This is a genomic window from Massilia putida (assembly GCF_001941825.1).
Lineage (GTDB): Bacteria > Pseudomonadota > Gammaproteobacteria > Burkholderiales > Burkholderiaceae_D > Telluria > Telluria putida.
Genome location: NZ_CP019038.1, coordinates 2,347,942 through 2,405,612 on the forward strand (window position 1 = coordinate 2,347,942; position 57,671 = coordinate 2,405,612).

General features: G+C 65.2%; 45 protein-coding genes (2 of these 45 only partly in view). 19 read left to right on the forward strand and 26 right to left on the reverse strand.

What is annotated here, in order from left to right:
* Positions 1 to 903: the 5' portion of a chemotaxis protein CheA gene (locus BVG12_RS12710; RefSeq protein WP_075792701.1), read on the reverse strand. The gene continues 993 nt to the left of window position 1, outside the view; only the first 903 of its 1,896 coding nucleotides appear in the window; the start codon lies at positions 901 to 903; the stop codon falls past the left edge of the window.
* Complete coding sequence (locus tag BVG12_RS12715) at positions 903 to 1,763, reverse strand: protein phosphatase CheZ (protein WP_075792702.1); 861 nt, start codon at positions 1,761 to 1,763, stop codon at positions 903 to 905. Before BVG12_RS12715 ends, BVG12_RS12710 begins: the two co-directional genes overlap by 1 nt.
* A 369-nt stretch (positions 1,764 to 2,132) precedes the next feature.
* Here BVG12_RS12715 and BVG12_RS12720 point away from each other — a divergent pair, with 369 nt between their 5' ends.
* The 3 genes from BVG12_RS12720 (at position 2,133) to BVG12_RS12730 (ending at position 4,596) form a co-directional block, all read left to right on the forward strand.
* Entirely contained in the window at positions 2,133 to 2,597 is a 465-nt protein-coding gene (locus tag BVG12_RS12720; RefSeq protein ID WP_075792703.1) for a universal stress protein, read from the forward strand.
* 129 nt (positions 2,598 to 2,726) lie between these two features.
* Positions 2,727 to 3,371, forward strand: coding sequence for a response regulator (locus BVG12_RS12725; protein ID WP_036232923.1), 645 nt, complete (start codon positions 2,727 to 2,729; stop codon positions 3,369 to 3,371).
* 430 nt (positions 3,372 to 3,801) lie between these two features.
* Positions 3,802 to 4,596 carry a Crp/Fnr family transcriptional regulator gene (locus BVG12_RS12730; protein ID WP_075792704.1) on the forward strand — a complete coding sequence of 265 codons (795 nt, stop codon included), beginning with the start codon at positions 3,802 to 3,804 and terminating at the stop codon, positions 4,594 to 4,596.
* Between the two features lie 83 nt (positions 4,597 to 4,679).
* Here the strand turns inward: BVG12_RS12730 and BVG12_RS12735 are convergent, their stop codons facing one another.
* The 6 genes from BVG12_RS12735 to BVG12_RS12760 form a co-directional block, all read right to left on the reverse strand.
* On the reverse strand, positions 4,680 to 5,786 hold the full coding sequence (locus BVG12_RS12735; protein WP_083684977.1) for a glycine zipper 2TM domain-containing protein: 1,107 nt from the start codon (positions 5,784 to 5,786) through the stop codon (positions 4,680 to 4,682).
* A 201-nt stretch (positions 5,787 to 5,987) separates the two neighbouring features.
* Positions 5,988 to 6,662 carry a ligase-associated DNA damage response endonuclease PdeM gene (gene pdeM / locus BVG12_RS12740; RefSeq protein WP_075792706.1) on the reverse strand — a complete coding sequence of 225 codons (675 nt, stop codon included), beginning with the start codon at positions 6,660 to 6,662 and terminating at the stop codon, positions 5,988 to 5,990.
* Positions 6,659 to 9,145: a ligase-associated DNA damage response DEXH box helicase gene (locus BVG12_RS12745; RefSeq protein ID WP_075792707.1), complete on the reverse strand. Its 2,487-nt coding sequence runs from the start codon at positions 9,143 to 9,145 to the stop codon at positions 6,659 to 6,661. The genes pdeM and BVG12_RS12745 overlap by 4 nt, the downstream gene beginning before the upstream one ends.
* Entirely contained in the window at positions 9,142 to 10,773 is a 1,632-nt protein-coding gene (locus BVG12_RS12750; protein WP_075792708.1) for an ATP-dependent DNA ligase, read from the reverse strand. Before BVG12_RS12750 ends, BVG12_RS12745 begins: the two co-directional genes overlap by 4 nt.
* Complete coding sequence (locus BVG12_RS12755) at positions 10,766 to 11,815, reverse strand: ligase-associated DNA damage response exonuclease (RefSeq protein ID WP_075792709.1); 1,050 nt, start codon at positions 11,813 to 11,815, stop codon at positions 10,766 to 10,768. The genes BVG12_RS12750 and BVG12_RS12755 overlap by 8 nt, the downstream gene beginning before the upstream one ends.
* Before the next feature lie 23 nt (positions 11,816 to 11,838).
* Positions 11,839 to 13,551: a RecQ family ATP-dependent DNA helicase gene (locus tag BVG12_RS12760; RefSeq protein ID WP_075792710.1), complete on the reverse strand. Its 1,713-nt coding sequence runs from the start codon at positions 13,549 to 13,551 to the stop codon at positions 11,839 to 11,841.
* Between the two features lie 522 nt (positions 13,552 to 14,073).
* Between BVG12_RS12760 and BVG12_RS12765 the strand changes: the two genes are divergently transcribed.
* A complete protein-coding gene (locus BVG12_RS12765) occupies positions 14,074 to 14,517 on the forward strand; it encodes a response regulator (protein ID WP_075792711.1) in 444 nt (147 codons plus the stop codon).
* 107 nt (positions 14,518 to 14,624) lie between these two features.
* On the opposite strand, the gene ahpF is transcribed toward BVG12_RS12765, so the two are convergent.
* The 11 genes from ahpF to BVG12_RS12820 all read right to left on the reverse strand — a co-directional run bounded on the left by ahpF (position 14,625) and on the right by BVG12_RS12820 (position 30,936).
* The gene (gene ahpF / locus BVG12_RS12770) at positions 14,625 to 16,202 is read right to left on the reverse strand and encodes an alkyl hydroperoxide reductase subunit F (RefSeq protein WP_075792712.1); all 1,578 of its coding nucleotides are present in this window, start codon (positions 16,200 to 16,202) and stop codon (positions 14,625 to 14,627) included.
* Positions 16,203 to 16,421: 219 nt separating this feature from the next.
* A complete protein-coding gene (ahpC, locus tag BVG12_RS12775) occupies positions 16,422 to 16,985 on the reverse strand; it encodes an alkyl hydroperoxide reductase subunit C (RefSeq protein ID WP_056136676.1) in 564 nt (187 codons plus the stop codon).
* Positions 16,986 to 17,202: 217 nt separating this feature from the next.
* Positions 17,203 to 18,420: a hybrid sensor histidine kinase/response regulator gene (locus tag BVG12_RS12780; protein ID WP_075792713.1), complete on the reverse strand. Its 1,218-nt coding sequence runs from the start codon at positions 18,418 to 18,420 to the stop codon at positions 17,203 to 17,205.
* Positions 18,417 to 19,031 (reverse strand): chemotaxis protein CheB, encoded by a 615-nt coding sequence (locus BVG12_RS12785; RefSeq protein WP_156895621.1) that lies wholly within the window; start codon positions 19,029 to 19,031, stop codon positions 18,417 to 18,419. The genes BVG12_RS12780 and BVG12_RS12785 overlap by 4 nt, the downstream gene beginning before the upstream one ends.
* Entirely contained in the window at positions 19,028 to 19,819 is a 792-nt protein-coding gene (locus BVG12_RS12790; protein WP_075796338.1) for a CheR family methyltransferase, read from the reverse strand. Before BVG12_RS12790 ends, BVG12_RS12785 begins: the two co-directional genes overlap by 4 nt.
* Positions 19,820 to 19,866: 47 nt before the next feature.
* Positions 19,867 to 23,355: a response regulator gene (locus tag BVG12_RS12795; protein WP_075792715.1), complete on the reverse strand. Its 3,489-nt coding sequence runs from the start codon at positions 23,353 to 23,355 to the stop codon at positions 19,867 to 19,869.
* Between the two features lie 116 nt (positions 23,356 to 23,471).
* Complete coding sequence (locus BVG12_RS12800; protein ID WP_075792716.1) at positions 23,472 to 26,006, reverse strand: excinuclease ABC subunit UvrA; 2,535 nt, start codon at positions 26,004 to 26,006, stop codon at positions 23,472 to 23,474.
* Positions 26,007 to 26,205: 199 nt separating this feature from the next.
* Entirely contained in the window at positions 26,206 to 27,285 is a 1,080-nt protein-coding gene (locus BVG12_RS12805) for an SDR family oxidoreductase (RefSeq protein ID WP_075792717.1), read from the reverse strand.
* Positions 27,286 to 27,351: 66 nt separating this feature from the next.
* Positions 27,352 to 28,275, reverse strand: coding sequence for an ABC transporter permease (locus tag BVG12_RS12810; RefSeq protein ID WP_075792718.1), 924 nt, complete (start codon positions 28,273 to 28,275; stop codon positions 27,352 to 27,354).
* The gene (locus tag BVG12_RS12815; protein ID WP_075792719.1) at positions 28,272 to 29,360 is read right to left on the reverse strand and encodes an ABC transporter permease; all 1,089 of its coding nucleotides are present in this window, start codon (positions 29,358 to 29,360) and stop codon (positions 28,272 to 28,274) included. Before BVG12_RS12815 ends, BVG12_RS12810 begins: the two co-directional genes overlap by 4 nt.
* Positions 29,347 to 30,936 carry an ABC transporter ATP-binding protein gene (locus BVG12_RS12820; protein WP_075792720.1) on the reverse strand — a complete coding sequence of 530 codons (1,590 nt, stop codon included), beginning with the start codon at positions 30,934 to 30,936 and terminating at the stop codon, positions 29,347 to 29,349. Before BVG12_RS12820 ends, BVG12_RS12815 begins: the two co-directional genes overlap by 14 nt.
* A 229-nt stretch (positions 30,937 to 31,165) precedes the next feature.
* On the opposite strand from BVG12_RS12820, the gene BVG12_RS12825 reads away from it, so the two are divergent.
* From BVG12_RS12825 to BVG12_RS12840, 4 genes are all read left to right on the forward strand, one after another.
* Positions 31,166 to 31,876: a GntR family transcriptional regulator gene (locus BVG12_RS12825; RefSeq protein ID WP_075792721.1), complete on the forward strand. Its 711-nt coding sequence runs from the start codon at positions 31,166 to 31,168 to the stop codon at positions 31,874 to 31,876.
* 108 nt (positions 31,877 to 31,984) lie between these two features.
* Positions 31,985 to 32,839 (forward strand): outer envelope protein, encoded by an 855-nt coding sequence (locus BVG12_RS12830; protein WP_075792722.1) that lies wholly within the window; start codon positions 31,985 to 31,987, stop codon positions 32,837 to 32,839.
* A gap of 32 nt (positions 32,840 to 32,871) precedes the next feature.
* A complete protein-coding gene (locus tag BVG12_RS12835) occupies positions 32,872 to 33,942 on the forward strand; it encodes a BMP family ABC transporter substrate-binding protein (RefSeq protein ID WP_075792723.1) in 1,071 nt (356 codons plus the stop codon).
* Positions 33,939 to 34,421: a nucleoside deaminase gene (locus BVG12_RS12840; RefSeq protein WP_075792724.1), complete on the forward strand. Its 483-nt coding sequence runs from the start codon at positions 33,939 to 33,941 to the stop codon at positions 34,419 to 34,421. Before BVG12_RS12835 ends, BVG12_RS12840 begins: the two co-directional genes overlap by 4 nt.
* A gap of 10 nt (positions 34,422 to 34,431) precedes the next feature.
* Here the strand turns inward: BVG12_RS12840 and BVG12_RS12845 are convergent, their stop codons facing one another.
* From BVG12_RS12845 to BVG12_RS12855, 3 genes are read right to left on the reverse strand one after another with little or no spacing between them, the layout of a single operon-like run.
* Positions 34,432 to 35,775 carry a nucleotide disphospho-sugar-binding domain-containing protein gene (locus BVG12_RS12845; RefSeq protein WP_083684980.1) on the reverse strand — a complete coding sequence of 448 codons (1,344 nt, stop codon included), beginning with the start codon at positions 35,773 to 35,775 and terminating at the stop codon, positions 34,432 to 34,434.
* The gene (locus tag BVG12_RS12850) at positions 35,699 to 36,163 is read right to left on the reverse strand and encodes a cyanophycin metabolism-associated DUF1854 family protein (RefSeq protein WP_075792725.1); all 465 of its coding nucleotides are present in this window, start codon (positions 36,161 to 36,163) and stop codon (positions 35,699 to 35,701) included. Before BVG12_RS12850 ends, BVG12_RS12845 begins: the two co-directional genes overlap by 77 nt.
* A gap of 3 nt (positions 36,164 to 36,166) precedes the next feature.
* The gene (locus BVG12_RS12855) at positions 36,167 to 38,452 is read right to left on the reverse strand and encodes a cyanophycin metabolism-associated ABC transporter (RefSeq protein ID WP_083684983.1); all 2,286 of its coding nucleotides are present in this window, start codon (positions 38,450 to 38,452) and stop codon (positions 36,167 to 36,169) included.
* A 338-nt stretch (positions 38,453 to 38,790) separates the two neighbouring features.
* Between BVG12_RS12855 and BVG12_RS12860 the strand changes: the two genes are divergently transcribed.
* The 5 genes from BVG12_RS12860 (at position 38,791) to BVG12_RS12880 (ending at position 45,194) form a co-directional block, all read left to right on the forward strand.
* Positions 38,791 to 40,965, forward strand: a complete 2,175-nt coding sequence (locus tag BVG12_RS12860) for a cyanophycin synthetase (protein WP_075792726.1) — start codon at positions 38,791 to 38,793, stop codon at positions 40,963 to 40,965.
* 85 nt (positions 40,966 to 41,050) lie between these two features.
* Positions 41,051 to 43,621 carry a cyanophycin synthetase gene (gene cphA / locus BVG12_RS12865; RefSeq protein WP_075792727.1) on the forward strand — a complete coding sequence of 857 codons (2,571 nt, stop codon included), beginning with the start codon at positions 41,051 to 41,053 and terminating at the stop codon, positions 43,619 to 43,621.
* A 203-nt stretch (positions 43,622 to 43,824) separates the two neighbouring features.
* Positions 43,825 to 44,199, forward strand: a complete 375-nt coding sequence (locus tag BVG12_RS12870; protein WP_075792728.1) for a hypothetical protein — start codon at positions 43,825 to 43,827, stop codon at positions 44,197 to 44,199.
* A gap of 83 nt (positions 44,200 to 44,282) precedes the next feature.
* Positions 44,283 to 44,498: a hypothetical protein gene (locus BVG12_RS12875; protein ID WP_156895623.1), complete on the forward strand. Its 216-nt coding sequence runs from the start codon at positions 44,283 to 44,285 to the stop codon at positions 44,496 to 44,498.
* Between the two features lie 210 nt (positions 44,499 to 44,708).
* Positions 44,709 to 45,194 carry a hypothetical protein gene (locus BVG12_RS12880; RefSeq protein WP_075796341.1) on the forward strand — a complete coding sequence of 162 codons (486 nt, stop codon included), beginning with the start codon at positions 44,709 to 44,711 and terminating at the stop codon, positions 45,192 to 45,194.
* 16 nt (positions 45,195 to 45,210) lie between these two features.
* Here BVG12_RS12880 and BVG12_RS12885 read toward each other — a convergent pair whose 3' ends face one another.
* A complete protein-coding gene (locus BVG12_RS12885) occupies positions 45,211 to 46,050 on the reverse strand; it encodes a MipA/OmpV family protein (RefSeq protein WP_075792730.1) in 840 nt (279 codons plus the stop codon).
* Between the two features lie 350 nt (positions 46,051 to 46,400).
* Here BVG12_RS12885 and BVG12_RS12890 point away from each other — a divergent pair, with 350 nt between their 5' ends.
* Entirely contained in the window at positions 46,401 to 47,657 is a 1,257-nt protein-coding gene (locus BVG12_RS12890; RefSeq protein ID WP_075792731.1) for a tetratricopeptide repeat protein, read from the forward strand.
* A 387-nt stretch (positions 47,658 to 48,044) separates the two neighbouring features.
* Here BVG12_RS12890 and BVG12_RS35525 read toward each other — a convergent pair whose 3' ends face one another.
* Complete coding sequence (locus tag BVG12_RS35525; RefSeq protein WP_267877482.1) at positions 48,045 to 48,176, reverse strand: hypothetical protein; 132 nt, start codon at positions 48,174 to 48,176, stop codon at positions 48,045 to 48,047.
* A gap of 180 nt (positions 48,177 to 48,356) precedes the next feature.
* On the opposite strand from BVG12_RS35525, the gene BVG12_RS12895 reads away from it, so the two are divergent.
* Positions 48,357 to 50,819 carry a phospholipase D-like domain-containing protein gene (locus BVG12_RS12895; protein WP_083684989.1) on the forward strand — a complete coding sequence of 821 codons (2,463 nt, stop codon included), beginning with the start codon at positions 48,357 to 48,359 and terminating at the stop codon, positions 50,817 to 50,819.
* Positions 50,820 to 50,979: 160 nt separating this feature from the next.
* On the opposite strand, the gene BVG12_RS12900 is transcribed toward BVG12_RS12895, so the two are convergent.
* Positions 50,980 to 51,786 (reverse strand): Arm DNA-binding domain-containing protein, encoded by an 807-nt coding sequence (locus BVG12_RS12900; protein ID WP_075792733.1) that lies wholly within the window; start codon positions 51,784 to 51,786, stop codon positions 50,980 to 50,982.
* 851 nt (positions 51,787 to 52,637) lie between these two features.
* Here BVG12_RS12900 and BVG12_RS12905 point away from each other — a divergent pair.
* Complete coding sequence (locus BVG12_RS12905; RefSeq protein ID WP_075792734.1) at positions 52,638 to 53,801, forward strand: Fic family protein; 1,164 nt, start codon at positions 52,638 to 52,640, stop codon at positions 53,799 to 53,801.
* A 555-nt stretch (positions 53,802 to 54,356) separates the two neighbouring features.
* Here the strand turns inward: BVG12_RS12905 and BVG12_RS12910 are convergent.
* The gene (locus tag BVG12_RS12910; RefSeq protein WP_075792735.1) at positions 54,357 to 55,007 is read right to left on the reverse strand and encodes a VTT domain-containing protein; all 651 of its coding nucleotides are present in this window, start codon (positions 55,005 to 55,007) and stop codon (positions 54,357 to 54,359) included.
* A 252-nt stretch (positions 55,008 to 55,259) separates the two neighbouring features.
* Between BVG12_RS12910 and BVG12_RS12915 the strand changes: the two genes are divergently transcribed.
* The 3 genes from BVG12_RS12915 to BVG12_RS12925 all read left to right on the forward strand — a co-directional run.
* Positions 55,260 to 55,472, forward strand: coding sequence for a hypothetical protein (locus BVG12_RS12915; protein ID WP_075792736.1), 213 nt, complete (start codon positions 55,260 to 55,262; stop codon positions 55,470 to 55,472).
* 83 nt (positions 55,473 to 55,555) lie between these two features.
* Positions 55,556 to 56,896, forward strand: coding sequence for a TolC family protein (locus tag BVG12_RS12920; RefSeq protein WP_169926812.1), 1,341 nt, complete (start codon positions 55,556 to 55,558; stop codon positions 56,894 to 56,896).
* Positions 56,893 to 57,671: the 5' portion of an efflux RND transporter periplasmic adaptor subunit gene (locus BVG12_RS12925; protein WP_083684992.1), read on the forward strand. Its footprint extends 292 nt past the window's final position; 779 of the gene's 1,071 nt are visible here — the first part of the coding sequence; its start codon is at positions 56,893 to 56,895; its stop codon lies off the right edge, out of view. Before BVG12_RS12920 ends, BVG12_RS12925 begins: the two co-directional genes overlap by 4 nt.

A 57,671-nucleotide genomic window follows, 5' to 3' on the forward strand; every position in this document is an offset into this window, starting at 1 on the left:
CGAGTAGCGCGAGGCGCGTTCCAGCGTCTCGGTCAGGGTCGCCATCAGCGTGGCGGCCTGGCCCTCGAACTTGAACTGCGACAGGCGCTCCAGCAGCACGGCGGCCTGGTTCGCGGCCTGCACGGATTCACCGGCCACTTCCAGCAGCGCGTCCAGCTTGACCGCGTCGATACGGATGCTCTCGTCCTTCGCGGGACCGGTGCTGGCCGGCTTGGGCTCGTTGCGGCGCTCGATGCCGTCCCAGCCCGGCTTGCCCGATGCCGCAGCTTCGGCGGGCGCCGCCTGTACGGGCGCGACCGCCGGGGCGGCTGCCTCGACGGCTGCGACCGGCGCAGTGTCCGGCGTGTAGGTGCCCGGCGGGACGACCGCCATGAACATCGCTTCCCAGTCGAGACCGTCGGCGCCCGGCGCAGCCGGTGCCGCGACCGGCGCGGCGACAGCCACCGGTGCCGGCGCAGCCGCGACCGGCGCGGGCGCCGGTGCGGCCTTGGGCGCAGGCGCGGCCTTCGGTGCGGCATCGTTGCCGGCGATGGCATCCTTGAGCATGCGCTCGAGGTCCGCCGGCATCTGCGGCAGCTGGTCCGGCGTGGCACCGTTGTTCAGGTCGCTCAGCTGGTCCGCCACGAAGCCGGACGCCTGCAGCGACGCTTCGATCGCGGCGGGCGTGACGGGCGCCGCGCCGGTGCGCAGCGCGTCGAACAGGTTTTCCGTCAGGTGGCAGGCCGCGACGAGCGCCGGCAACCCCATGAAGCCCGCGCCACCCTTGATGGTGTGGAACGAACGGAAGACCGCGTTCAGCGTTTCCTTGTTGTCCGGATCGCGTTCGAGGTGCAGCAGATGCTCTTCGACATTCGCTGCAAGATCCATCGCCTCGACGACGAAATCCTTGAGCATTTCATCCATTAGAATCCCAGATCGGCAAGAAGATCATCGACACTGTCCTGGTCGAGCGCCGCGGACGGCACCGACGGACCCTGCATGAGCGGCTGTGGCTGTTCCTGCGCGGCGGCCTGCTGCTTCTGCGCCAGCTTTTCCTTGACGTCCGGCGGCGCGCTGTCCTTGAGCAGCTGGGTCAGCTCGTTCTCGACCGTCTTGGTAATGATGACCACTTTCTTGATCAGCTGACCGGTGATGTCCTGGAAATCCTGGGCCATCATGATCTCGAGCAGGCGCGCCTTCTCGGCTTCCGTCGCTTCCGACACCAGCTGGGCGAACTGCTTCGAATCGCCGGCCAGGGCCTTGAATTGTTCGATCGAGAGCTTGCCCGCGAACAGGTCGTCCCAGCGGTTTTCCATGTCCTTGGCCTGCTTGGACAGCAAATCCTGGGCCGGCATGCCGTCGTCCAGGGTGTTCAGCACCTTGTTGGCGGCCTGTTCGGTCAGGCTGGCGACGTATTCCAGGCGGTCCTGCGCGTCCACGATCTGGGACGATGCCTCGGTCAGCGCCTTGTCGTAGCCCAGTTCGCGCAGCGAGTCATGCAACAGGCGCACGATGCCGCCCAGGCGCTCGTACATGCCTTTTTCCTCGCCGGCCTCTGCCGGGGCGGCGGCCGGTGCAGCCGGGGCGGACACGACGGCCGGAGCCGGGGCGCTGGTGGCCGCGACCTGGTCGAACAAGGCTTCCAGGTCGTCGGAATCGCCGCTGTCGCCGCCGGCTGCGGGTTCGGGCGCTGCTGCGGGCGTCGGAGCGGCTGCGGGTGCGCTGGCACGCTGCGCTGCCACTTCCTCGAATAATGCGTCGAAATCGTCAGCGGCGTCGGTCATAGTCCCTGCTTCTCCATAATTTAAATGTCGCGATGATCTTTGCTGTGTGCGGTACGGCTGCCGTCGGTATGTTGACGGTACAAATTTCCGACGAGTGTATCAGTGTGGTTGCCGTAGGTAAATCTTCTGAAATGCCCGCGTTGCCGATTGGTGAGTAATCTTGGCCTGTTGACAATCTTTTACAGCCATTTCTGAATATTTTCGCAAAGCATCTGTTGTATTTTTTTATCGCGGAGGCATTTGTGACAACCGGTATTTGTCCGCGGGCTGCCGAGCACATCGCTGAGCAAGATCAATCATTTACGTTCTGCCAAGAGGTGAAACGCGAACTACAATGAGGGAGTAGCGTGACGTGAGGGAGGGCTCACCATGTACCAGAAGATTCTGATCACCACCGACGGCTCCACCGTATCGCAGCACACGGCCTGCGCCGGCGTCAAATTCGCACAACAGATGGGGGCCGAAGTGCTCGCCCTGTTCGTCGCGCCCGAGTACCAGTACCCAGTCTACGTCGAGATCGTGCCGCCCGCCTACCCGAGCGAGGAGGAATACGTCGAACAGATGCAGCGGCTGGGCCTGGAATACATGGGCTCGATCATGCGCTCGGCGGAAGGTTGCAGCCTCAAGCATGCATGCATGACGGCGTTTTCCGACTCGCCGGCACTCAAGATCGTCGACGTGGCGGAACAGCAACACTGCGACTTGATTTTCATGGGTTCGCACGGCCGCAGCGGCTGGGGGCAATTGTTGCTAGGTAGCGTGACCAATAAGGTGCTGTCGCATACCAGCAAGCCCGTGCTGGTGCACCGGCTGATCCGGGAGCCCGGCACCTGAACGGTTTACCGGAAGTCGCGTCACCGCGATATCGGACAGTAGGCATTGTCCCAAAAAAAGCAACGGCAGTGTTGCTGCTGTGATATCTTTTTACCTTCCATTTTACAATTGATCCCTTGGGGACATCATATGATTCGCATTGTCATCGCCGACGACCACACGATCATGCGCGAAGGTCTCAAGCGTATTCTCGACGGGGCGCTCGACATCGAGATCGTGGGCGAGGCCATCAACGGTTTCGAAGTGCTGTCGCTGGTGCGCCAGGGCGGCTTCGACCTGCTGCTGCTGGACCTGTCCATGCCGGGGCGCAGCGGCGTCGACCTGATCCGCCAGGTGCGCAGCGAGGCGCCCAAGCTCGCCATCCTGATCCTGACGATGCACGAGGAAGAGCAGTACGCCGTGCGCGCCATCCGGGCGGGCGCCCAGGGCTACCTCACCAAGGAAAGCGCGGGCACGCAGCTCGTCGGCGCGATCCGCAAGGTGGCGTCGGGCCGGCCCTACATCAGCACGGAAGTGGCCGAACAGCTGGCGCTGAACATCATGGCGCCGAACGAACAGCTACTGCACAAGCAACTCTCGGATCGTGAATTCGAAGTATTCTCCCTGCTCGTGGGCGGCAAATCGATCACCGAGATCGCCAACAACCTGCACCTGTCCGTCAAGACGGTCAGCACCCACAAAACCCGCATCATGCAGAAAATGGGCATGACCTCGCTGTCGGAAATGGTCCAGTACGCGGTTGCGCACCGTCTGCTCGCACCGATGAAAGCCTGACAGCGCGCCACGCGAGATAAAAACCATTTCATAAAAGCCATTTCAACGACACTATTTGTGCCCTGCCAAAGGAATAATTTTTAATGCGCAGGGCAGCGCTCTTCCTCGGATCCTACCCCGCGTTTCATTCGTAATTCCCCCTGGTGGTTCGGTCAACGGTAAGAAAATTCCTACAGCCTGACGCCCCCTCCTACTGCACATTCAGCCGTTGCTGATATTAATGCCGGACTCGTGTTGGCATACTGACTTCAGCGTTTCGACTTGCCTGCGGTCTATATCCGTGTCCAGTCAGCTTCGTGCCCCGACACCGCACCGGCATCACCGGATCGCAACTTGCTTCTTTGAAATCCTAAACCTGGAGATGAGTATGCAGTCCCAGCTAACTTCAGAACAACGTAACGCCTCCCCGTCGACCCTGCACTCGTCACAGATGGAAGCCGGACGCCAGCGCCAGGGCCGTCTCTGGTCGAACTTGAAAGAGGTCTGCGACCTGCTCCACATCCCGGCCGCCGTATCGATGAACACGGAAGAACTGTTGTTCCAGCACGTGCAATTCAAGACCGGCCAACGGGTACACACGATCGGGCAGGCGTTCGACACGCTGTACATTGTCAATTCCGGCTTCCTCAAAACCGTGCTGATCGACGAATTCGGCAACGAGCAGGTGCTCAGCTTCCCGATGAAGGGGGACATGCTCGGCGTCGACGGCATCCACACCCGCCATTACGCATCGGAAGCGGTCGCCCTGTCCGACTGCGACCTGATCCTGGTCCCGTTCAAGAAACTCACGGCCCTCGGCCGCGTGCATGCCGAACTCGAGAACCTGATGTACGGCGTGATGAGCCGCGAACTGGTGCGCGAACAGGCCATGATCGGCATGCTGGGCGCCCTGTCCGCCGAAGCCCGCGTGGCCCGCTTCCTGATCTCGCTGGCGGACCGCTTCGCCGCGATGGGCTATTCGAGCAAGCTGTTCAACCTGCGCATGACGCGCCATGAAATCGGCAGCTATCTCGGCCTGACGCTCGAGACGGTGAGCCGTACCTTGTCCGCTTTCAATGAAATCGGCCTGATCACGGTCGACCAGCGCACCATCGGCATCAAAGATCCGGAAGCCCTCAAAACCCTGCGCCGCCTGCCGCCGTCGCGCTCGCGCGCCAAGCAAAACGCCAAGCACAAGGCCGAAACAGATGCCTCCGGCGATGGCCAGGTGCTGGCCACCGTGTGAGCTTTCGCCTGTCGATTCCTGTCGTCGAATGAAAAAAGCCGGTTCCGGGGTGGAAGCCGGCTTTCTGTTTTCGAGCGCGGGAGTCAGTCGCGGATCAGCACGCCATCGCTGACCTTCACCCGGTCACCGACGCGGAAGCCCGGATTATTTTCATACGGAATCGTCTGCGTGGCGCCGTTCGGGTAGCGCACGACGATTTCATAGCGCTGGCTGGCGCGTGCGTTGCGCTCGATCTCGCGGCCCGCGATCGCACCGCCCACGGCGCCGGCCACGGTGGCCGCCGTGCGCCCGCTGCCGCTGCCGACCTGGTTGCCCAGCAAGCCGCCCACGACGGCGCCCGCGCCGGTCCCCAGATAGCTGCCGTCGCCGCTCACCTGCACCACGTTGACGGCTTCCACCGTCGCGCAATTCGTGCAGTAGCGTGCCACGCGCGGCTGGCTGCCCGGCGGGTTGATGCCCTGGCCATTGCCGCCCGCCACCAGCGGCTGACCCAGCGTGGCGACCGAGTAACGGCCGTTGGCGCGGATCGTGGCCGTCACGGCGGCGTCCGGCGCGATGCGGTCGTCGCGGCGGATCGTGTACAGGCCGCTGTACTCACCCGGCCGTACCTCCGGCAGGAAGAAGATGCCGCGCGAACCGGCGATCTGCACCTCGACCTTGGCGCCCGGCGTGCCGTGCACCGTGAACTTCAGCTCGTTGCCCGGACCGAGGTCGTCGCTGCCGCGCACGTCGAAACGGTCGACGTGCGGCATGGCGGACGCCGTGCGGTCGTTACGGTCGTCATCGCGGCCGGGACCGCGCACGATCGATTCGGCCAGCAGCCGCGTCGTCACCATATCGTTCACGCGCAGGTTGGCGGTGACGGCGCTGGACGGCCCGATACGGTCGTGCGTACCGATCGTGTACGTGCCCTGGTAGGTGCCGGGCGACGTTTCCGTCAGCGTCAGGTTGCGCGTGGCGCCGTCGATGCGCAGCGTGGCATAGCCGCCCGGCGTGCCGTACAGGTCGAAGTTCAATTCGGTGCCGGGTTCCAGGCGCCGCACTTCGTCCACGTTGAAACCGTCGATGCGGGGCGCCAGACGTGCCGCGCGCGGGTGGTCCTCCGCGAGCACGGGCGTCGTCACGGTCATCGAGAGCAGAGGCAGCGCGGCCACCACGGCCGCGGCCAATGTCTGTCGGGTTGTTGCCATGGGGTCCTCCGACTTCGTCTTGTTGTCGATATGACCAGCTTACGCCTGGCCCCAGCCGGGCTCGGTGCGTTAGCGAACCTATCTCGGTAGGCAGACGGAACCTGATGGCGATGCGTGGCGAGCGCGGGCAAGGCGCGAGGAGGCCGCATGGTCCATCCATGCAACGACGAGCAACGCAGCACGAGCTCGTCAGGCCATCGACTACCGAGATAGGTTCGCCTTCACGCTGTGCACGGCTTCCCCGGAGGTAACGAAAATGCGGTCACCCGCTTCCGGACGGATGGCGTGCCCACCGGTAAAAGATCCGAATGATGGCAGGATCATCCGACGTGGCCCTAAGACAAAACACGGGAGGCGCAAAGCGTCAAAACGTGTCGCCAAGACATAAACTGGGTGCACATGACCCGCCAATACATAGCCAGGCGCATCCAGGTCCGGGTGATGGCAGAAGGAAAACGGGCCGACCGTGTACGGCTCGTCGACGAGGTCGATGCCGAGCACCTCGGCCGGGTCGCCCGCGTGCTTGTCGTGGTTGCCCCGCACGAGCGTCAGGATGAGGTCGCAGCGGCGGCGGCGCCACGCCAGCATCGCGGCCTGCGTGCCGGCCGCGTGCGCCGCGCGCGCGTGCAGGAAGTCGCCCAGGAACAGCACGTGGTCGGCGCCCGTCGCATCGATCAGGGCGTCGAGCGCATCGAGATTCTCGCTCGTCGTCCCGCGCGGCACGGGGATGCCGAACGAGCGGAACGCGGCCGCCTTGCCGAAGTGGATGTCGGCGATGGCCAGCAGCTTTTCGCGCGGCCACACGACGGCCTTTTGCGGCAGCAGCACCAGCTGCTCGCCGCCCACGTCGATCGAAACGCTGCCCGCGATCGTCATGCCTCGGCCGCCTTTTCCAGTTCACGCACCATGCGCGCGACGCGGTCCGCCAGCTTTTCCGTGCTGACCTTTTCGCGGAAACGCTCGACCATCAGAGGAAAGCCGAACGGCGTGGCGCGCTTGACCTCGCGGAAGGCGACGCGGCGCGCGTGCAGCTCGACGAGCGTGTCGCGCAGGCGCGTGAGTTCCAGTTCCTGCTCCAGCACTTCGCGTTCGGCCTGCGTGAGCAGCAGGTTGCCGCTGTCGTGCTTGCGGAAGACTTCGAAGAACAGCGACGACGACGCCTGCACCTGGCGCAGCGATTTCGGCTGCCCCGGATACCCCTGGAACACGAGCCCCGCGATGCGCGCCACTTCGCGGAAGCGCTGCTGCGAGAGCTGCGTCGCGTTCAGGCTGTCCAGCACGTCCTCCAGCAGATGCGACGTGTCGAACAGGCCGACGTCGGCGCCCGTCTCCGCCTTGAACACGGTGGCCCAGTCGACGTGTTCCGGCGCCAGCAATTCGAAGCCGTAGTCGTTGATGGCGACGGAAAACGTGCTGGGCATGACGCGCCCCACGCGGTACGCGAACAGCGACGCGAGGCCCGTGTGGACGGCGCGGCCCGCGAACGGATAGACGAACAGGTGGTAGCCCTCGCGGCTCTTCATGCTTTCCACGACCAGCACATCGCTGCCGGGCAGCGCCGACCAGCGGGCCTGGATCTCCAGCAGCGGCTGCAGCGCGCGCATCTCCGGCCCGTCGAACACGCCCTCGCTGGCCAGCTTGAGTTCTTCCAGCGCCGCGTGCGCGAGCTCGGACGACAGCGGCATCTTGGTGCCCTGCCAGCGGCTGACCGCGCCGCGCGTCGAGTCCGAGCGCTTCACGAACGCCGTCATCTCGTGGACGCGCACGAGTTCCAGGATGCGGCCGGAGAACAGGAAGCGGTCGCCCGGTTTCATGCGCCCGATGAACGATTCCTCCACGCTGCCGATGCGGCCGCCGCTCACATATTTCACCTGCATCTGCGCGTCCGACACGATGGTGCCGATCCCCATGCGGTGGCGCCGGCCGATCTTCGCGTCGGGCACGCGATAGACGCCCTCCTCGTCCGGCAGCACGCGCTGGTATTCCGGATAAATCGTCAGGCTCCGGCCGCCGCGCGCGACGAAGTCCAGCGCCCACTGCCACTCCTCGGGCGTCAAGTGCCGGTACGACCACGCACTCCTCACCTCGTCGTACAGTTCCTCGGAACGGAAGCCGCCGCCCAGCGCGACGGTGACGAGATGCTGCACGAGCACGTCGAACGGCTTGTTGGGCACCTGCCGCGCCTCGATGCGGCGCGTCGCGACCGCGCGCTTGGCGCCCGCCGCCTCCAGCAATTCCAGGCTGTTCGTGGGCACGAGCGTCACGCGCGAGATGCGTCCCGGCGCGTGGCCGCTGCGCCCTGCCCGCTGCAGCAGCCGCGCGATACCCTTGGCGCTGCCGACCTGCAGCACGCGCTCGACGGGCAGAAAATCCACGCCGAGGTCGAGGCTCGCCGTGCACACGACGGCTTTCAGGTCGCCGCGCTTGAGCCCCGTCTCGACCCATTCGCGCACCTCGCGGTCGAGCGAGCCGTGGTGCAGCGCGACGAGGCCGGCCCAGTCGGGACGCGCTTCGATCAGGTTCTGGTACCACAGCTCCGATTGCGAGCGCGTGTTCGTGAAGATCAGCGTCGCCTCGTGGTGCTCGATCTCGTCGATCACCGGCTGCAGCATCTGCAGGCCCAGGTGGCCGGCCCACGGAAAGCGTGCGACGTTGGGCGGCACGAGGCAGTCGACGACGATCTGTTTTTTCAGGTCGCCCTCGACGAGCACGCCGCCGTCCGGATCGCCCAGCAGAACGCTGCGCGCGTCAAGCAGATTGCCCATCGTGGCCGACAGGCCCCACACGACGAGACCGGGATTCCAGCGCCGCAGCCGCGCCAGCGCCAGCTGCACCTGCACGCCGCGCTTGCTGCCCATCAGCTCGTGCCACTCGTCGATGACGATCATGTCCAGGTGCTTGAACTGGTCGCGCGCGGCCGCATGCGACAGCAGCAGCGACAGGCTTTCCGGCGTCGTGATCAGCACGCCCGGCAGCGATTTCGACTGGCGCGCGCGCTCGGCCGCGCCCGTGTCGCCCGTGCGCGAGCCGACGCTCCACATGCCGATGGCGTCCGGGCTCGCGGCCGAAAGCTCGGCCGCCGACGTTTCCAGCGAGCGCTGCGTGTCCGCGGCCAGCGCGCGCATCGGCGTGATCCACAGTACGCGCAGGCCCGTGTTTGCGCGCCTGCTGCGATTGGCTCCCCGCAGCAGCGCCGCGAACCAGACAGCGTAGGTCTTGCCCGCGCCCGTGTTCGCGTGCAGCAGGCCCGATTCGCCGGCCAGCGCGGCCTTCCACACGGCGCGCTGGAACGGGAACACCTTCCAGCCGCGCGCCGCGAACCACGCGTCGACCGCCTGCTCTGCCTGCGCCTTCGTCATGGCGTCACTGCTCCCAGCAGTCCCTTCAACGTATCGAGCGTATCGGCCTGCTCGACCGTCTTGTCGTCGCGCCGCCGCAGGATGCGCGGAAAACGCACGGCGATGCCGGCCTTGTGGCGGGTCGACAGGGCGATGCCCTCGAAGCCGATCTCGAACACCATCGTCGGCCGCACGGACCGCACGGGCCCGAATTTTTCCACCGTCGTCTTGCGGATGATGTTGTCGACCTGGGCGATCTCCGCATCCGTCAGGCCGGAATACGCCTTCGCGAACGGGACGAGCTTGCGCGCATCGCCCTCGCCGTCCCACACGGCGAACGTGTAGTCCGTGTAGAGCGACGCGCGCCGGCCGCTGCCCGCCTGGGCATAGATCAGCACCGCGTCGACGGCATACGGATCGATCTTCCACTTCCACCATGTGCCCACGTCCTTCGTGCGGCCCACGCCGTATTGCGCATCCTTCGCCTTGAGCATCATGCCTTCGACGCCGCGCGCGCGCGATTCGGCGCGCAACTTGCCGAGATCCTCCCAGCTGTCGGCCGTGACGAGGGGAGAAATCCGCAACCGCGGTTGCGCGGCACCCGTGACGAGCGTCTCCAGCAGCGCGCGCCGTTCGTGCTGGGGCAGCGCGCGCGTGTCGACGCCGTCCAGTTCCAGCAAGTCGTACGCGAGCAGCACGGCGGGCAGCTCGGCCAGCAGCTTGCTCGATAGCGTCTTGCGGCCGATGCGCTTCTGCAGGTCGGCGAACGGCGCGGGCGCGTCGCCCTCGGTCCAGACCAGCACCTCGCCGTCGACCACCGTCCCTTCCGGCAGATGGATCCCCGCCAGTTCGGGAAAGCGCTCCGTGATGAGGTCTTCGCCGCGCGACCACAGGTAATTCTGGCCGCCGCGCCGCACGAGCTGGGCGCGGATGCCGTCGTACTTCCACTCGACCTGCCAGTCGCCCATGTCGCCGAGCGCAGCAGGGTCGCCCTGCAGCTGGTGCGCGAGAAAGAACGGGTAAGGCTGGCCGCCGCGCAGCTTGTGCTCGTCGTGGTTCTCCGCCGCGATCAGTTGCAGGAAGCCGGCCGCCGTCGGTTTGACGCGGCCATCCGTCCACCCCATCAGGCGCTGGGCGATCAGCTTCGAATCGACGGCCGCGATGGAGGCCAGCGCGCGCGTGACGAGCAGCTTCGACACGCCGACGCGAAAGCCCCCGCCGATCAGCTTCACGAACAGGAAGCGCTCCCTCCACGTGAGCTCGTCCCAGTAGGAAAAGAGCGCCGCCCGGATCGTGCCCGGATCGGCGCCGCGCAGGGGCCCGATGCGCTCTTCCATCCAGACGGCCAGGCCGACGTCGCTCGCGCGCTTGGGCGGCGGCAGGATGTGGGCGATGGTCTCGGCCGTGTCGCCGACCGCCGCATACGATTCGTCGAACAGCCAGTCGTCCAGGCCCGCGTACTCGATCGCGTACTGGCGCAGCAGCTTGCTCGGCACGGCCTGGCGCGGCTTGCCGCCGGCGAGGAAGTACACGGCCCACGCGGCGTTTTCCGGGGCGGCGCTGGCAAAGTAGTTCTGCAGCGCCTCGAGCTTGCGGTTGGTGGCGGTGGTTTCGTCGAGTTCGGCGTACAGGCGGGCGAATTCACGCATCCTTCGCCTCCTCCGCAGGCGCTTGCGGCTCGCCGGGCGTCGCGCCGACGGCTTCGTCGTCCTCCTCGCCATACTCCGTGTCGAACGCTTTCGCATCGAGCCCGATCTGGCACAGCCAGCGCACCATCACGGGAATCGAGCCGTGCGTGACGATGACCTGCTGCGCGCCCGTCGCGTGGATCGCGTCCAGCAAGCCGGGCCAGTCGGCGTGGTCGGACAGCACGAAGCCGCGGTCGACGCCGCGCCGCCGGCGCGCGCCGCGCAGCAGCATCCAGCCGCTGGCGAAGGCGTCGGAATAATCGCCGAAGCGGCGCGTCCAGGGCGAGCCCGATGCGGACGGCGGTGCCAGCACGAGCGCCTTTTTCAGGTCCGCCTTGTCCGTTTCGCTGACGAGCTGCGTGTGCGGCAAGGCCACGCCGCCCTCGCGGTAGATGCGGTTCAGCGGCTCGACGGCGCCGTGGCAGACGATGGGGCCGATGGATGGATCGAGGCCGCTGAGCAGCCGCTGCGCCTTGCCGAACGCATAGGCATACAGGACGCTCGTGCGGCCTTCATCGGCATTGCGGCGCCACCAGCGGTTGATCTCGTCGAACACGTCCTGCTGAGGATCCCAGCGGTAGATCGGCAGGCCGAACGTGGATTCCGTGATGAAGGTGTGGCAGCGCACGGCCTCGAACGGCGCGCAGGTGGCGTCGGGCTCGACCTTGTAATCGCCCGATGCGACCCAGATCTCGCCCTCGTACTCCATCCGGATCTGGCTCGATCCCAGCACGTGGCCGGCCGGGTGCAGCGAGATCGTCACACCGTTGTGGACGATTTTTTCGCCATAGTCGACGCCCTCGATATTGATGTCCTGGCCGAGCCGCGACTTCAGGATGCCGACGCTTTGCTGCGAGGCCAGGTAGTGCTTGTGGCCCCAGCGCGCATGGTCGCCGTGCGCATGGGTGATGACGGCCCGGTCCACCGGCCGCCAGGGGTCGATGTAGAACTGGCCCGGCACACAGTACAGGCCTTCCTTGCGTACGACGACCATGTCTCCCATGCGGTTGGCGTCCTCCTTGTATTTTATGCCGGCGCGACGAAATCGGCGACGAAGGCGCGCTGCTCGCCGTCCGGGAATTCGATGTTGACCTGGTCCCCGGCGACGGACAGCACGACGCCCTCGCCATACTTGGGCACCGTCACGCGCGCCCCCGACTCGAACGCCGGGCCGGCCGGCGCATCGCCTTCCGGTTCGCGGTCGAATTCGTCGTCGCGGATCTCGATATCGTCAAGGAGCACGGCGGCCGGCGGATTCAGGCAGTTGTCGCAGCGGCAGCACTTCTCGAACCCTTCGACCTCGTCGCCGAAGTAATCGAGCAGCAGCTTCCAGCGGCAGAAACCACTGACGGCATACGATACCATCTGTTCCAGCGCTTCCTTGTCGCGCTCCTGCTTCTGGCGATACACCTCGGCCATCGCCGCGAACAGTTTATCGGCAGGCTCCGCGCTGCCCAGCGCGTATGCCAGCTTGCGGTTCTGGCGCAGCAGCTTCGCATCCTTCAGCAGCTTCAGGCAGACTTTCAGGTGCGGCCCGGCGAGGTCGCCCGCCACGTCCTCGACGCGGTCGGGCGTCGCCGTTTCGTTGTCCAGGAGTTCGCGCACGGCCTCGTACACGGCGCGGATCTCCTCGGCCGTCGGGTAGTGCTTCACGAGGAAGAACTGCTGCACGCGCTTGTCGTCCTGCAGGAACAGCAGCGTGCAGCGGGCGTCCTGGCCGTCGCGGCCCGCGCGGCCGGATTCCTGGTAATACGCTTCCAGGTTGGCGGGGATCTGCAGGTGGATGACGAAGCGCGTGTCCGGCTTGTCGATGCCCATGCCGAACGCGTTCGTCGCCACCATCACGCGCCGCTCGTCGTTCATGAACAGGTCCTGGTTCGCGCGGCGCTCGGCGGCATGCAGCTTGCCGTGGTAGAGCGTGACGGACTCGCCGGCATCCAGCAACAGCTGGTGCATCTCTTCCGCCGCCTTGACGGTGGCCGCGTAGACGATGCCCGTCCCCGCCGTCTCGCGCACGAGGCGCAGCGCCTCCTGGAATTTTTCGTCGGGGTTCGTCACCTGCACGACGCCGTACTGCAGGTTCGGGCGGTAGATGCCCGTGTTGATGACATTCATCCGCGGGCGGTTCAGCTGGCGGCCGATGTCGTCGATGACGTCTTCCGTCGCCGTGGCCGTGAGCGCCAGCACGGGCGGGCGGCCCAGCGCGTCGATCGCGCCGGCCATCTCGAGGTAGGCCGGGCGGAAGTCGTGACCCCATTGCGAGATGCAATGCGCTTCGTCGACGACCACGAGGGCGATGGGAACACGCCGGAGCACGTCGACGAATTCGGGCATGGTGAGGCGCTCGGGCGTGCAGAACACGATCTCGCAACGGCCGTCGAGCATCGCGGCCAGCGCCGTCCTCTCCTCCTCGGCCGACAGGCTGCTGTTGACCTGCTCGGCGCGGATGCCGAGTTCCCCGAGCTTTTCCAACTGGTCTTTCATGAGCGAGATCAGCGGAGAAACGACGACCGTCATGCCGTCCTTGATGCGGGCGGGGATCTGGTAGCACAGCGATTTACCGCTGCCGGTGGGCATGATCGCCAGCGTGTCCTTGCCGTCGAGGACGCTGTCGATGACGCGTTGCTGGCCGTCGCGCAGGTGTTCGATGCCGAACACGGTACGCAGCAGGCGGCGGATGGTGTTGCGGCGCACCGCGAGCACACCTTTGTGGAGGAGTTTGGGGTCGTGTGTGGTCATGATGAATCCACTCTAAGCCTGAGCACGTGGACACGCCATAGGACGCAACCTACAGGCACCGTAGGATCGCTACGACGAGGTACCACGACGGCCCATACATCGTCACGAGGCTTATTCCTACAGCGTGACGGATTGCCAGCCGATAGTTTCTCTAAGGCACACGACCTAAGATGGCATCAACAAAGACAGGATCCCGCATCCCGGAGGTTCATCATGATCCGCTACTACCCGACAGCCTTGACCGCAGCCTACCTCGCCCTGACGACCACGGCAACGTGGCTGCTCTGTGCAACCGACGCGCTCGGCGGGGTGCCGCCGTTGTTCTTCCATTGACGATGCAGCACCGCTCCGCTTCGCCGGCCGTGCGCCGGGAAATACGCGTTTCTCTGCCCGCCTGAACCGCGTGCGGCCGTCGCGGCTGCGCGCGTCCCAGTACACCGCCGCAGCGGTTGCAAGTCTGTTACAAATTAGCAGTTGAACAATACGAAGGAGCCGCCATACCTGAGGCAGGAGGATTCATCCATGAAGTACGCTCTGTTATACGACGATGACGCGGCCGCGCGCCGCCACAGTGCCACTCTGCTCAAGTCGCTCGGCTACCTGGTCGCCGAGACAACGACGGTCGGGGCCGTGCTGAACGCCACCGGGGCCCTGCACTTCGACGTAATCCTCACCGCCAGCGCACACGCCGCCGGCGACCGGCGTTCCCTGCCCGGCGAACTGTCGCGCCTGGCGCCCGACACGCCCACGATCCTGCTGCTGGATGAGGGCGAGCCGTTCCCGCCGCTGTACCACGCGTTCAGCGCCACCATCACGAAACCGGTCACCGTGCGCGCGCTGCGCCACGCGCTCGAATTCGGGCTGGACGGCACGGGTCCGCGGCCGGTGCCGCACGCCGTCCGCTACGAGCGGCGCGACGGCCAGCGGCGCCGGCAGATGCGCGAGGCCGCGACGACCGTGCGCTGAGCGCCCGCCCAGCGCGCGGCGGCCGACGCACAAAAAAGGCAGCGCCCCCTTCTGGAGGAACGCTGCCTTGCCTGCCGGACGATACGCCGCCCGGACCAGGAAAACACTTACGCGGCTTCCACCGCCACCGGCATCCGGATCAGGTAATCGAACGCGGACAACGCCGCCTTCGCCCCCTCCCCCGCCGCGATCACGATCTGCTTGAACGGCGTCGTCGTCGCATCGCCCGCGGCGAACACGCCCGGGATATTGGTGCGGCCGTGCGCATCCACGACGATCTCGCCGAAGCGCGACAGTTCCACCGTGCCCTTCAGGAACTCCGTGTTCGGCACGAGGCCGATCTGGACGAACACGCCGGCGAGCGGAACGTGGTGCTCTTCACCGCTCAAGCGATCCTTGAACTTGATGCCATCCACCTTGCTGCCGTCGCCGGTGATCTCGGTCGTCTGCGCGTTCACGTGGATCGTCACGTTCTTCAGGCTCTCGACCTTGTTGACGAGCACCGCGTCCGCCTTCAGCTGCGGCGCGAATTCCAGCAGGGTCACGTGCTCGACGATGCCCGCGAGGTCGATCGCCGCTTCCACGCCCGAGTTGCCGCCGCCGATGACCGCGACGCGCTTGCCCTTGTACAGCGGGCCGTCGCAGTGCGGGCAATAGTTCACGCCGGCGTTCTTGTACTCTTGCTCGCCCGGCACGTTCACGTTCCTCCAGCGCGCGCCTGTCGACAGGATCACGGTGCTCGACTTCAGCGAGCCGCCGTTCGAGAACTGCACTTCGACCAGTTCGCCCGAGCTTGAGGGCGGGATGATCTTCGCCGCGGTCTGCTGCGTCATGATGTCCACGCCGTAGTGGCGCACCTGGGCTTCCAGCGCGGCGGCGAATTTCGGGCCGTCCGTTTCCAGCACGGAGATATAGTTCTCGATCGACATCGTGTCGTTCACCTGGCCGCCCATGCGTTCCGTCGCGATGCCGGTTCGGATGCCTTTGCGGGCTGCGTACACGGCCGCTGCCGCACCCGACGGGCCGCCGCCGACGATCAGCACGTCGTACGGGTCCTTCGCGTTCAGCTTCGCGGCGTCACGGGCGCCGGCGCCCTTGTCCAGCTTGGCGACGATCTCTTCGATCATCATGCGGCCCGAGCCGAACATCTCGCCGTTCAGGAACACCATCGGCACGGCCATCACCTTGCGCGACTCGACTTCGGCCTGGAACGCGCCGCCTTCGATCACGGTCGTTTTCACCCGCGGATTCAGGATGGCCATCAGCGACAGCGCCTGCACCACGTCCGGGCAGTTATGGCAGCTCAGCGACATATACATCTCGAAGTTGTACTCGCCGTCGAGCGCTTTGATGGCGTCGATCGTTTCGGCCTCGACTTTCGGCGGATGGCCGCCCGTCCACAGCAGCGCCAGCACGAGCGACGTGAATTCGTGGCCCAGCGGCAGGCCGGCGAAGCGCAAGCTCGTGCCGGTGCCGACGCGCTGCAGGGTGAACGACGGTTTGCGGGCGTCGTTGCCGTCCGTGCGCAGGGAGATCTTGTCGGCGCGCAGGCCCTGGATCGTCTGGAGCAGGTCGAGCGTCTGCCTGGAGGTGTCGCTGTCGTCGAGCGAGGCGACGATTTCGAACGGTTGCTGGACGCGTTGCAGGTAGCCGGCGAGTTGGTTCTTCAGTTCTTGTTCGAGCATGATCGTATCCTTTCGTTCAGTCGTGTTCAGGCCGATGCATCGCACATGCGGACGCATCTATGAAATCTAAATAGTGAATCTGGACCGGCAGATCGGCTGGTTAGATCGCCTGTCTTGCCATGGCGGGCCCGTGCCAAGTGGGCTCGTGGGGAGGGGGTGGGCACCGGCCGCCCCTCGCGGCCGGTGCCTGTACTACGGTGTTACTTTTTCAGATCTGAATCAGATCTTGCCGACCAGGTCCAGCGACGGCTTCAGCGTTTCAGCGCCTTCGGTCCACTTGGCCGGGCAGACTTCGCCCGGGTGCGATGCGACGTACTGGGCTGCCTTGACCTTGCGCATCAGCTCCGACGCATCACGGCCGATGCCGTTGTCGTGCACTTCCATGACCTTGATCTGGCCTTCCGGATTGATCACGAAGGTGCCGCGCAGGGCCAGGCCTTCTTCTTCGATCATGACTTCGAAGTTACGCGACAGCAGGCCGGTCGGGTCGCCGATCAGCGGGTAGTTGACCTTCTTGATCGCGTCCGAGGTGTCGTGCCATGCCTTGTGGGCGAAGTGGGTGTCGGTCGACACGCCATAAACCTTCACGCCCATCTTCTCGAACTCCGGCTGGAAAGCAGCCAGGTCTTCCAGTTCGGTCGGGCAGACGAAGGTAAAGTCGGCCGGGTAGAACATCAGGACCGACCAGGTGCCCTTGAAGTCGGCTTCGGTCAGGTCGATGAACTTGCCTGCGTGGTAGGCGGTTGCTTTGAACGGCTTGATTTCGGTGTTGATGATGGACATGCAGTACTCCTCTTTCGGGGTTAAAAAAAGCTCAGGTGCGTACTATAACCCGCACACACGATCATGTGAAATTGATTGAACAGATTTTATCAATTGATTTTAACTATCATCAGGGTGGAGACCCCGTGCCTACGTGACACTCGCGATGTGTTGGCGTTACGCGTGGGCACGTTCCATTTGAGGCCCCCGGCCTCAAATGTCCACCTTACGAAACGTGTCAGGCCGGCGCAGCCGCCGTCTGCATGGCCGTCTCCGTGCACGGCAGGATGAGACTGAAGCAGGCGCCCTGCCCCGGCGTGCTCTCGACCGTCAGCTGGCCGCCATGCGACGCCGCCAGTTGGCGCGAGATGTACAGGCCCAGGCCGAGACCTTTCGGCTCGCCGCTCCTGGCGCCCCGCTCGTAGGGTTCGAAGATGCGCTCGATGAAATCGGGCGCGATGCCCTTGCCGTGGTCGCGCACGGCGATCCGCACGTTGCAGCCCTCATCGTGCACGCTGACCTCGACCGTGCCCCCGCCGCCGTAGCGCAGCGCATTCGTCAACAGATTCACGACGACCTGCTCGATGCGGAACTCGTCCCAATAGCCTTCGACGGCGTGATGCGGCGCCAGCACGACGGTGGCGCCGGCCGCCGCGGCCTGCAGCGACAAATCGTTGACGACGCGCTCGAGCAAGGCCATCAGCTCGACCTTGGCCGGACGGATGGACAACGTCCCGCTCTTCATGCGCGACACGTCCAGCATGTCGTCGATGAGGCGGATCATCGCCTTGATCTGGCGCTCGTCGCGCTTGATCATATTGCCCATCTGCTCGGGATTGAACGCCGGCAGATTGCCCCGTTTCAGTTGCAGGCTGCGCATCTGGGTTTCCAGGAACAGCGTGTTGAGCGGTGTGCGCAACTCGTGCGCGACGAGGGACATGAATTCGTCGCGCATGCGCAGCGAGCGCTGGAGCTCGGCCTGCGTCGCGTTCAGTTCGCCCAGCAGCACTTCCTGCTCGCGCCGCGCCGCTTCCAGCGCCTCCATCTGGCGCCGCATCTCGCGCCGCTGCTGGTCGAGGGTGACAAACACCTGGACCTTGCTGCGCACGGCGTCCGGGTCCAGCGGCTTGTACAGGAAGTCGACGGCGCCCGTCTCATACCCTTTGAACGCATAGTTCAGCTCGCGGCCGGCGGCGGACACGAACACGATCGGGATGTTGCGCGTGCGCGAGGTCGAACGCATCAATTCCGCCAGTTCGAAGCCGTCCATCCCCGGCATCTGCACGTCCAGGATGGCCAGCGCGAACTCGTGTTCAAGCATCAGGGACAGGGCTTCTTCGCCGGACTGGGCCTGGAACACCTGGCGCTGCTCGTCGCGGATCAGGGCGTCGAGGGCGCGCAGGTTTTCCGGCAGGTCGTCGACGATCAGCAGTTTGCTAGGGTCGTGTCCGCTCATGGTTCATTCATCTCCAACATGGGCAACAAAGCGTGGATGCGCGCCAGAGGCAATATCAGGTTCGGCTTGCAACGGTTGATGGCGCTCACCGGCATCGTGGGAACTTGCGCGTCTCCCGGGTCCTGCACGACGGTGAAACCGCCGCGGGCGCGGATATAGGCCATGCCGTCGGCGCCGTCGTGGTTCGCGCCCGTGAGCAGGATCGCGGCCAGGCCGGGGCCGTAGGCGTCCGCGCTGGATTCCATCAGCACGTCGATGGCCGGCCGCGCGAAGTGGACGGGCGGCTCGCAGCTGAGGGAAAAGGTGCGGTCGCGCTCGACGGACAGGTGGTAGCCGGAGCCGGCGAAATACACGGTGCCGGGCGCGATCTCCTCCTTGTCCACCGCCTCGCGCACGGGCACGGGCAGGCGTTCGTCGAACAGCTCGGCCAGACGGCTCTCGCGGCCGCCCGGCACGTGCAGGATGCAGAGCACGGGCAGCCTGAAGCCGGCCGGGATCGCAGGCAGCAGGGCGACGAGCGCGTCGACGCCGCCGGCCGAGCCGCCGATCACGACGGCCTCGAAATGGCGGCCGCGCAGGGTCGCGCGCATGGCATCGTCCCCAGGCGTCATGACGCCACCTTGCGGAAGATGCGCTCGCGCTTGGCGAGCGGCTCGAAACGCTGGGCGTACGTGGAAAAGTCGATGCTTTCCTTGCTGCCGAGGCCGAGGAAGCCGCGGTGGCACAGCGAGTCGTGGAACAGGCCCAGCACGCGGTTCTGCAAGCGCCGGTTAAAGTAGATCATCACGTTGCGGCAGCTGATGAAGTGCGTCTCGGCAAACACGCTGTCGGTGGCCAGGCTGTGGTCGGCGAACGTGACGTTTTCGATCAGCGCGCGGTCGAACAGCGCGCCGCCATAGGCCGCCGTGTAATAGTCGGAAAACGCGCGCGTGCCGCCCGCCTTCTGGTAATTCTCCGTGTACACGCGCATCTTCTCCAGCGGCATCACGCCGCGCCGCGCCGCTTCCAGCGAATCGGCATTGATGTCGGTCGCGTACATCTGCGTGCGCTCCAGCAAACCCTCCTCGTGCAGCACGATCGCGAGCGAAAACACTTCCTCGCCCGTGCTGCAGCCGGCCACCCACACATTCAGCGACGGATACGTCTTGAGGAACGGCACGACGAGCCGGCGTATGGCCAAATAATAATCCGGGTCGCGGAACATTTCGGTCACAGGGATGGTCAAAAACTGCAGCAGCTGGGAGAACGCTGCCGGGTCGTGCATGACGCGCGCCTGCAGGGCCGAGATCGTCTCGCATTCCATCGCGCGCAAGGCAGCGAGGACGCGTCGCTTTTGCGAAGCGCCCGTGTAGTCGCGGAAATCGTAGTTGTACTTGAGGTAGACAGCTTCGATCAGCATCCGCAACTCGATGTCGACGTCACTCGACGGATTATGCGTGGCTTTCTTCAAATGCGCTCCAGCGTCGGCATCCACACGCGCAACAGCGAGTACAGCCGGGTCAGGTCGATCGGCTTGGCCAGGTAATCGTTGGCGCCGGCTGCCAGGCATTGTTCCTGGTCGTCCTTCATCGCCTTCGCCGTGATGGCGATGATGGGCAGGCGCGCGAAACGCTTGTCCTGGCGGATGCGGCGCGTCGCTTCCAGCCCGTCCATGCCCGGCATCATCACGTCCATCAGGACCAGGTCGATCGCTTCGTTGTCATCGAGTCTGGCAATGGCTTCGTAACCATTGCGGCCCACCTCCACCTTGGCGCCGCGTTGTTCCAGTGCGCTGGTCAGCGCGAACACATTGCGCACGTCGTCGTCCACGAGCAGGATCGTGCGGCCTTCGAACACACGGTCGCGTCCGCGCACCGTCTTGAGCATCGACTGGCGTTCCGACGACAGTTCCGATTCCACCTTATGCAGGAACAGCGTCACCTCGTCCAGCAGGCGCTCTGGCGAGCGCGCGCCCTTGATGATAATCGAGCGCGAATACTTCAGCAGTTCCGCTTCCTCGTCGCGCGTCAGGTTGCGTCCCGTGTAGACGATCACGGGCGGGAACGAGCACAGTTCTTCCAGAGACATACGCTTGAGCAACTCGTTACCCTGCATATCGGGCAGCTTCAAGTCGATGATCATGCAATCGAAAATCTGCGTGCGCAACAGATTCAAGGCGTCTTCGCCCGAACCGACCGCGGCGATCTCGACGTCGGTATCGGCGATCAATTGCACGACGCTGTCGCGCTGGCGTTCATCGTCCTCGACGAGCAGCACGCGCTTGATCGTCTGCGACGACTTGTCCTTCAATTTGCGGAACACGTCTTCCAGCTGTTCGCGCGACGTCGGTTTCAACGCATAGCCGATCGCGCCCAGGTGCAAGGCCTCGCCGCCATTTTCCTGGCTCGAGACGACGTGGACCGGGATGTGGCGCGTGGCCGGGTTGTCCTTGAGCTGTTGCAGCACGGACAGGCCGGAGCGGTCCGGCAGGCGGATGTCGAGCAGGATCGCGTCCGGGCTGTCGTTCGCGGCCAGCTCCAGGCCTTCCTGCGCCGTCAGGGCGACGAGGCAGCGGAATTCCATGTCGTGCGCGAGGCCGTACAGGATGCGCGCGAACTCCGGCTCGTCCTCGATCACGAGCACCGTGCGCACGCCGGCGGCGGGCTCGGTGCGGTCGTCGGCGAACGGCTGCGGCATCGCTTGCGGCTCGGCGGCGGCCGGCTCGGATGCGGATGCAAATGCGGGTTCGGGCTCGGGAGTACGGACGGGCGGCTGGGCCGGCGGCAGTACGGGAGGCGTGGCGGCAACGGTGCCGTTGCGCGGCAGGCTGAGGATGAACGTGCTGCCCTCGCCCGGCGCGCTCGTCAGGCTCAAGGTACCACCGAGCAATCCGGTCAGGTCGCGCGAAATGGACAGGCCCAGGCCCGTGCCGCCGTATTTGCGGGCAGTCGAACCGTCGGCCTGGTGGAAGGCGTCGAAGATTTTTTCCTGTTGCTCGGGCGCGATGCCGATGCCGGAATCCTGCACGGCGAACTGGATCCAGCCGTCCGTATTCGCGCTGACGGTCAGGCTGACCTTGCCGGTGTCCGTGAACTTGACGGCGTTCGACAGCAGATTTTTGAGAATCTGCTCCAGGCGCTGGCGGTCGGTGTGGATGCTGACGGGCACGTCCGGCTCGATCGTCAGATCGAACGCCAGCTGCTTCTGGCGCGCCAGCGGTTCGAACATGCGGGCCAGGCCCTCGATGACGCGGCGCAACGGCAAATCTTCCGGCACGAGTTCCAGCTTGCCGGCCTCGACCTTGGAAATATCCAGGATATCGTTGATCAGGTTGAGCAGGTCGTTGCCGGCCGAATAAATCGTCTGGGCAAAGCGTACCTGTTCCTCGTTCAAGTTGCCGCTGCTATTGTCCGCCAGCAGCTTGGCGAGGATGAGCGAACTGTTCAGCGGCGTTCTCAGCTCGTGCGACATGTTCGCCAGGAACTCGGATTTGTAGCGGCTGGCCCGTTCCAGTTCCAGCGCCCGCTCGCGCAATTGCTCCTGCGCTTCCACCAGCGCCGTGTTCTTGTTGTCGAGGTGGGTTGCCTGCTCGGCCAGCTGTTCGTTCGTCTGCTCCAGCTCGGCCTGCTGGTTTTCCAGCGCCGACTGCGATTCCTCCAGCGCGCGCGACTGTTCCTCCAATTCCTCGTTCGCCGTGCGCAATTCTTCCTGCTGCACTTGCAGCTCTTCGTTCAGCGCCTGCTGTTCTTCCAGCGCGGCTTGCAGGCGCTGGCGGTGCAGGACGTTGGCGACCGCCGCGCCGACCGAGGCGGCGATGGTCTCCATGAACTGGACGTCGCGCTCGTGCACGCCATGCAGGAACCCGATCTCGATGACCCCCTTGATCTTGCCGAAGTTCGACACGGGCGCGATCAAGAGTTCGCGCGGCGCCGCCTCGCCCAGCGCCGAGCCGACCCTGATATAGTCCGGCGGCAGCTCGCGCAGGATGATGACGCGGTTCTCGTTGGCGGCCTGCGCGGCCAGCGACTCGTCCGGCTGCACGATGCGGCCCCGTTCCGTATCCGCATGCGCGAAGCCGTAGGCGCCGATGCGGACGAGCGTACCATCCTCGTTACGCATGTACATCGCGCCCACGACGCCGTTCAGGTAGCGCGCCACATAGCTGAGCACGGCCTCGGCCAGCGGTTCCAGGCTGATGATACCCGTCGTCTTCGCGGACAACTCCGTCAGGCCGATGCGCAGCCAGGCCTGCTGGCGCAGCTGTTCGTTGTGCTCTTCTTCGTATTGCAGGATGGCGCCGTACGACTTCGACAACGCCATCAGCTCGCGCCGGCCGAACAGCGCCAGCAGCCCCGCCACGACGAGGCTGAACGCGAGGAATGCGGCGACGGACCACGCGATCACGGAGCGGGACGTGGCGTTGCGCTCCTGCAGGATGCGTTGTTCTTCCAGGATAAAGTCGAGGAACTCGCGCCGGACCTGGTCCGTCAGCAGCTTGCCGCGGCCGGTCTTGATGGTCTGGACCATCTCGACGAAATCGCTGGTCTTGCCGCGCCGCGCGATCATCTCCTCGGCAAACTTCTGCCACTCGTTCTGCGCCGCGCGTACGCGCTCGATGCGCTCCAGCTGCCCCGGATTGGTGTCCACCAGGCGCGCCAGGTTCCTGAGCTCGGCCTCCATGCGCGGCTTGGCCGACAGGTAAGGCGCCAGGAAATCGTCGTCGCCGGACAGCAGGTAGCCGCGCATGCCCGCTTCCATGTCGGCCGACAGGCGGTTGACCTCGTTGGCGCGGCCGATCACGTGCTCGGAGTGCTCCACCCAGCTCAGGACGTTGATGAGGTACGCGATGATCCCCACGAATACCAGCGCGCTGAGCACGCCCATGCCCAGGGGCATGGCGACGTTGCGCGACAGGATGCGGCGGAATTGGTCGCTATCGATACTTGAACCGGGCATGCTGTGTCATGACTCTTATGAAAAAAATATCCTAAGTGTAACGCAAGCAAAGAAACCGACGCGTTCGTTTGAACATGTTTTTGCGAAGTCGCCGGTGTTACACGACATTGATATATTTATGACAGGAATGGCGCAAGATACCGTGCCGTTCGGCTCGCGCGGACCTTGACCACGTCGGCGGGCGGCCCTTCCGCCACGACCTTGCCCCCGGCCTCGCCCGCCCCGGGACCGATATCGATCACCCAGTCGCATGCGGCCACGACGCGCATCGTGTGTTCGACCATGATGACGGTGTTGCCGGCGTCGACGAGACGGTCGAGCTGGGCCAGCAGGCGGTCGGCGTCGAGCGGATGCAGGCCCGTCGTCGGCTCGTCCAGTACATACAGCGTGCCGCCGCGGCCCGCGCGCTGCAGCTCCGTCGCCAGCTTGATGCGCTGGGCTTCGCCGCCGGACAGCTCCGTCGCGCTCTGTCCCAGCCGCAGATAGCCGAGCCCCACCTCGCGCAATACCTGCAGCGGCCGCGCGACGGCGTCCTCGTCGGCGAAGAACGCGTGCGCCTCGTCGACCGTCATGCCCAGCACGTCGGCGATGTTGCGGTCGTTGTAGCGGATCGAGAGGGTGTCGGCGTTGTAGCGCGCGCCGCCGCACGTGGGGCAAGGCGCGTACACGCTCGGCAGGAACAACAGCTCGACCATGACGAAGCCCTCGCCCGCGCAATGCTCGCAGCGTCCTTTCGCCACATTGAACGAGAAGCGCCCGGCGTCGTAGCGGCGTTTCCTCGCGGCCGGCGACGCGGCGAACAGCTTGCGCACCTGGTCGAACAGGCCCGTGTACGTGGCGAGGTTCGAGCGCGGCGTGCGGCCGATGGGCTTCTGGTCCACGCGCACGAGGCGGCGGATGCCGTGCATCGGCCCCGCGATGTGGCCGACGGTCGGGATGTCGGCCTCGCGCTCGAGCTCCAGGCCCTCTTCCTGCTCCTCGTCCGCCCCGCCCTGGCCGAGCGCGGCGCCGACGAGGTCGACGAGCACCTGGCTCACGAGCGTCGACTTGCCGGACCCGGACACGCCCGTCACGCCCGTCATCACGCCCAGCGGGAAGCAGACGGCCAGGTCGTGCAGGTTGTTGCGCGTGACGCCTTCCAGCCGCAGCCAGCCGGCCGGCGCGCGCGGCGTGCGTCGCGCAGGCTTGAACGCATCGTCCATGTCAGGAAACAGGTAGCGCCGCGTGTGCGAACCGGCGACGCCGCGCAAGCCGTCGGGCGCGCCGCTATACAGGATCCGTCCGCCCTGCTCGCCCGCCTGCGGGCCGACATCGACGATCCAGTCGGCGTGGCGGATCACGTCCAGCGCGTGCTCGACGACGAACAGCGAATTGCCGGCCGCCTTCAGGCGCGCGAGCGCATCGAGCAGCGCTTCCGTATCGGCCGGGTGCAGGCCGGCGGACGGTTCGTCCAGCACGTACACGACGCCGAACAGGTTGGAACGCACCTGCGTGGCCAGGCGCAGGCGCTGCAGCTCGCCCGGCGACAGCGTCGGCGTGCTGCGCTCCAGCGCCAGGTAGCCGAGGCCCAGCGCCAGCATCGTGTCGAGCCGCGCGCACAGGTCGGCCGCGATGCGCTGCGTGACGATCAGCTGCTCGGGGTGTTTCGCGGTCCTCGTCCTGCCCTTCGGCTCGGTGCCGTCCGCATAAGGCCGCAGCAACTGCGCGAGGCGTTCGAGCGGCACCCGTGACAGGGTCATGATGTCCATGCCCGCAAACGTCACCGACAACGCTTCCTGGCGCAGGCGGCGGCCCTGGCACAGCGGGCATTCCGTGCTCACCATATAACGCGCCACGCGCTTCTTCATCGATGCGCTTTCCGTGTTGGCGAAGGTTTGCAGCACATAGCGGCGCGCGCCGCTGAAGGTGCCCTGGTAGCTGGGGGTCTCCTTGCGCTTCAGGGCGCGGCGGGTTTCTTCCGGCGTAAGGCCCGCGTACACGGGCACGGTCGGCGTTTCGTCCGTGAACAGGATCCAGTCGCGGTCCTTCTTCGGCAAATCTCTCCACGGCGTGTCGACGTCGTAGCCCATCGTGACGAGGATGTCGCGCAGGTTCTGGCCGTGCCACGCGGGCGGCCACGCGGCGACGGCGCGCTCGCGAATGCTCAAGCTGTCGTCCGGCACCATCGATTGTTCGGTCGCGTCGTACACGCGGCCCAGGCCCGAGCACTGCGGGCAGGCGCCTTCCGCCGTGTTGGGCGAGAACGATTCGGCGTACAGCAGGTCCTGCCCGGGCGGATAATCGCCGGCGCGCGAGTACAGCATGCGCAATGAGTTCGACAACGTCGACACGCTGCCAACGGACGAACGCGTCGTCGGCGTGCCCCGCTGCTGTTGCAATGCGACGGCGGGCGGCAGGCCGTCGATGTCGTCCACTTCCGGCACGGGCATCTGGTGAAACAGCCGGCGCGCGTACGGCGACACCGATTCCAGGTAGCGCCGCTGCGCCTCCGCGTACAGCGTCCCGAACGCGAGCGACGACTTGCCCGAGCCGGACACGCCGGTGAACACGACGAGCGCGTCGCGCGGGATGTCGAGGTCGACGTTTTTCAGATTGTGCTCGCGCGCGCCGCGCACGCGCACGTGGCCTGTCAGCGGCTTTTGGCTATGCATGCCTGCGGCTCCGGATGCTTCATGAAGCCCTATTCCAGCACGCGCGAGCCCGGCCGTCGGTGCGCTCGGCCACAGTCCCCGGTCGTTCCCGCGGAAGCGGGAATCCATACTGAGTTACAGTATTCGGTATGTCAAAGAGATGCTGTAAGTCTTTTAACAGACCGGCTTCGGCGCTTCGGCATGGGGGAATGACGCCGGTTCAGGGAATCAGTCCCCGCGCCCGCAATTCGGAGAATAAATCGTAGAACGAATCCTCGGTCGATTGCCACGCGGCGAAGCCGAGGCGGCGGCTGTTCGCCATGTCCGTCATCACTTCGATGGGACGGCCGAGATCGAGGTCCGTGTGCCAGGGCGACACGAGGCGGTTCAAGTCCGCCTCGACGAGCCTGCGGCGCGTGGCGATGTCGCGCCACACGGCGTGGTCGTTCGCCATCTCCGCTTCCAGCGGTTTGATCGCGCCGTCGAAGCCGGCCGCCTGGACGCCGAACCACGCCGCGAGCCGGCGCCACAGCCAGCTCCAGCGGAAATAATCGCCGTTCGCGATATTGAAGGCTTCGTTGCGCGCGGCGTCCGTGTCCGCGGCCCAGCGCAGCTGCCTGGCGAGCATGCGCGCGTCCGTCACGTCGGACAGTCCTTCCCACTGCGCTTGCGAGCCGGGGAACCGGAACGGGCGGCCGGTCTCCTTGCAGATCGACGCATACACGGCCAGCGTCGTGCCCAGGTTCATCGCATTGCCGATGGCCATGCCGATGATCGTGTGCGGGCGGTGCACGGTCCACGTCAGCCGGTCGCGCGCGGCCGCCGCATAGACCTCGTCTTCCTGCGCGTAATAAAAATTGGCGAGCGGGAGGCGCGGCTGGGATTCGCGCAGCGGCGTGTCGGGCAAGGTGCCGGCACTGGCGTACGCCTCGAACGGGCCGAGGTAGTGCTTGAGGCCCGTCACCAGCGCCACGTGGCGCACGGTCTTGCGGTTGCCGAGCGCATCCAGCAGGTTGCGCACGAGGGCGGCGTTGACGCGGATGTTCTCGGCTTCGCTGTCCTGGCGCATCCACGCCGTGATGAACACGTGCGTCGGCCCCGCGGTGCCGAACGCAGTGGCCAGGGCCTCGCCCAGCCGCTCGGGATCCATCAGGTCGGCCGGCACGGGGATCAGGCCCGGCAGGTCGGCGGGCGGCCGGCGCGCGAGGCCGTACACGGTCCAGCCGTGGGCCAGCAGTTCCCGTGCCGTGGCATGGCCGCCGATGCCGCTGGCGCCCACGACGAGTGCGCTTCTTTGCATGTGCCCCTCCGTGACGATGGCAATCCGTATTCTTGCCTTCTTGCGGAAAAGGCGTCGCGCCGTTGGCTAGTCGGCCTTGAAGTTCTGGCCCAGCGATACCGGCTTGTTCAGCAGGATCGTCTGCGGATTGCGGCAGATGACGACCAGCACGACGATCGTCGCCACGTAGGGCAGCATCGACAGGAACTCCGACGGGATCGGCACGCCGAGCCCCTGCCCGTGGAACTGCAGCACCGTCACGCCGCCGAACAGGTAGGCGCCCAGCAGCAGGCCGCGCGGCTTCCACGTCGCGAACACGACCTGCGCCAGCGCGATCCAGCCGCGCCCCGCCGTCATGCCCTCGACCCACATCGGCGTCAGCGCCAGCGACAGATACGCGCCGCCGAGTCCCGCCAGCGCGCCGCCCGCGAGCACGGTGGCATAGCGCAACCGGACGACCGGCATGCCGATCGCATGGGCGCTGTGCGGCGCCTCGCCGACGGCGCGGATCGACAGGCCCAGGCGGGTGCGCGCGAGTATCCAGCCCGTCAGCAGCACGAGCACGAGCGACGCGTATACCATCGCATCGAAGGAAAATAGCAGCGGCCCGACGAACGGCAGGTCCGACAGCACGGGCAGGTGCAGCCGGGGCAGCGGCACCACCGTCTGGCCGACGAGGTCGCGCCCGAGGAAGGCCGAGAGGCCGAGGCCGAACAGGGTCAGCGCGAGGCCCGTCGCGACCTGGTTCGTCTGCAGGGTGAGCACGAGCACGCCGAACAGCAGCGCCATCGCCATGCCGGCGCCGAGCGCGGCGCCGAGACCCAGGCCCGCGGAACCGGTGTGCAGGGTGACGGAAAAACCGGCCACGGCGCCGACGAGCATGATGCCCTCGAGGCCGAGGTTGATGACGCCGGCGCGTTCGGCCACCAGCTCCCCGGTCGACGCGAGGACGAGCGGCGTGGCGGCGCCCGCCGTGCTGGCGAGGAAGGCGATCAGGTAATCGGGGCTCATGCGGCCTCCTTCGCGACGATCGGCAGGGCCGCGTGGCGCGGCTTGACACGGTAGTGGATGAACAGGTCGGCCGCCAGCAGGTAGAACAGCAGCAGGCCCTGGAACAGGCCGGTGATGGCGGACGGCAGCTGCAGCTCGATCTGCGCCGTCTCGCCGCCGATGTACAGCAGCGACATCAGCAAAGAGGCCAGCAGCACGCCGACGGGATGCAGGCGGCCGACGTAGGCGACGATGATGGCGGCGAAGCCGTAGCCGGGCGACACCGAGGCCTGCAACTGGCCCAGCGGCCCCGCGACTTCGCCGACACCCGCCACGCCGGCCAGTGCGCCGCTCGTGAGAAAGGCGATCCACACGTTCTTCGGCTCGGAAAAGCCGGCGTACAGCGCGGCGGCCGGCGCCATGCCGGACGCCTGCATGCGGTAGCCCGCGAAACTGTGGCGGCAAAAGAACCAGGCGCCCGCGACCGCGGCCAGCGACAGCGGGAACGCGGCATTCACGCGCAGGCCTTCCTTCAGCAGCGGCAGCATGGCGGCGTCGCCGAACATCTTCGATTGCGGGAAGTTGTAGCCGGCCGGATCGCGCACGGGGCCATGCACGAGGTAGCCGAGGAACAGGTAGGCGACGTACACGAACATCAGCGACACCAGGATCTCGCTCGTATTGAAGCGCGTGCGCAGCAGCGCGGGCACGGCCGCCCACGCGGCGCCGCCCGCGGCGCCCGCCAGGATCATCAGCGGCAGCAGCCACGGGGCCTGGGTACCGTCGAAGTACAGCGCGACGCAGCCGGCGGCCACGGCGCCCATCGTCAACTGGCCGTCCGCGCCGATGTTGTGGACGTTGGCACGGAAGCCGATGGCGAGGCCGACGCCGCACAGGGTCAAGGGCGTGGTCTTGAGCAGCAATTCGCCAATGCCGTACATCGAGGTCAGCGGCTGGATAAAATAGACGTAGAACGCATGCAACGGCGCCTGTCCGAGGAACAGGAACAGCAGCGAGCCGGAGACGAGCATCGCGATGGCCGCAATGAGCGGCGACGACAGCATCATCGCGCGCGAGGGTTCGGGACGGGCTTCAAGCCGGGACATGGACGACTCCTTGTGGTGCGAATGCCGCGGGAGAGGCTTCCTCGAAGTCTCCGCCCATCCAGCGGCCGATCTGGTTGACGCTGGTGGCGCTTGTCGCCACGGCGGGCGACAGGCGGCCCTTGGCCAGCACGGCGATGCGGTCGCACATCATGAACAGCTCGTCGAGTTCTTCCGACACGACGAGCACCGCGACGCCCGCGTCGCGCAGGTCGATGATGGCCTGGCGGATCAGCATGGCGGCGCCGATGTCGACACCCCACGTGGGCTGCGCGACGACCATCACCCTGGGCGCCAGCCGGATCTCGCGGCCGACGATGAATTTCTGCAGATTGCCGCCCGACAGGCTCGCGGCCACGGACTGCGTCCCGCCGCACTTGACCTTGAAGCGCTCGATGACGCCCGCCGCGAACGCGCGCACGGCGCCGCGCCGGATCACGCCGGCCCTGGCCATGCCGGCGTCCGGGTTCAGGTAGCCCGTCAGCAGCGCATTGTCGGCCAGCGACAGCGCGGGCACGGCGCCGCGGCCGAGCCGCTCTTCCGGCACGAAGCCCAGGCCCAGGCGGCGGCGCGCGGCGGCGGCCAGCCTGCCGGCGTCGCGCCCCAGTAAGCGGATGCTCGATGGCTTGGGCGCCAGCCGCTCGCCCGAGATGGCCTTCAACAGCTCCTGCTGGCCGTTGCCGGAGACGCCGGCCAGGCCGACGATCTCGCCGGCGCGCAGCTCGAGCGAGATGCCGCGCAAGGCCGTGCCGAACGGGTCGTCGCTCGGCAGGTCCAGCGCAGCGAGCGCCATCAACACGTCGCCCGGCGCGCGCGGCGCGAGGCTGCACGTCGGCAGGTCGCCGCCGATCATCATTTCGGCCAGCGAATGCGCCGTCTCTGCGCGCGGGTTGGCGGTGCCGGCCACGCGGCCCGCGCGCAGCACGGTGGCGCGGTCGCACAGGGCCTGGATCTCGTCCAGCTTGTGGCTGATATACAGGATGCTGACGCCGTCGTCGCGCAGGCGGCGCAGCGACACGAACAGCTTCCGCACGGCGTCGGGCGTCAGCACGGACGTGGGCTCGTCCATGATCAGGAGACGCGGCGACTGCAGCAGGCAGCGCACGATCTCCACGCGCTGGCGCTCGCCCACGGACATGCTGTGCACGAGCCTGGCCGGGTCGAGCGGCAGCCCGTATTGTTCGGAGACGGCGCGGATGCGCGGCGCAAGCGTACCGGGCGTCGTCCTTTCGTCCAGCGCGAGCGCGATGTTCTCGGCCACCGTCAGCGTCTCGAACAGCGTGAAGTGCTGGAACACCATGCCGATGCCCAGCCGGCGCGCGGCCGACGGCGAATCGATGCGCACCTGCTTCCCTTCCCACATGATCTCGCCGGCGTCGGGCTTCGTGACGCCGTAGATCATCTTCATGAGGGTGCTCTTGCCGGCGCCGTTCTCGCCCAGCACCGCGTGGATCTCGCCGGGCATGACCGTCAGGTCGACGTCCGCGTTGGCCACGACGGACGGATAGATCTTGGAGATCCCGAGCAACCGCAGGCGCGGTTCGATCCGCGCTTCGGCGCCGATATGGGGATCGCTCATCTTGACTCCAATCGTTGTATACAAAACGAGGGTTGTCGTTTGCAATTTGCGTGCCCACGGCGTTGCGCACCGCGGAGCGCACGACTTGTATACGAAAACGCACCGTGTCGGCTCAGGGTCTCACCGAAACAAGGCGCCTGCTTGCCCGCGATGCGAGCACGCGCGTGTGCACGATTCCTGCTTCATTTGTCGACGACGGCGGACACCCCGCCCCGACATGGAGACCCGAATGACCGAGACCACCGCCGCGCCGGCCGCCCGCAAGCGCGGACTCACGGCCGTCGACGAGCGCATCTACCGCGCCGTCGTCAACGCCGTGATGAGCCACCGCCTGCCGCCCGGCACCCGCCTTGGCGAAGCGGATTTCTGCGAGCTGTACGGCGTGAGCCGCACCACCGTGCGCAAGGCCCTGCAGCGCCTCGCGCACGACCACATCATCGAACTGCGCCCGAACCGCGGCGCCGTCGTCGCCTCGCCCTCGCCGAAGGAAGCGCGCGACGTGTTCGCCGCGCGGCGCGCGCTGGAGCGCGAGATCGTGCCGCTCGTCGTCAAGCGCGCGACGCCCGCCTCGCTGCGCGCCATCCGCAGCGCGATCGAGGCCGAGGAAGCGGCGCGCCACGGGGCCGACCGCACCGCGTGGATCCGCCTCGGCGGCGAGTTCCACCTGCTGCTGGCGGCCCTTTCCGGCAACGCGGTGCTGGAGCGCTTCATGGCCGAACTGGTGTCGCGCTGCTCGCTGATCATCGCCCTGTACGAAAACCCGGGCGCCCCCATGTGCGGCAACCACGACCACCACGACCTGCTCACGCTGATCGAGAACGGCGACGCGGAGCTGGCCACGAGCCTCATCGAGCGCCACCTCGTCGAAATCGAAGCGCGCCTGCACCTGGGCGAACAGGATCGCAAGGTCAACCTCGCCGAAGCGCTGGGCGAGCGTTGAAAGCCTGGCCCGCAACTTGCTAACGGATGAGATGGAGATTGCATCCGATCCCGCCCGCGATCGGATGCAATCCACAACGTCGCCCACCCCAAACAATAAGGAAACTGCATGAAGACGCCCCCGTTCCGCCTCGCCTTCCTCGCCCTGCTCGCCGCCTTCAGCGCCGGCGCCCACGCCGCCGACTGGAGCGACACGTCGCTCAGCTGGCGCTACGGCACCAAGTTCTCCGAACCGTACAACGGCGAGGACATCACTAAGCACGTCATCAACTTTTCCAACGTCAGCGGGTACAAGTACGGCAAGAACTTCTTCAGTGTCGACTTCCTGTTCTCGGACTCGCACGACCCGTCCGCCGTGGGCGCGTCCAGCGGCGCGCACGAAGCGTATGCGCTGTATCGCCACACGCTCGACCTCGGCAAGGTCACGGGCGCCGACCTCGCGTTCGGTCCCGTGCGCGGCGTCGGCGTCACCGGCGGGTTCGACGTCAACAGCAAGACGGACGCCGGCTACAACTCCAAGAAGCGCATGCTGGTGCTGGGTCCCACGCTGATGTTCGACGTGCCCGGCTTCCTCGACGTCAGCCTGCTCGCCCTGCGCGAGAGCAACGCACCATTCAACGGCTTCACCAGCGTCAGCACGCCGCGCTACACCTACAAGACGCACGCCATGCTGTCGGCCGCCTGGGGCATCCCGTTCACCCTGGGCGTGCCGCTGTCGTTCGAGGGCTACGCCAACTACATCGGCACCAAGGGCAGGAACGAATTCGGCGGCCCGACGGCCGTCGAGATCAACGTCGACATGCAGGTGATGTACGACCTGAGCCCGGCCATCGGCGCGGCCAAGAACACGCTCAAGCTGGGCCTCGAATACCAGTACTGGAAGAACAAGTTCGGCAACCCGGAAAGCGTCGCACCGGGCGCCACCGCGAAGACCCCGATGGTCCGCGCCGAATACCACTTCTGATCCATCCCACATTCCACCGAAAGAGGACCACCATGAATCGCCGCAAGCTGCTTGCCCTTACCTTCCTGTCTTCCCTCGTCACACTGACCGCGCACGCGGCAGATCCGCTGAAGGTCGCCTTCGTCTACGTCGGCCCGGTGGGCGACGCCGGCTGGACCTATGCCCACGAACAGGGCCGCCAGGCCATGGAGAAGGCGCTGGCCGGCAAGGTCGTCACCAGCTATGTCGAGAACGTGCCGGAAGGCGCGGACGCCGAGCGCGTCATCCGCAAGCTGGCCGCCGACGGCAACAAGCTGATTTTCACCACGTCGTTCGGCTTCATGAACCCGACGGAAAAGGTGGCCAAAGCCTTTCCGAACGTCGTGTTCGAGCACGCGACCGGCTTCAAGCTGGCCAAGAACATGGGGGTATATGAAACCCGCCAGTACGAGGGCACGTACCTGCAGGGCGTGATCGCGGCGAAGATGAGCAAGACCGGCACCATCGGCTTCGTCGGCTCGTTCCCCGTGCCCGAGGTGATCCGCAACATCAACGCCTACACGCTCGGCGCGCAGAGCGTGAACCCGGCCATCAAGACGAAGGTCGTGTGGATCAACAGCTGGTACGACCCCGCCAAGGAACGCCAGGCCGCCGAGACCCTGATCGCACAAGGCGCCGACGTCCTCACGCAGAACACGGACTCGCCCGCCACGCTGCAGGTCGCGCAGGAAAAAGGAAAATATGCATTCGGCTGGGATTCCGACATGGTCAAGTTCGCGCCCAAGGCCCACCTGACGGCGACGACGAATTCGTGGGGCGACTTCTACACCCGCACCGCCCAGGCCGTGATGGCCGGCACGTGGAAAAGTGCCGAGGTACGCGGCGGCCTGAAGGAAGGCATGGTCAAGATGTCGCCGCTGAACGCCGCGATCCCCGCCGACGCGGCCAAGCTCTTCGAGGGGAAGAAAGCCGCGCTCATCGGCGGGGAGATCAAGCCGTTCCAGGGACCGTTGAAGGACCAGTCAGGCGCCGTCAAAGTGGCGAAAGGCAGCGAGATGTCGCTGGCCGACCTGAAGGGCATGAACTGGTACGTGCAGGGTGTCGAGGGCACGATTCCGAAATGACCGCCCCGACCTCGCAAGACCATGACTTCCTGACCCGCGTGTTCGCGCTGGCGCAGCGGTCGCGCGACGAGGGCCACCATCCGTTCGCCGCCATCGTCGTCGGCGCGGACGGCGCCGTCATCGCCGAGGCGATGAACGATTCGTCCACGGACCGCACGGCCCACGCCGAGATGAACGCGCTGCGCCAGGCGTCGCGCCGCTACGCGCCGGCCGAATTGGCCGGCGCCACGCTGTACAGCAACGCGGAACCGTGCGCGATGTGCGCCGGCGGCACGTACTGGAGCGGCGTCGGACGCGTCGTCTACGGCTTGTCCGAAACGAGCCTGCTGGCGTTGACGGGGAGCGATCCGGAGAACCCGACGCTGTCGCTGCCTTGCCGCGACGTGTTCGCGCGGGGGCAGCGAACGACGGCGGTGATCGGACCGTTACGGGAAGACGAGGCGAGAGCGGCGCACGCCGGATTCTGGCACAAGGACTGAAGCCGCCGCGTCACGTGCGGGCGAGGCCTTCGAGTGCAGCGCACATCGATGCCACGCCCGCCCCTTCCACGAACCGCCCCGCCACGGCGCGCGTCCGCTCGTCCAGTCCCGGCGCCGCCAGCAATGCGCCCAGCGCGCGTACGAGCCGGCGTTCGTTGAGCCGCGCCGCCGGCAGGCTCGCACCGACGCCCAATGCCGTCACGCGCGCCCCGTTGTCGAATTGGTCGTGCGCCAGCGGCACGACGAGCTGCGGCGTCCCCGCGCGCAACGCTTCCGCCGTCGTGCCGATGCCGCCGTGGTGGATCAACGCTGCCGCACGCGGCAGCAGCGCCCGCAGCGGGACGTATGCCTGCCACAGCATGGCCGGCGGCAGGTCGGCCGGCACCTGGTCGCGGTGCGGCGTGAGAAAGATGGCGCGCCGGCCCAGGCGTTCCACCGCTGCCCGCGCATGGCGGAAATACGCGGCCGCCTGCGTGTTGCCGGTGCCGTGCGTGAACACGAGCGGCGGCGTGCCGGCCTGCAGGAACGCGATCAACTCGGGCGCCAGGGGCGCGTCGGCGTTCGGGTCGGCGTTCGGGTCGAATAGCGGAAAATCGCCGCGCACCAGTGGCCGCGGCCAGTCCGGCTGCGTGGGCGCGAACCACGCCGGAAACAGTGTGAGCGACAGGTCGGGCACGGTCGCGATCCAGTCCATCAGCGTCTCGACAGGCGCGAGGCCGTGCGCGGTGCGCGCCGCGTTCACGTCGGCCAGCGCGACGGGATCGATGAAGCGCTTGCCCACCCAGCGCCAGAAAGCGCGCCGCGCCGCCAGCGGCACCCAGGCGGGCACGCGCCACGGCCCGATCATCAACGGGTCGTGCACCGTCATCAGGTTCGCCGGCGCCAGGTACGCGGCCGCGATCTTCACGCCGGGATGCACCGCGCGGCACAGGTCCGCCTCGGGCAGCGCGAGCGGATGCACGAGCAGCACGCAGCGCTCATGCGCCGGCAGCGCCTCGACGAAAGGAACGATGCACGCCATCGCGGGCCGCGTCGCGCGCCAGACGACGCCGAAGCCGCGCGTCGGGTGCCACAGGTCGGGGTCGTGCAGCACGGCCTCGTCGGCGGGCAGGCCCGTGAACGGCAGGCCGGTCGGGCGCATCCACGGGCCGTGCTGCTCGGGCGCGAGAAAGCTCACGCGGTGGCCGCGCGCGCGCAGCGCGCGCGCCAGCGCCAGGAAGGGGAACAGGTCGCCGGCCGAGCCGATCGTGACGACGACGTAGTGGACGGGTTCGATGTCAGAGGAACCGGTCGAGAATCTTCCGGCTGCCTTTGTCGATGGCGAACATGTCGCGGATGAGGAAGTGGATGCCATGGCTGTCCGCGATCAGCAGGGAATACGCGCCGAGGCGGCGGATGTCTTCCTCCCCTTTCAGCACGAATTCCGTGTCGCCGCGGTCCGTCTTGACGGTCCAGGTGCACGGCGTCGCGAAGCTGGACACCGCCTTGATCGACTGGATCTCGGGCATGAATTCGCGGCCCTCGAGTTCTTCCGTCACGAGTGTGCGGATGTCGGCCGGCATCGTCTCGAGGTCGTCGATCCACCCGACTTCCTTGCCACCGTCGCGCACGAGCGAAATGCCCTTCGTCGGGGCCTGCACGGGGAACGAGCGCACCGGCGCCACGCCGACGAATTCCTCGCCCTCGCCATTCGTCAGTACCAGCTTGCCGAACGCATCCCGGCGTAAGTTAAAAGTGGTCATCGTTCAGTCTTCCTTGCTGCCGTCGTCCGGGTCCTGGTCCACATTGCGCGCCTGCGCTTCGTACAGGCGGAAATACGCGCCCTGGCGCGCCATCAGCTCATCGTGGTTGCCCTCTTCCACGACCTGGCCGCGATCGAGCACGACGAGGCGGTCGGCGCGGTGCAAGGTGGAGAGCCGGTGCGCGATGGCGATCGTCGTGCGGCCCTGCACGAGGTTGTCCAGCGCCTTCTGGATTTCCTTTTCCGTCTCCGAGTCGACGGACGACGTGGCCTCGTCGAGGATCAGGATCGGCGGGTCGATCAGCAGCGCGCGCGCGATCGAGATGCGCTGGCGCTCGCCGCCGGACAGGCCCTGGCCGCGCTCGCCGACCATCGAGTCGTAGCCCTGCGGCAGGCGCAGGATGAATTCGTGGGCGTGCGCGGCGCGGGCGGCGGCGATGATCTCTTCGCGCGTCGCATCCGGCTTGCCGTAGGCGATGTTCTCGGCGATGGTGCCGAAGAACAGGAACGGCTCCTGCAGCACGAGGCCGATGTGGCGGCGGTAGTCGGCCACGGCGAAGCTGCGGATGTCGCGGCCGTCCAGCAGGATCGCGCCTTCCGCCACGTCGTAGAAGCGGCAGATCAGGTTGACCAGCGTGCTCTTGCCCGAGCCGGAGTGACCGACGAGGCCCACCATCTCGCCGGCCTTGATGTTCAGCGAGATGCCGCGGTTGACGGCGCGGTTCCCGTAGCGGAAGCCCACTTCGCGCAGCGCGATATTGCCGTCGACCTTGTCCAGCTTCACGGGATTGACGGGGTCCGGGACGCTCGACACGTGGTCGAGGATGTCGAAGATGCGCTTGGCGGCCGACGCCGATTTCTGCGTGACGGACACGATGCGGCTCATCGAATCGAGGCGGACATAGAACCGGCCGCTGTACGCGATGAACGCGGACAGCACGCCGACGGTGATCTCCTGCTGGCTCACCTGCCAGATGCCGAAGCACCAGATGACGAGCAGGCCCAGTTCCGTCAACAGCGACACGGTCGGCGAAAACAGCGACCACACCTTGTTCAATTTGTCGTTGACGGCCAGGTTGTGCTTGTTCGCCTCGCGGAAACGCCACGCTTCGCGATGTTCCTGCGCGAACGCTTTCACGACGCGGATGCCGGGGATGGTATCGGCCAGCACGTTCGTGACCTCGCCCCACACGCGGTCGATCTTTTCGAAGCCGGTGCGCAGTTTGTCGCGCACGACGTGGATCATCCACGCGATGAACGGCAGCGGGACCAGCGTGATCAGGGCGAGCTTGGCGTTGATGCTGAACAGGATCGCGCCCGTCATGATGATCATGAGGACATCGGACAGGAAGTCGAGCAGGTGCAGCGACAGGAACACGCAGATGCGGTCCGAGCCGCTGCCGATGCGCGACATCAGGTCACCGGTGCGCTTGCCGCCGAAGAATTCCAGCGACAATCTCAGCAGGTGCTCATAGGTTTCGGAACGCATGTCGGCGCCCATGCGCTCCGACACGAGGGCCAGGATGTACGTGCGGCCCCAGCCCAGCGCCCAGGCCAGGATCGCGGACGCGAACAGGCCGCCCATGTACTGGTACACGAGGCGCGTATCGATGTGCTGGCCGTTCTGGTACGGGATCAGGACGTTGTCCATCAGTGGCATCGTCAGGTACGGCGGGATCATGTGTGCGCCGGTACTTGCCAGCATCAGCAAGAATCCCAAAAGCAGCTGCCCCTTATATGGTCTGGCGAAGCGCCACAAACGGAACAAGGTCCAGGTCGACGGCGGGGTGTGCAGCACCTTGGTGCAGATCGGACAGTCTTCCTGGTCCGGCTCGAGCGGCGCCTTGCAACTTGGACAAGTATGTTGTTCGGGCGGCTGCACGGCGACGCCGCTGACGTAGCTGTCGACCTGGTCGTGGAACTGGTCGACGACGCGGATGGCTTGCAGGTTCTGCCCGAGGGTGAAGCGCCAGGCCGCCAAGAGGCCGTTCTGGTCGACGAGTTCCAGGTGGCCGACACCCCCGTGATCGTAATGGCGCAAGGCCAGGCCGGCACGGTAAGGCCAGTCGCGCCACATCGTGTCGCCGGGGGCGCGGGTAAGCAGGCGATAATTGGTGACGACGAGGATGCCTTTGGTGAAACGTAATTTCGCATCGAGGTCAACCTCGACGCTGTTTAAAACGTTTTCCCCTGGCGCAAGCTTTTTCGCGACGTCCGCCTGCCAGTGCTCAGGCAGGAAACCGGCGGTCAAGGCCGGCGGAACGGAGGGAACAAGTTGTTGAGTTGTCATGTGATGCCGCCGGTAAAGGCAAAGTTTCCGGTTCTATTTCGGGATTGGAGCGGCCAAAGGCTGGCAGATCTGTACGATGGAACGTCGTGAGCGGTAATGCCGTTGACACGCACACCGACTGAAAGGCGACGTGCGGGAGTGTACGGTATTCTATCGGAGGGCCAGACTGGCAGAAATCGGTTCGGCAAGGTAAAGTTCGTTCCGGCAAGTATATAACATGTGCATTGTGGAAAGAGAGGAAGCAGGGCCGCGATCCGGCGCCGGCTTTGACCAACGATGTGCAAACATAGGCAACGCCATGCGATGAGAGGGCGGTCATCGCGTGGCTGGATATTTTCATGACAAATAAGAAAGACATTGCAATTCTTCGTGTAAACCACTTGCGTGGACCGAACATCTGGACCTACCGCCCTGTCATCGAAGCATGGCTCGACATCGGCGAACTCGAAGAATGTCCTTCGAATAAACTTCCCGGCCTGTATGAACGCCTCACCGCCTGGTTGCCGGGCCTGATCGAACACCGCTGCGGCGTCGGCGAGCGCGGCGGTTTCCTGGAGCGACTGCGCGACGGCACGTGGGCCGGCCACATCCTCGAACACATCGTCCTCGAAATGCAAAACCTGGCCGGCATGAAGACCGGCTTCGGCAAGACCCGCTCCACCGCGGACCACGGCATTTATAAAATGGCATTCCGCACGCGCGACGAGACCGTCGGCCGCGCCGCCCTGCAAGCCGGCCACGCGCTCCTGATGGCCGCCATCAACGACACCCCGTTCGACCTGCAAGCCAAGGTCGCGGAACTGACGGAACTGGTCGACCGCTACTGCCTGGGCCCGTCCACGGGCCACATCGTCGACGCCGCCACCGACCGGCGCATCCCGTCCATCCGCCTGACCGAGGGCAATCTCGTGCAACTGGGCCACGGCAGCGCGCAGCGCCGCATCTGGACGGCCGAGACCGACCGCACCAGCGCCATCGGCGAATCCATCGCCAGCGACAAGGACCTCACGAAAACCCTGCTCGCCTCCTGCGGCGTGCCGGTGCCCGAAGGCTCGGTCGTCCGCAGCGCGGAAGCCGCGTGGGAAGAAGCGCAGGACATCGGCCTGCCCGTCGCCGTCAAACCGGTCGACGGCAACCACGGCCGCGGCGTGTCGCTGAACCTGATGTCGGAAGCGGACGTGCATGCGGCCTATGCCATCGCGTCCGAGGAAGGCGATTCCAGCGCCGTCCTCGTCGAACGCTTCATTCCCGGCAACGAACACCGCCTGCTGGTCGTCGGCTCGAAAGTCGTCGCGGCCGCCAAGGGCGAATCGCTGTGGGTCGTCGGCGACGGCACCTCCACCGTCACCCAGCTGTGCGACAGCCAGATCAACATCGACCCGCGCCGCGGCGACTCGGAAGAATTTCCGCTCGGCCTCGTCACGCCGCAGGACAGCGAGATCAAGCTGGACCTGAAACGCCAGGGCCTCACGCCGGAGTCGATCCCGCAAGCGGGTCAGAAAGTGCTGATCCAGCTGAACGGCAACGTCGCCGACGACGTCACGGACGAAGTCCATCCGGACGTGGCGTATGTCGCCGCGCTGGCCGCGCGCGTCGTGGGCCTGGACATCGCCGGCATCGACCTCGTGTGCGAAGACATCTCGCGTCCGCTGGAAGCGCAGCGCGGCGCCATCATCGAAGTCAATTCCAGCCCGGGCCTGCTGGCGCACATCAAGCCCGCCAAGGGCGAGCCGCGCAACGTCGGCCGTGCCATCGTCGAGCACCTGTTCGCCGAGGGTGAAACGGGCCGCATCCCGCTCGTGGGCGTCACCGGCACCACGAACGCCGCACTGACCGCGCGCCTCGTCGGCACGGTGCTGAACCTGTCCGGCAAACACGTGGGCGTGGCGAACCGCGACGGCCTGTTCCTCGACGGCCGCCAGGTCACCGCGCAGGACGGCACCCGCTTCGACGCCGGCCAGCGCCTGCTGATCAACCGCACCGTGCAGGCCGCCGTGTTCGAATCGAATGCGCGCACGATCCTGTCCGAAGGCCTGCCCTACGACCGCTGCCAGGTCGGCATCGTGACGGAGATGGGCATGGCTGCCGACGTGGCCGACCTGTACGTGCGCGACGACGATGCGCTGTACAACGTCGTGCGCAGCCAGATCGACGTCGTGCTGTCCGATGGCGCGGCCGTGTTGAACGCGGCCGACGCGCGCGTGGCCGCGCTGGCCGAACTGTCCGACGGCGCCGTGCTGTTCTACGCGCTGGACGAAGCCAACGAGACGCTCAAGGCGCACCGCGCCGCCGGCGGCCGTGTCGCGTTCGTGCGCGGCGGCCACATCGTGCTCGCGCAAGGCATTGAAGACATGCCGCTGCTGGGCATCGACAAGGTCAAGCCGGCCACCGCCGCGCAACCGGAAGCGCTGCTGGCCGCGGCGCTGGCCGGCTGGGCGCTGGACGTGCCGACGGACCTGATCTGCGCCGGCCTGCGCACGTTCGACGCAGCCGCCAAAAAGGGCAAGGCCTGAACAAATATACGTGCCCGGCACGACCGGGCCAGTGTGCGCCAGCTACCAGGAGTTCTGGCGCCGCAAGACCCTAAAGGAAAGATCTATGGAAGTAACACGCGTACGCGCCCTGCGCGGTCCCAACCTGTGGAGCCACCACACGTCGATCGAGGCGATCGTCACCTGCGCGCCGGAAGAGGAATCGATCGGCGCCCTGTCCGGTTTCGAGACGCGCCTGCGCGCCCTGTTCCCCGACATCGGCCCGCTGCAGCCGACCGGCCATGACGACACCGTCCCGCTGGCCCACGTGCTGGAAGTCGCGGCGCTGGCCCTGCAGGCGCAGGCCGGCTGCCCCGTCACGTTCAGCCGCACGACCGCCACGCTGGAGCGCGGCGTCTACCAGGTCGTCGTCGAATACAGCGAGGAAGACGTCGGCCGCCTGGCCATGCAGCTGGCCGAGCAGCTGTGCGACGCGGCCCGCAACGACCAGCCGTTCGACCTCGAAGGCGCGCTCAAGCAGCTGCGCGACCTCGACGAGGACGTGCGCCTCGGCCCGTCGACGGGTTCCATCGTGCACGCGGCCGTCGCGCGCGGCATCCCGTACCGCCGCCTGACCGAGGGCAGCCTGGTGCAGTTCGGCTGGGGCAGCCGCCAGCGCCGCATCCAGGCCGCCGAGATCGACGCCACCGGCGCCATCGCCGAATCCATCGCCCAGGACAAGGAACTCACCAAGACCCTGCTCAACGCGGCCGGCGTGCCGGTCCCGCTGGGCCGCAGCGTGAGCGACCCGGATGACGCCTGGGCCGCCGCGCAAGAGATCGGCCTGCCGGTCGTCATCAAGCCGAAGGACGGCAACCAGGGCAAGGGCGTGACCGTGAACGTCACGACGCGCGAACAACTGAACGCGGGCTTTGCCGCCGCGTCCGAGTTCCGCGACGACATCATGGTCGAAAAATACCTGCCGGGCCACGACTACCGCCTGCTCGTCGTCGGCAACAAGCTCGTCGCCGCCGCCCGCCGCGACCCGCCGCACGTCGTGGGCGACGGCGTGCACACCGTGCGCCAGCTCGTCGACATCGTCAACCGCGACCCGCGCCGCGGCGACGGCCATGCGACGTCGCTGACGAAAATCCGCTTCGACGACATCGCCCTCGCGAGTCTGGCGAAGCAGGGTTACGACGCCGACTCCGTGCCGCCGAAAGGCCAGCGCGTCACGCTGCGCAACAACGCCAACCTGTCGACGGGCGGCTCCGCGGCGGACGTCACGGACGACGTCCATCCGGAAGTGGCGGCCCGCGCGATCGCGGCCGCGCACATGGTCGGCCTGGACATCTGCGGCGTCGACCTCGTGTGCGACAGCGTCCTGAAGCCCATCGAGGAGCAAGGCGGCGGCATCGTCGAAGTGAACGCCGCGCCGGGCCTGCGCATGCACATCTCGCCGTCGTTCGGCAAGGGCCGCGCCGTCGGCGAAGCCATCATGGACACGCTGTACGCCCCGGGCGACGACGGCCGCATCCCGGTGGTCGCCGTGACGGGCACGAACGGCAAGACGACGACCGTGCGCCTGATCGCCCACCTGCTCGCGAGCTCGGGCCTGCGCACCGGCATGACCAACACGGACGGCGTCTACATCCAGGGCCGCCGCATCGACAGCGGCGACTGCAGCGGCCCGCGCAGCGCGCGCAACGTGCTGCTGCACCCGGACGTCGACGCGGCCGTGTTCGAGACGGCGCGCGGCGGCATGCTGCGCGAAGGTCTCGCGTTCGACCGCTGCCAGGTCGGCGTCGTCACCAACATCGGCGCCGGCGACCACCTGGGCCTGAACTACATCACGACCCTGGAAGACCTCGCGGTATTGAAACGCGTGATCATCCAGAACGTGGCCCCTGGCGGCATGGCCGTGCTGAACGCGGCCGACCCGATCGTGGCCGCCATGGCCGAGAACACGAAAGGCGACGTCACCTATTTCGCGGCCGACGCCTCGCTGCCCCTCATGCAGAAACACCGCGCCCAGGGCCGCCGCATCGTCTACGTCAAGGACGGCCACCTCGTCGCGGCGCAAGGCAAAGTGGAAGAGCGCGTGCCGCTGCTCGACGTGCCGATCACCCGCGGCGGCGTGATCGGCTTCCAGGTCGAGAACGTGATGGCGTCCGTGGCGGCCGCATGGGCCGTCGGCATCTCGTGGGATGCGATCCGCCTCGGCCTCAAGACCTTCGTGGGCGAAAGCGACAACGCGCCGGGCCGCTTCAACGTGTTCGACTACCGCGGCGCGACGGTCATCGCCGACTACGGCCATAATCCGGACGCGATCCAGGCCTTGGTGAACGCCGTCGAATCGATGCCGGCCAAGCGCCGCTCCGTCGTGATCTCGGGCGCGGGCGACCGCCGCGACGAGGACATCCGCGACCAGACCCGCATCCTCGGCAAAGCGTTCGACGACGTGCTGCTGTACGAAGACCAGTGCCAGCGCGGCCGCCTTGAGGGCGAAGTCGTCGCCCTGCTGCGCGAGGGTCTCGCCGGCGCGCCCCGTACCACGCACGTCGAGGAGATCAAGGGCGAGTTCGTCGCGATCGACAAGGCGCTCGCGCGCTTGCAGCCGGGCGACCTGTCCCTGATCCTGATCGACCAGGTCGACGAGGCGCTGGCGCACATCGCCAAGCGGGTGAAGGAAGGCTAACGCCTTGCGGCTGACGGCCGCGCCGCGTTGTTCCGTAACGGGCGCCGCGTGCGCCCGTTTTGCTTTTTGTTGGTGCTGCTCAGAAACGTAGGGCCTTGCGCACGCTACGTTAAGCAACGAACGCGTTCAAGACGGCATCTGGCATACCATGAGAGATCGTGGCCACCCGCCTGGCCATTGGCATTCAAGCGAGCGGTGCAACCATGACGATCGACAAGGACAACCAACCACAGCCTGCCGCGGCCGAGGACACGGCGCCGGACATGCCGTTCCGGCGCCTGCTCTACCGCTTCCTGTTCTTCGACTGGCTGTTCCGGGACGTGAGCGCCGCACGCGACCGCTTCGAACGCCACGCCGCGCACCAGCACAACCGCAAGATGAGCCGCTACCTGCCCGTCTACCTGCGGCGCTGGTCGTTCCTGACCGCGTTCGATTTCGCGCTGGGCATCCTGTTCGAAAAAGTCCTGCAGGCGGGGCTGCTGTCGGCCTGGTTCTTCACGTGGTCGTGCGTCACGTTCACGGGGATGATCGTCATCACGGTGGCCTGGCTCATCCTCAATCATGCGCGGTTTTCCTGATCGATCTTTTGCTTGATGCATGGTAAGTTTCCGTCGTGCAATTGCGCGACGATAGAGTCCTCGACCAATACAAGGAGGACGTCATGACTTACCGATGGATCGACGACCAGGGCTTGCTGAAGAAAATGCTCGGGGAACGGCGGATCGACCGCTGGACGGCCGACAATGTCCAGGACGCCTTGCGCGCGCAAGGGGTGCATGCGGCGGCGCGGGCGATGGAGTACCGGCGGGTGAGACTGGAGACGGCGCTGAGGGTGTTGGCGGTGCAGGGCAGGCGCCGCCGCTACCTGCTACCTTGACCTGTCTCTCCGAAACCGGTTGCAACGGGGCCGCCCGTCGGCTCAAAAGCACACCCGCGGCCTGTCAGTAACTGGGCCAACGTCACCTGCTCAGCCAGCAACTTCTGCTTACAATCATTACAACCTTATCCGTCCTCTTGCCGCGCCACTCAGCCGTTATTGGCTCAGGTGATTCGTTTGAACATCACCACCAATTTCAGGAGAATGAAGATGAAAACCACCGTCATGCTCGTCGCAGGTCTGCTGTCCGTCCTGGGCTCCAGCGCCTTCGCGCAAACCAACGCCGTCGACCAAGTCAAATCGGACAACTCCGCAATCCGCCACGACACGCGCGAAATCAAGCTCGATCAGCGTGACATCCATCACGACAACCGGGCGATCGCATCGGAACAACGTGACATCGTCCATGACCGGAACGTCGCGGCCCTGGAAAAACGGGATGCCCGTCACGATCAGCGCGTCGAGGACAAACTGATCGCGAAGGGCGACCTCGCGGATGCGCAGAAGCTGGACAAAGCGCGTCGGCACGAACTCAACGAAGCGAAGATCGCCGCACGCGACGCCCATCATGACCGCAACGTGATCGCCATCGAACGGAAAGACCGGGCGCACGACAAGGCGGCGCTGGCCGACGAGCGCGCCGAGCGCAGGGCCGAGGTCGCGCAGCGCGATCGCGACGCCGCGCACATCCGTTGATGGCGGCGGAGCCGGTTCAATAGGTGTAAGCGATAGCGGCCGTCGCACTTGCCGACGTGCGCTGGGCCACGACGGGGCTGTCGCTCACCTTGCCGGTATAGCGGGTGCCGGTCAGTTGGAGCGTGCTCGACCAGTGGTGGTCGAGGTGATGTTCCCAACTGACGCCCGGCACCTGCTGATACACACCGGCGCCGGGGCCGAAGACGGGGAAGGCTGTCCGCGCCGCCTGCCGCGGCGTCACGCCGAACCAGGCTTGATTGTAGCGGCCGTCGCCCCACCAGCCGTCCAGGTCGATGGTGACGGTGTCCACGGCATTCTTGAGCGGTGTGAATTCGACGCCAAGGCGGTAGCGGTTGCGGCGCGCCGTGTCGCGCAGGGCCATTTCGGTTTCGGCACTGACCAGGAACCATGCCGTGAACGTTTGCGCAATCAGCGTGCGGGCAGTCGCGGACCCGGGCACATCGCCCATGCCGGCAAGCCGGTTGGAACCGGGGCGCCAGCTGTTGTTCCTGTCGAGACGGCCAAGGTCGTAGAAAAACGACTGCGCCACGTAGAATTCCGACGCCGACTGGTATTGCACGCCAATACCGCGCAGGGTGTCGGCGAACAGGATGCCGCGCTGGATGGACAGCACCGGATTGGGGACGAGCTGCCGGCTGGCCGCGCCGGGATAGCGCGCCGCGTACGTTGCACCGGCGCCGATCGTCACCTCGGTTTTTTCCCCGAACATGTTTTGCTCCGCCGGCTGGGCCGCCACGGGCTGCTCGGCCGGCGCGGGCACGTCCGCGCGCCCAATGTTCGGCAGGACGGCGAGCGCTACCGCGAGCAGCGTCATGGGCAGTGCGTATGTTTTCATCTGAGCTCCTTGCGTCGATCGGACGAGGGTAGCACGCGGGCGCGTTTGCCGGACAGTAGGCAGAAGGGAGAATATCCGCCGCTTACGCGATGGGTGAGTCGGCTGCGACGAAGACCCGAGCTAACGTGTTGCCAAGCAATCCAATGCTGCCCTTCGCTCCAGAGGGCTTAGCGGTACAACGACGGTCTTGTCCTTGTCGGCGCCCTTGGCCGGCCGTTACTATGCTGAACCATGACCGTTCCACACGAAATTGACGCCGCGACGAAGAGCCTGGCTGCACAGCCATCTGTCGAAAACACACACCCATCGATCCGCAGGGTGCGAAGCCCGGGAAAGGCCCCTTCACCCCGATGGGCTGGCAACGCCTGTTGCCAGCCCAGTTGATGCGTGGCCAGGTGCGGGTGCGGCTGGCGATTGCATGGGGCATGGCCTTGGCGATGCGGGCCGACGAAGCGGAGGCGATGCTGGCCGATATCGAGACCGATAGCGCGACCGGCGCCATAGCGGACAGCGAAGCGCTGTCATGCGAATGTAGCGCGATCCGCTCCGTGCTGGCGGCGTTTGCCGACGATTCCGCGCGCGCCGTAGTGCTGGCCGAATCCTGCCTTGCGCGCAATCCGGCCGACGCATGGACAGCCAATGTCGCGTCGAACGTGCTGCGGTTTGGCTACTGGAAAAGCGCTCGCTTCGACCTGTTTTATGCGGCGCCATGGATACCTTATTCACTGGAGGAAGACCGACGCAACGTGTTTTCTTCGGTGTACCGGTTGTCCCTGCAGGGTTTGGCCGAATTCCAGCAATTGAGAATTGACGTCGCCGAGCGCCATTGCAACGAAGCGATGCGGCTGGCCGAGCTGTATGTGGGGCCCCATTCGGCGGCAGCAGCCCTGCCCTCGAACCTGCTTGCGCAAATCCGCTATGAACAGGGCCAATTTCAGCAGGCGGAAGACCTGATTGCCGATCGTCTGCCTACTATGAACGCAATCGGCATGATCGAGCACCTGATCTGCGCCTACGTCGTGCTGGCGCGCCTTTCCGCTCACAACATGAATCTTGAGCGCGCCTATGCACTGCTGGAACAGGCGGAAACGCTAGGCCACACGCGCGGCTGGAGCCGGGTCATCGCCACCGTGCTACTTGAGCGTCTGCGGCTGTTCCTAGGCGAAGGACGTAATTTCGAAGCGTCCGCCTGCTTGTTACGGATGGAGCGGATCGCGGCGCAGTATCCGGTGCAGGCGCGCTGTGCCCACACGGAACTGCACGAATTACTGGCACTTGGGCGGGAAACTATGGCGTGCGCCGACAGCAACCCGGCCCAGGCGGTGGCCTGGCTGGAGCCTTTGCAGTCCGATTGTGAGGCGAGCCACAACTTGTTCATGTCGTTACGGACGGGTATGGCGTTGGCAACTGCCCTGTTCGCGTGCGAGCGCCAGGAACAGGCGATGCAGGTCTTCTGTACCGTTCTGCGACGGGCCGCCGCGGCCAAGGTCATTCAGGTCATCCTTGATCAGGGACCGGATGTCATTCCCCTGCTGCTGCACGTGCGGGGAGCGGCAGGGCATGTGTCCGGGCATGCGGTTGGTATCACACCGGAAACAGTGAAGTGACACTTGAAAAACATTTTTGCCAAGCTCAAAGTCACCAAACGCCAGCAGGCGGTACAAGCTGCACAGACCATGGGATTGCTGGGGTGATTCGGCCAGGCGGGATAGCAGGGCACGGCCATCCCTCCCTGGCAATCAGGCGCGCACCGCCCGGGCTGCTGGAATTACGGGTCGCCACTGGAGGTAGTTGGCGAAGAGTCCAGCGAATACGGCATCGGCCAGCAGAAAAGTCGAGATAGCCGGTTGGTATTTTTCAGCTACCATTGGCTCTGTTGCTCAAATCCGTCCCTGCAACGGCTAAGCCGGGCTACGGGTAAATTGAAATGCGATCCTTTCGTTAAGATTGGTCAGGATCCTACGTCGCTGAACATCTCTACCAGCAAGCGTCGGTCATTTTTCCTCGGCGGTGAGCGGATACACGTCGCGCATGCGCACGCCCACTAGTTCGGAAGCGCGAAGGTCGAGTTCGCGCAGCGCGACGAAGGCGGACCGGTCACGGGCCGCAGCTACTCTACTCCTCATTATGCCCGCCAGTTTCAAGGGCCAACTTCCTAGTAAAGCACACCAGCAATAAAATTGCAATATATGCAATATGTGAGGCATTTGTTTCACAAGGCGAGTGTCACAATCTGATTCGATGTCGCGACGCGACGTCGTAACGGTGCCCTTTCGACGACATTTACGCTCAATGTGGAGGTCTTTATGTTGCTTGCACGAATAGGTCTGGTTTCTCAATCCGCGTCAGTTGATTTTCCTGAACTTTCCAAAGTAGCGGCCGCGATCAATCTCCAAGTCGCGCGTGACCTGGCACCTATCTGGGGAGTGACCGGTGCAGTGTCGGCGCTCGCAAACGCCGAGGCAATCGAGCCGGGTGTCTGGCCTGTATATGTCTGTGATACGCTGGACGACGACCTTGCGGGCTTCCACCTGACAGCCCACAACCAGCCCTACGCCATGGTTCAGTATGGACCGACCTGGTCGCTTGGTGCAAGCCACGAGGTTATGGAGATGCTGCTCGATCCAAGTGGGAACCGCCTGATCGCCGCGAACGCAGTCGGCATAGTCGACAACGAGATCTGCGACGTTCCCGGAAAAGTCGAGTACTTGCTCGAGATTTGCGACCCGTCTGAGGACGACAAAAACGCCTATCTGATTGACGGCGTCCTCGTGTCAGATTTCTATACGCCCGACTATTTCGCACCGTCCGGTACGATAGGTGGCCGCTACAGCTTCAGCGGCCGCGTCGAGCGGCCCCGCCAGGTCCTGCCGAACGGATACTTGACCTGGTTCGACCCGATCACGAATCTGCTGCAGCAGGTCCGGCATTTCGGCGCACCAGCCGTCAGGACGTTGGCTACTGGCCGGCCTGGTGAGCAATCGCTCACCGGAGGTCTGTCGCTTCGGACGTTCGTCGACGGCCTAACCCGCCCGATCAGACCACTCACGCGAGCGCTCGATCACTCGGCAGTGGTACGTGTGCGTGACGAACGCGAGCGCTTGGTTAAAGCGGCGGGTGTGAGCCGCGCAACACTGTTTTTAGCCGCAGCAAACAATGCGAAAAAGTATTTAGCTGCGAACGTGCACTCTGCGATGTCAAGCCACGAACAGGCAGCCGCGGCATTGGCGGCGCATGTCAAAGAGGTCTCACTACCCGGCGTCCTTTCGGCGAGACCAAGCCTGCGCTGGGCCCAGCAGGCCGGTGCTGGGTATGAGATCCTTTTAACAGTCCAGCCTAATCAGCTCGCGGACCTCGAAACCAAAATTCCCCGGGAACTGGACGAAGTGCCAGTGCGCCTCCGGGCAGCCAGCGCGATGCAACGCATCCGTGCCGAACGTCCGGTCGAGTTCGTTACCCTTGCTGGCGCGCGCCACGAGCTGCGCGAACCGCAGTTCGACGACGAGATTTTTTTCGACGAAAACGGCACCCGTATCGATCCACCCTTAGCCACCGCCTTCGCTGCCCGTCCTGGCAAGGAACAGATCCCTTATTCCCAGCCCGACGATGCCACCTTGGACGAGGTGATGGATGACGTTTCTCTTGTGCTTCACGCGAGTCCCGACGCGGGTTGGGACCAGTTGTCCGGCTTCCTCGAAGCCGTCGAAGAGGAACTCGTGGTCGGGATGTACGACTTCACGTCCGCACACGTACTCCAAGCGGTCGAGCGCGCGCTGGCCGGGGCCGGAAAGCGCCTCATGCTAACGCTGGACCACCCAGCGCCCAATCCCAGCCGGGATCAGGACGACGATGCCACGTTCGCGGAACTAGCTGAAAAGCTGGACGTGCGTTTTGCCGGCGCGTGGGCGCTTACTCGCACTGACCCGAAAGCCCCAATATGGATCTATCCGAACGCCTACCACATCAAGGTGGCCGTTCGCGACCGTCATACCTTCTGGCTCTCGTCGGGAAACTGGAACAACAGCAACCAACCCGAGATCGACCTGAGCGACTTGGCTGCGGCACGGAAGATCGCGGCAGGACATGACCGTGACTGGCACGTGATCGTCACCAGCCAACGCTTGGCAAACACGTTCCACGCCTTCCTAGCGCATGACTACGCCCTCGCGCATGACGCGGAGGCGAAAGCCGCGGCCATGGGCATCGCGGCTATGCCTGCCACACCGATGCCAGAAGTCCCTGTCGAGGCGTTTGCGGCCGGACGCGCGCCAAGAACATTCTTTACGCCGAAGACATTAAGCGGGACGATGCGCATCCAGCCGCTACTCACCCCCGACAATTACTCAGCGAAGGTTCTGCCGCTGATCCAGAGTGCCACGCAGAAATTCTACATGCAGACCCAGTACATTCACCCGAGCGGCAAGCCAGGCGACGAAGAGCACGACCGCTTAATCACGGCCGTGCGAGACTTGGTCGAGCGCGGCCTGGACGTGCGCCTCATTACGAGCGAGTTCCAGACAGACGATTGGGTTGAGAAGCTCGTCACCGCGGGTATTCCAGCCTCGGTGCTGCGCCGTCAGCCCAAAGTGCACAACAAAGGTATCCTTATCGACGGAGAGGTCGTTATGGTTAGCAGTCAGAACTGGTCGGCCGACGGCACACAACGCAACCGCGACGCGGGCCTGATCATCTACAACGCCGAGGCTAACGCCTATTTCGAGCAGATCTTCCTGCACGACTGGGACAACCTCGCGTCACCGGCAGCTTAACCGATCGGGTCTTTGCTGCCCCTATGCTTGGGACTGTGCGCGGCTTCACCCGCGCACAGTCACGGAATCTTGCTTTCTACGGATGATCGCAACCATACGGCGCTCGAAGTCGCTGAGCAAATTACCTATGTGCCCCTCGTTCCGTTCGCCGGAGAATAACTCAAGTGTTCATCCACGAACTGTGGCCTGCTGCCGATTCGGATGACACCGCTTTAAGCTTTTTAGCTTCTTCAAACTGTACCGGACTAACGTATCCCAAGATCGAATGGCGCTTCGCCGTTCCGATGCGTTTGCCCTCGCGTAAACGTCCCTTGCTGCGAAGCTTTCCCCGCATAATGACCCGCCACCAGTTCGGCACCTCCTCGGGCAGTTTGCCCGCGTCATGACCGAAGTCCCAGGCGGTGCCAAGCTCTAGCCGAACCCGCCCCGCTTGCACGGGGGTTTCGATAAATGTGTGAAGCAAGGCGAATGCCCGCGCACGGGTGACCTTCGCCGGGTCGAGCTCTCCAAACTCTCCGGACCACTCCTCGGGACACGTCGCACATAACGCGTAGTTCAGCGTCCGGCGAGTCTCGTCGATCCCTTTCTGTTTGCGCTTTCTTTCGACATGCCCGGCCAGATAAAAATTGACTAACGTACGCACCGTCAGCGTTCGGCTCGACTTCGAGCGCGCAGCTTCCTTCTCTTCGTTTTCCTGGGCACGTTTGGCGCGACGCTCGACAGCAGGATCCTCGCCCCGCGCGCGCTGGTCGCGCAGCTTTTCCCATTCGGCCTTCGCCGCGTTGATCGATACCGCAGGCCAAGCACCAATCTTCACCTGACGCATCTTGCCGTCGACGGGACTCTTGTAGCGATAGATCCATGCGCGTGTCGTCGATGACACTTCAAAGCGGAGACCCGGGCAGTCGGGCATGGTGTAGTGCTCACCGGGGGCCAGCAGCTTGGCCGCCCTGGCGTCGAATACCATTTGTTTCCTCCTTTCGCATACGTTGACTTATGCCGTGCAACCAAAGTGTAGGGTCCGTTCTGCAGCGTATCCTTGAGCGTCCTCGGATTGTCGGTTCCACACGTTCAGGCATAGGCTCAGCGTAGCTTTTCACGTATACTTGCCGACCCTGCATCTCGCGCCGCAGGTCGACCGGTGGGACATGGTAAAGTGCACGTCTGGCGACAGCTGCTCGGCCCCTCGGTATCGAGCGCATCACTCTCCCAGCAGAGGGGCCGGCGTAGCTTTTTGACCGTCCGCGACACCGGTTTGCTCCCTAGGCGTAGGTTCGACGGCAGAGCATCGAAAAAGCTACGCCAATCCGTGAAGTGAAGTGAAGCGATGCCGCCTGATGCGTCGTGATGTGATCGAGAGCCACGCGAGCCCAAAGAATCCGCAACAAAATCATGAAGTTAGACGACGACATGCCGTTAGATCAACAAGTTACCAAGTCCGGAAAAAGCCAGCACACCCCGATGATGCATGGGTGTGTTCTCGAATGAACATTTGCGGTGAACAGGGAAACCTACGCCAAAAACTGCGCCAGTCGAGTTCGGCATTGGCCTGTTTCGACGACATTCATCCGCAGGACGCGGCCCGTCGCGGATTCTCCCTGCATGCTATCGATGCGGGCCAATTAATACCTTGATTTATATTGTTTATATTGTTTTTTAGATTCAAATAGGCACTTTTTGCGACTACACTGCTCATCCAGGTTCGCGCGGCCGTGCTTAAGGCGACCTGGAAATGCTAGACGTGCTCGAACTACGCCAGCAGATATTCCCTGAGCCGTAAATGCTAAAATACGAATCAAATCCTGATTCGAAAAAAGCATGAATACGCCTCAAACCCCCATGTACGTATGGCAACACAAGGACTGGCCGCAGTGGAAGTTCGATCCCGCGGCAGTTCAGAAAGCTCTTAGCTCTGCTCGCCTCGCGCAGGGGATGCTGCTGGGCGCGGTGCACGCAATCGGCTTCGGTTCCGCAGACCTGGACAACGTGCTCAGCGAGATATGGGTGCAGGAAGCGATTTCGACCGCGGCAATCGAGGGGCAGTCCCTCGACCTTGACCAGGTGCGATCGTCAGTGATGAGGAAAGTGGCCAACAGGTACATCGGTCCGTCATCACGACACATCGACGGGCTGGTCGACATGATGGATGACGCTATCGCCAATTGCGATCAGCCTCTCGACGAAAATAGACTTTGCAGCTGGCAAGCCGCCCTCTTCCCAACTGGGCGTTCGGGTGTCGAGAAGATCGAGGTTGGACGATACCGTTCCTTTGATGAACCAATGCAGATCGTTAGCGGGCGGCCCGGGCGCGAGGTCGTTCACTACCGAGCTCCTGACTCAAGAGATGTGCCGGCGGAGATGGATAAGTTCTTGAGGTGGTTCAACCAGGCGCCACGGATGGACATCGTAGTCAAGGCAGCGATCGCTCATCTATGGTTCGAGACGATCCATCCCTTCCACGATGGGAACGGACGGATCGGGAGAGCCATCATCGACAGCGTCGTCGCGCAGGAGACAGGGGGCGATAAAAGGCTTTACAGCATGTCGCGGCAGATGGAGGAAAACAGAGGGCGATACTACGAGCAACTGAACCAGGCGCAAAAAGGAGATCTCGATATCACCGACTGGATCATATGGTTCGCAGACCAGTTCGCGGCCTCGTGCCAGAAGTCCCTGAAACATATTGACGTCGCTCTTGAAAAAGCGCGCTACTGGGCAGCCCATTCGGGAGACGAGTTCAATGAGCGGCAGAAGAAGGTGCTCGAAAAATTGCTGGATGCCGGAAATGGCGGATTTCTCGGCGGGCTTACGCGAGAGAAATACACGAAAATCACAGGCTGCTCGGATGCGACGGGGACGCGTGATCTGGCCGATTTGTTGCAAAAGGGCGCCCTAACCTCCGCCGGCGTCGGGAAAGGCACCAAATACTTTGCGAACGTACCTGGGTGGCATGGGAACACTGAACAGCCGCAGCTGCCCTAGACACTGCCAAACCGCAATCCAACTTTTGCCCGCTGGGCCAGGATGCTACGCCGACGAAGCACAGCAATTTGCCAGCGTCGGCAATGCTCATTTTCTGCCATAACACACCTTGCCCTCTGTTGTCGCCAATAGTAGGTTTGCCTCAGTCTCCGCTCGCGGAATATAGCCGAGTGGTTCCTGTATCGGTGATGGTTAAGCCAAGGCACCTGTTTCAGGTGCTAAACCTTGGCAACTTGACTGTGCGCGACATCACCTGCCTCTCGCGGAAGGCGTTCCGTTACAACCGCTCACACTGTGGACTCAACAAGCACGATCATGTCTATAGAATAGACAACAAGTCGATGTGATATCGGGGACATCGGGCCAGGCGGGGAGCTTTCCCGCCGACTACCCCATTTGCCTGCCAGCGACAGGGACTGCTATGCCGGAACGAAGAACCGATGACGAAACCGCACTCGTTACAGAGTATGCTTTGTTCCTGTCCGAGACATCTCGTCGACGATCGGAACGCCGGCGCAAAAACCGCAACTGAACCATAGGCGTAGATCCCGAACGTTACGAAGTCGCTCTCCGTCGACCGAATTTTTGCTTGGCCCAGGCAAACACACCAGGCAGGATGGACAATAAGACGACCCCGATCAGCACCATCGAAAGATGGTCGCGGATCCAGCCCACGTTACCTAGTTTGTAGCCGGTGCCAACCAGCAGTCCGACCCAAAGCAGACCGCCGCACACGTTGTAGGCGATGAAGCGGCCGAAGTGCATACTGCCGAGTGCCGCCACGAAGGGCGCGAACGTCCGCACAACCGGGACGAAGCGGGCCAGGATAATCGCCTGCGGTCCGTGTCTGTCAAAGAATTCGCGGGTCCGGTCCAGGTGTCGCTGGTTGATCAAGCGCGCCCCCGCCCCTCCGGCAGCCAGGTGCTTGCGCATTATCGTGCCCGCTGCAAAATTCGCCGCGTCTCCGCCTATCGCCGCGAGCGCGACGGCAATGAGCAGGATCGCCAGGTGCAGGGCGCCGCCGGCAGCCAGCGTGCCGGACACGAACAGCAAGGAGTCGCCGGGCAGGAACGGCAGCAGGACAACACCTGTCTCGACAAAGATCACGGCGAACAGCATCAGATAGACCCACGCCCCATGCGCTGCGGTGAACGCGGCAAGTCTGGTATCGAGATGAAAAATCCAGCCTGATGCTGCCTGGAGCATGACTTTCTCTTTGCTGATCGATTCGTATGACCACGCCCGGCTCGTGGCGCGTGGCAGGTTCCGGTGGTAAGCCCAAGAATAACCTGTCGCTCGGGCACGCACGAGACAGATAACGAAAAAAAATCACGCATGGGCAAGGGCACGATGCGTCTCTGGTTGGCAGCCGCACGATTGTGTACGTCGCGCAGTAGCAGCTAAGTTTCCTCCGTAGCCTCTCGTTTGCACAACTCTTGCGCTTTTTGGCGAGGCATCATGCACCGCTACGCAGAACTCACCCTGTTAGTCCTCGTCATTGCCGCGGCCGGCACTACAGGCTACGTCACCGGGCTCAGCCCACCCCAGCAACCCGCCGCTCTGGTGTTGGCGGTGGCGAATTTCCTTGCCGAGCGGCTCCTCTGGGCGATTCCATTCCTGATCGGCATCGGCCAGCGCGGCAGGGCTCGGTATCTGGCCGCAATCCTTTAATCGTCCATTCATTGTCCGATTGGTAAGCTGGGCAATAATGTCACGTGTGCCCCACTACGATGGTCTACCGATTCCTTTCGTGTATGTGTTGTCTGGCAGTAGCCGGCTGTGCGACCTACCGGCCGCTGCCGCTCGGACCTGTCCCCGAGCTGCCCGGGTGTCCTGCCCAGATCCAGGTCGACACGCGCAGCCTGCCGTTTCCCGTATTGGCCGCGCATCCCTTCGATCCGCACGACGGCCTCGACGAGATCGAGGTCGCGACGCTGGCCGTGGTGAACAATCCCGATCTGAAACTGGCGCGCGACGATCTTGCCGTGTCGCGTGCCCAGGCCTTCGCCGCAGGCCTGCTGCCCGACCCGCAGCTGGCGCTGGCGGGCGATGTGTCCAACAGCGACGCCAGTCCGGGCGGCACACGCGCTTTCAGCTTTGGCCTCAACTACGACGTCGGGGCGTTGATCAGTCACGCCGCCGGCCGCCGCGCCGCCCAGGCCGACGTGCGGAAGACCGACCTGGCGCTGCTGTGGCAGGAATGGCAGGTCGCCTCGCAGGCGCGGCTGGCGTTCGTCCGGTTGACCCATGGCCGGCGGCTGCTGGCCGTGCTGGACGCGAACCGGGCGCTGTTCGCCGACCGCGCCACGCGCACGGAACAAGCCCAGCAGCGCGGCCTGCTCACCAGCGACGCGGCGCTGCCCAATCTGACGGCGCTGCAGGACATCGATAAACAAATCCACGACCTGCAGCGCCAGCTGAGCCAGACCGCGCATGACCTGAACACCTTGCTCGGCCTGGACGCCCGCTTCGATCTGCGCCTTCAGGACGGCACGCCGCCCGCGTTCGCGGACGAGGGTGCGGCGGATAGCGCGCTGACCGACCTTCACCGGCGCCGTCCCGACCTGCGCGCCCTGGTCGCAGGCTACACGGCACAGGACCAGCGTTACCGTGCGGCGCTGCTAGCCCAGTTTCCTTCACTGAACGTGGGCCTGACCCGCTCGCGCGACAACAGCAACGTATATTCGAACAGCCTGGGCATCACGCTATCGCTGCCCTTGCTGAACCGCAACCGCGGCAACATCGCCATCGAGCAGGCCACGCGCCAAAAACTGCACGACGAATACCAGGTGCGCGTCCAGGCGGCGCGTAACGAGATCCGCGCCGTCCTCGATCAGCAGCGCCTCGACCGCGCGCAGCTGGAACGCATCGATACCGCGCTGGCCCGGCTGGAGCCGGCCATCCAACGCAGTGACCTGGCGGCGCGCGCCGGGTTGATCGATGCGCTCGCGTACACGAATGCGCGAGCAGCGCTGCTGGCCAAGCAGGCCGAGCGGATTACCCTGCAGCAGCAGATCGCCGAACAGCGTGTCGCGCTGCAAACCTTGCTCGGGATCGCTCCCGATGCATCCTCGACTGAACATCCCCAACCATGAAGACATCCATTCTCGTGATCGGCGCGCTCGTCGTGGCCGTGGGTGCCGCGGTTGCATGGCACTGGCACGCCGGCGCCGGCACCGCCGATGCCGCGCCGGAAAATGCGGCAGAGCCCAGCGCGCTGGTCCGCGTGCAGCAGGTAGCCCGCCAGAGCATGCCCCGGACCCTCGACACCTTCGGCGACATTGCAGCGGGCAAGCCGGAATCGCTCAGCTTTCCTCAACCCGGCCAGTTGCTCCGCTTGCCGCTGGTGCCGGGTCAGCGCCTGCGTCGCGGCGATATCGTCGCCGTGATCGGTACCGATCCGAATACCGCCGCCGCCTATGCGCAGGCAGCGAACGCGGTCGGCTTCGCCCAACGCGAATTGAAGCGCCAGCAGGAACTCGCTGGCTTGCAGCTGGCCACGCAGTCCCAGGTCGATGCCGCGCGCAAGCAGCTGGAGGACAGCCAGGCCGCGCTGGCGGCGCAGGCGAAACTGGGCGGGGCCCATGCGAGCGTGACGCTGACGGCGCCGTTCGATGCCGTCGTGACCGCATTGCCGGTCGCGCAGGGCGAACGTGTCGCCGCCGGCGCGCCGGTCGCCCAGCTTGGTCCCACCGGCCATCCGCGCGCACTGCTGGCGATCGAGCCGGCCCGCAGCGCGGCCGTGAAACCGGGCATGGCGGTCACGCTCAAGCCGCTGCTGGACGGTGCCGCACCGATCATAGCGCACGTCGCGACTGTCGATGGCGTGATCGACCCGAAGAGCCAGATGGTGACCGCGATCGTGAACCT

Bases quoted from the DNA above. Each gene is read 5' to 3' on its own strand.
- BVG12_RS12870 (WP_075792728.1), top strand. From the start codon at position 43,825: ATGACGATCGACAAGGACAACCAACCACAGCCTGCCGCGGCCGAGGAC.
- BVG12_RS12780 (WP_075792713.1), bottom strand. From the start codon at position 18,420: ATGAGCGGACACGACCCTAGCAAACTGCTGATCGTCGACGACCTGCCG.
- BVG12_RS12895 (WP_083684989.1), top strand. From the start codon at position 48,357: ATGTTGCTTGCACGAATAGGTCTGGTTTCTCAATCCGCGTCAGTTGAT.
- BVG12_RS12800 (WP_075792716.1), bottom strand. From the start codon at position 26,006: ATGCATAGCCAAAAGCCGCTGACAGGCCACGTGCGCGTGCGCGGCGCG.
- ahpC (WP_056136676.1), bottom strand. From the start codon at position 16,985: ATGTCCATCATCAACACCGAAATCAAGCCGTTCAAAGCAACCGCCTAC.
- cphA (WP_075792727.1), top strand. From the start codon at position 41,051: ATGGAAGTAACACGCGTACGCGCCCTGCGCGGTCCCAACCTGTGGAGC.
- BVG12_RS12755 (WP_075792709.1), bottom strand. From the start codon at position 11,815: ATGGGAGACATGGTCGTCGTACGCAAGGAAGGCCTGTACTGTGTGCCG.
- pdeM (WP_075792706.1), bottom strand. From the start codon at position 6,662: ATGACGATCGCGGGCAGCGTTTCGATCGACGTGGGCGGCGAGCAGCTG.
- BVG12_RS12825 (WP_075792721.1), top strand. From the start codon at position 31,166: ATGACCGAGACCACCGCCGCGCCGGCCGCCCGCAAGCGCGGACTCACG.
- BVG12_RS12840 (WP_075792724.1), top strand. From the start codon at position 33,939: ATGACCGCCCCGACCTCGCAAGACCATGACTTCCTGACCCGCGTGTTC.
- BVG12_RS12725 (WP_036232923.1), top strand. From the start codon at position 2,727: ATGATTCGCATTGTCATCGCCGACGACCACACGATCATGCGCGAAGGT.
- BVG12_RS12765 (WP_075792711.1), top strand. From the start codon at position 14,074: ATGAAGTACGCTCTGTTATACGACGATGACGCGGCCGCGCGCCGCCAC.
- BVG12_RS12890 (WP_075792731.1), top strand. From the start codon at position 46,401: ATGGGCTGGCAACGCCTGTTGCCAGCCCAGTTGATGCGTGGCCAGGTG.
- BVG12_RS12880 (WP_075796341.1), top strand. From the start codon at position 44,709: ATGAAAACCACCGTCATGCTCGTCGCAGGTCTGCTGTCCGTCCTGGGC.
- BVG12_RS12815 (WP_075792719.1), bottom strand. From the start codon at position 29,360: ATGTCCCGGCTTGAAGCCCGTCCCGAACCCTCGCGCGCGATGATGCTG.
- BVG12_RS12920 (WP_169926812.1), top strand. From the start codon at position 55,556: ATGTGTTGTCTGGCAGTAGCCGGCTGTGCGACCTACCGGCCGCTGCCG.
- BVG12_RS12900 (WP_075792733.1), bottom strand. From the start codon at position 51,786: ATGGTATTCGACGCCAGGGCGGCCAAGCTGCTGGCCCCCGGTGAGCAC.
- BVG12_RS12790 (WP_075796338.1), bottom strand. From the start codon at position 19,819: ATGCTGATCGAAGCTGTCTACCTCAAGTACAACTACGATTTCCGCGAC.
- BVG12_RS12760 (WP_075792710.1), bottom strand. From the start codon at position 13,551: ATGACCACACACGACCCCAAACTCCTCCACAAAGGTGTGCTCGCGGTG.
- BVG12_RS12845 (WP_083684980.1), bottom strand. From the start codon at position 35,775: ATGGCATCCACTTCCTCATCCGCGACATGTTCGCCATCGACAAAGGCA.
- BVG12_RS12860 (WP_075792726.1), top strand. From the start codon at position 38,791: ATGACAAATAAGAAAGACATTGCAATTCTTCGTGTAAACCACTTGCGT.
- BVG12_RS12835 (WP_075792723.1), top strand. From the start codon at position 32,872: ATGAATCGCCGCAAGCTGCTTGCCCTTACCTTCCTGTCTTCCCTCGTC.
- BVG12_RS12745 (WP_075792707.1), bottom strand. From the start codon at position 9,145: ATGACGAAGGCGCAGGCAGAGCAGGCGGTCGACGCGTGGTTCGCGGCG.
- BVG12_RS12885 (WP_075792730.1), bottom strand. From the start codon at position 46,050: ATGAAAACATACGCACTGCCCATGACGCTGCTCGCGGTAGCGCTCGCC.
- BVG12_RS12795 (WP_075792715.1), bottom strand. From the start codon at position 23,355: ATGCCCGGTTCAAGTATCGATAGCGACCAATTCCGCCGCATCCTGTCG.
- BVG12_RS12730 (WP_075792704.1), top strand. From the start codon at position 3,802: ATGGAAGCCGGACGCCAGCGCCAGGGCCGTCTCTGGTCGAACTTGAAA.
- BVG12_RS12830 (WP_075792722.1), top strand. From the start codon at position 31,985: ATGAAGACGCCCCCGTTCCGCCTCGCCTTCCTCGCCCTGCTCGCCGCC.
- BVG12_RS12855 (WP_083684983.1), bottom strand. From the start codon at position 38,452: ATGACAACTCAACAACTTGTTCCCTCCGTTCCGCCGGCCTTGACCGCC.
- BVG12_RS12905 (WP_075792734.1), top strand. From the start codon at position 52,638: ATGAATACGCCTCAAACCCCCATGTACGTATGGCAACACAAGGACTGG.
- BVG12_RS12910 (WP_075792735.1), bottom strand. From the start codon at position 55,007: ATGCTCCAGGCAGCATCAGGCTGGATTTTTCATCTCGATACCAGACTT.
- BVG12_RS12820 (WP_075792720.1), bottom strand. From the start codon at position 30,936: ATGAGCGATCCCCATATCGGCGCCGAAGCGCGGATCGAACCGCGCCTG.
- BVG12_RS35525 (WP_267877482.1), bottom strand. From the start codon at position 48,176: ATGAGGAGTAGAGTAGCTGCGGCCCGTGACCGGTCCGCCTTCGTCGCG.
- BVG12_RS12785 (WP_156895621.1), bottom strand. From the start codon at position 19,031: ATGACGCCTGGGGACGATGCCATGCGCGCGACCCTGCGCGGCCGCCAT.
- BVG12_RS12750 (WP_075792708.1), bottom strand. From the start codon at position 10,773: ATGCGTGAATTCGCCCGCCTGTACGCCGAACTCGACGAAACCACCGCC.
- BVG12_RS12715 (WP_075792702.1), bottom strand. From the start codon at position 1,763: ATGACCGACGCCGCTGACGATTTCGACGCATTATTCGAGGAAGTGGCA.
- BVG12_RS12805 (WP_075792717.1), bottom strand. From the start codon at position 27,285: ATGCAAAGAAGCGCACTCGTCGTGGGCGCCAGCGGCATCGGCGGCCAT.
- BVG12_RS12850 (WP_075792725.1), bottom strand. From the start codon at position 36,163: ATGACCACTTTTAACTTACGCCGGGATGCGTTCGGCAAGCTGGTACTG.
- BVG12_RS12735 (WP_083684977.1), bottom strand. From the start codon at position 5,786: ATGGCAACAACCCGACAGACATTGGCCGCGGCCGTGGTGGCCGCGCTG.
- BVG12_RS12810 (WP_075792718.1), bottom strand. From the start codon at position 28,275: ATGAGCCCCGATTACCTGATCGCCTTCCTCGCCAGCACGGCGGGCGCC.
- ahpF (WP_075792712.1), bottom strand. From the start codon at position 16,202: ATGCTCGAACAAGAACTGAAGAACCAACTCGCCGGCTACCTGCAACGC.
- BVG12_RS12875 (WP_156895623.1), top strand. From the start codon at position 44,283: ATGACTTACCGATGGATCGACGACCAGGGCTTGCTGAAGAAAATGCTC.
- BVG12_RS12915 (WP_075792736.1), top strand. From the start codon at position 55,260: ATGCACCGCTACGCAGAACTCACCCTGTTAGTCCTCGTCATTGCCGCG.
- BVG12_RS12720 (WP_075792703.1), top strand. From the start codon at position 2,133: ATGTACCAGAAGATTCTGATCACCACCGACGGCTCCACCGTATCGCAG.